This is a genomic window from Streptomyces sp. NPDC055955, from assembly GCF_042270245.1.
GTDB lineage: Bacteria > Actinomycetota > Actinomycetes > Streptomycetales > Streptomycetaceae > Streptomyces.
Genome location: NZ_JBHJYS010000013.1, coordinates 6,859 through 63,019 on the forward strand (window position 1 = coordinate 6,859; position 56,161 = coordinate 63,019).

The window sequence follows — 56,161 nt, forward strand, 5'->3', positions numbered from 1 at the left end:
GCGGGGCCCCGCGGCGGGGCGGTGGAGCCGGACCCGGGGCCGGGGGCCTTGGGGTCTGGAGACCGGGGCGGGCCGCACCCGGGGGGGGGGCCCCGCCCGTCGTCGTTCAGAAGGCCGACTCGCGGCTCTTCCTGGCCGAGTACGTCAGGAAGCCCGCGCCGATCCCGAGGAACGCCGAGCCGCCGAGCACGTACGGGGTCGTGTCGACCGTTCCCGTGTCGGCCAGGCGCAGTTGACCCTCGGACTGCGCGTGTACCGCTGTCGCGGTCTGCTGCTGATCTGCCTCCGCTGTCCTCTCGGGGGTCGCGGTGGCGGACGGAACGAACCACAGAGCGGCCAGGAGTGTCCCGGCGGCAGTGGTGGTGAGCAGCGATCGTCGTGCGACGGACACGGAATCGATCCCCCTTGTGGAGCTGGCGAATTGGCCGTGTGAGGCGATGTTAGTGAAAGGTGCGGGTCACACGAAAGTCGCGGGTGGGGTGAGGCATACGCTCCGTCGTATGAGCACCCCTGAGACATCACGATTTGTTCGCCTCCGCGTGGAATTGGTTCTGGAGATCGAGGACTCCGCCGCCCTCACCGGGGCCGCGTTGCAGCGCATCGCCGAGGACGGCGACATGGCGGCGGACGAGCGGACGCACGCCGAGGCCGCCGTCAACGAGGACGAGGCGGAGGCGCTCGCCTATCTGGTCGATCCGTTCGACCTGGTCGGCGAGGTGCCCGGGGCGGACCTCGTGCAGGCATCCTGGTCCAGCGAGCAGGTCGACTACGATCCCGATTCGCCCGACTGGGACCTCGACGTGGATGATGACGAGTCCGGCGACGCTCTCGACGCGGACGACTAGGGCGGGGCGCGGGACGGATCGGACCGCGCGGACTCGGGGCCCCGGATGGCAACCGCCGGCCGGGGTTTCCTCGTCTCACAGGGGGTACCAGGGGGTTCTGTTACCACTGGTGCATGCCTGGTCACGGCAGTTCCGACGTGTCATCCCCCACATCGGGGACGAAATAGGAACGGGACGAACCGGTCATGGCGTTACATGGGCTATTGGTGATTTCCGCCGCGCGGGAATCGGGGCCCGTGGAGGCGCCCGGGGTTGTAGGGGGAATTGGCGACGATGGAGGTAGCGTGTGATGACGGACAGTAAGCGGCGCAAGGGCCTGGTGGCCGCGTCCGCTCTGGTCGGAGGAGTCCTGATGCTCTCCGCGTGCAGCGGAAGCGGCGGTCAGGCGAGCGGTGCCGACGGCGGTGGCAAGAACTCGCCGCAGGCCCAGGTCGACGAGGCCGCCGCTCAGAAGACGTCGGAGGCGCTGATCAAGATCGCGCCGAAGGACGGCTCCGACAACGCCGGCATCAACAACGCCGCCGCCGTCACCGTGAGCAAGGGTTCGCTCACGAACGTGACGATGACGACCGCCGAGGGCGCCGCGGTCCAGGGGCAGATATCCGCTGACAAGAAGAGCTGGAAGCCCGCGGGCCAGCTCCAGCGCGCCACCGTCTACAAGATCGCTGCCGAGGCCAAGGACTCCAGCGGCCGCGCGGCCCACGAGAACGCCTCGTTCACCACGGTCTCGCAGGCCAACAGCTTCATCGGCAACTTCACGCCCGAGGACGGCTCCACCGTCGGCGTCGGCATGCCCGTCTCGATCAACTTCGACAAGGCGATCACGAACAAGGCCGATGTCCAGAAGGGCATCACCGTCTCCTCCAGCAGCGGCCAGGAGGTCGTCGGCCACTGGTTCGGCAACCAGCGCCTCGACCTGCGCCCCGAGGACTACTGGACGGGCGGCTCCACGGTCACGCTGAAGCTGAACCTCGACGGCGTCGAGGGTGCGAACGGCGTCTACGGTGTGCAGCAGAAGACGGTCACCTTCAAGGTCGGCCGCAACCAGGTCTCGACCGTCGACGCGGAGACCAAGACCATGACGGTCACGCGGGACGGCAAGGTCGTCAAGACCATCCCGATCTCCGCCGGATCGCCGGAGAACAAGACGTACCAGGGCCAGATGGTGATCTCCGAGAAGTTCAAGGAGACCCGCATGGACGGCTCGACGGTCGGCTTCAAGGGCACCGACGGCAAGGGCGAGTACGACATCAAGGACGTGCCGCACGCGATGCGTCTGTCGAACTCCGGCACCTTCATCCACGGCAACTACTGGGGCGCCAAGTCGATCTTCGGTAGCGCCAACACGAGCCACGGCTGCGTCGGCCTGTCCGACGCCAAGGGTGCCGACGACCCGAACACCCCGGGTGCCTGGTTCTACGACAACTCGATGATCGGTGACGTCGTCGTCGTGAAGAACACCGGCGACAAGACCATCCAGCCGGACAACGGCCTCAACGGCTGGAACCTGGACTGGGCGCAGTGGAAGGCCGGTTCGGCCGTCTGACGGTCCTCGGCCCGACAGTCCTCACACAAGGCCCGCACCCCGGCGACGGGGTGCGGGCCTTCGGGCTGTGGGCGAGTTCTCATCGGTCTCTTATCTCGGGCTTATCCGATCATCACGGTGTGTCTCTATCTTCGCGGCATGTTCTTCACCTACCTGAGGCGCGAACTGCGCCGCCGCAGAAAGGCGGCCCTCGTCGTCGCCTCCGGGCTCGCGCTCGGCATCGCGCTGGTCATCGTGGTCAACTCCGTGTCCTCCGGCATGAACCAGGCCCAGGACAAGGTCCTCCAGTCCCTGTACGGCCTCGGCACCGACATGACCGTCACCAAGGCCGCCGAAGCGCCCAAGAGCGGTGAGACCGGACGGCCGCGGTTCGAGTTCGGCGCCAAGGACGACGGCGATGAGCAGAGCAGCGACCGCGTCATGGTGCAGGGCTTCCAGACCCTCGCCTCGTCGACCGTCACCAAGGTCGCCGGCCAGAAGGGCGTCGCCGACTCGGTGGGCGGCCTCAGCCTCCAGGTGATGAAGGTCAGCGGCGAGTTCAAGCGCGGCCAGTTCAAGCAGGACCAGAGTGGCGGTGGCATGCGCCAGGGCGGTCCCGGCGGCTCCGGCCAGCCGCAGGGCCGGGTCGAGGGCGGTGGCGCCTCCTTCGACGTCAACTCCTACAGCGTGTACGGCACCGACGTGGCCAAGCAGGGCCTCGGCCCGCTCACCTCCTCCAAGGTCACCAAGGGGCGTACGTTCAAGGCCTCCGAGACCGACGCCAAGGTCGCCGTGGCCGACGCGTCGTACGCCAAGGAGAAGAAGCTCGCCCTCGGCGACACCGTCAAGATCAAGAGCGTCAAGTACAAGCTGATCGGCATCGCGACTCCGGACAGCGGTGACGCGGCCGCCAATCTGTACGTACCGCTGAAGCAGGCGCAGACCCTCGCCGATGCCAAGAACAAGATCACCACGGTCTATGTGAAGGCGACCGACTCGCAGCAGATCTCCGCGGTCAAGTCCACCATCCAGAAGAACATCTCCGGTACGACGGTGACCACTTCGGCCGACCTCGCCGACACCGTCTCCGGCTCCCTGTCCACCGCGTCCAATCTCGCCTCCAACGTCGGCAAGTGGCTCTCCATCGCCGTGCTCGTCGCCGCGTTCCTGGTCGCGGGGCTGCTCACCTCGTCGGCGGTCTCCCGCCGCGTCCGGGAGTTCGGCACGCTCAAGGCGCTCGGCTGGAAGTCCGGCCGCGTCACCCGCCAGGTCGTCGGCGAGGCCGTCGTCAACGGGCTCGTCGGCGGCGTCCTCGGTATCGCCGTCGGCCTCGCGGGCGCCTACGTCGTCACCGCGATCAGCCCCACCCTCACCGCTCAGCTCGGCTCGGGCGCCGGCGGCGGAGCCAGGGGCGGCGGTATGGGCATGGGCGGCCCCGGCATGCGCCAGAGCGCCGGCAAGACCCTCGACATCGCCCTCAGCGCGCCCGTCAGCGCCACGACCATCACGCTCGCCGTCGGCCTCGCCGTCGCCGGAGGCCTGATCGCCGGCGCCTTCGGCGGCTGGCGCGCCTCCCGGCTGCGTCCGGCCGACGCCCTGCGCCGCGTCGAGTAGCCGCACCGCGCGGCCTCCCGAACACCTCTACGTACCGCAGGAGTTGCACCATGTATCAGCTGAGAGGCGTCACCAAGCAGTACCGGCGGGGCAAGGCCACCGTCGACGCGCTCGCCGGGGTGGACCTGACCATCGGCGACGGCGACCGGCTCGTCATCCAGGGCCCCACCGGCGGCGGCAAGTCCACCCTCCTCCAGATGCTCGGCGGTCTCGACCGGCCGACCAAGGGCAGCATCGAGCTCGACGGCGTCGACCTGGCGAAGCTCCCGGAGGCGCGGCTCACCAAGTTCCGCGCCGAGTCCATCGGGTTCGTCTTCCAGAGCTTCAACCTGATCCCGACGCTGAACGCCCAGGAGAACGTCGAGACGGCCCTCGTGCCACTCGGCCTCAAGGCCTCCGACCGCCGTGAACGCGCCGCGCAGGCCCTGAACTCGGTCGGCCTCGGCGAGCGGCTCGGCCATCTGCCCTCGGAGATGTCCGGCGGCCAGCAGCAGCGCGTCGCCATCGCCCGCGCCCTCGTCAAGAACCCCAAGGTGCTGCTCGCCGACGAGCCCACCGGAAACCTCGACGAGTCCATGCGCGACGAGATCATGGACGTGCTCGAGACCATGTGGAAGGAGCACGGGCTGACCTTCATCATGGTCACCCACGACTCGTCGATCGCCCGCAGGGCGCCGCGGCTCGCCACCATCCGCAAGGGCCGGATCACCATCACCGAAAACTCGAAAGCTGTCTGATTTCGATCGCTTCCGTACACAACCCGTGACCCCCCTGCATCATCTCTTTGCAGGGGGGCCGCTCGGGTCTCCCGCCGGTGAACTACCGTCACCAGGGGGAAAGTTGCACAGACAGGCACGAATAACCTCAAAGAGACTGAGCGCCACGACTGTGGCCGCCGCGGCGGCCGTCGTCCTCACCGCGGGTGTGACCGCCCCGGCCGTGGCCGCCGCCCCTGCGGCACAGTCGGGCGAGGCCGCGAAGGCCGCGCCCGAGCAGCACATCACGCTCATCACCGGCGACCGCGTCACCCTCGACGCGAAGGGGAAGCCGGTCGGCTACCGGCACGCCAAGGGCCGTGAGCACATCCCCGCGCAGACGCGCACCGTCGGCGGTCACACCCTCGTGGTGCCGGCCGACGCACAGCGCCTGGTCGCGAGCGGCAAGCTCGACCAGCGGCTCTTCGACGTCACCGAACTCTCCAAGTCGGCCAACCGCAAGGCCCAGAAGCACGGCCTCAAGGTGATCGTCGGCTACCGGGGCGCCGCGACCGCCGCCCGCGCCGACGTGCGCGACGCGGGTGACACGACGGTCCGCAGGACCCTCACGTCCCTGAACGCGGACGCCGTCACCACGCCCAAGCAGGACGCCACCCGCCTCTGGGACGCCGTCACGACCTCCCGGGGCTCCACCGCCTCCGGCATCAGCCGCATCTGGCTCGACGGCGTGCGCAAGGCCAGCCTCGACAAGTCGGTCCCGCAGATCGGCGCCCCCAAGGCGTGGGCGGCCGGCTACGACGGCAAGGGCGTCAAGATCGCCGTCCTGGACACGGGCGTCGACGCGACCCACCCCGACCTCAAGGGCCAGGTCGTCGGCGAGAAGAACTTCTCCACCTCCGCCGACGCCGTGGACCGTTTCGGCCACGGCACGCACGTCGCGTCCATCGCCGCCGGTACGGGAGCCAAGTCGGGCGGCAAGTTCAAGGGCGTCGCCCCCGGCGCCAAGCTGCTCAACGGCAAGGTCCTCAGCGACGACGGCTACGGCGACGACTCCGGCATCCTCGCCGGCATGGAGTGGGCGGCCGACCAGGGCGCCGACGTCGTCAACCTCAGCCTCGGCGGCGGCGACGCCCCCGGCATCGACCCGCTCGAGGCCGAGGTCGACAAGCTGTCCGCCGAGAAGGGCATCCTGTTCGCCATCGCCGCGGGCAACGAGGGCGAGTTCGGCGACTCGACCGTCGGCTCCCCGGGCAGCGCGGACGCCGCCCTGACCGTCGGCGCGGTCGACGGCAACGACAAGCTGGCCGACTTCTCCAGCCGCGGCCCGCGCGTCGGCGACGGCGCCGTCAAGCCGGACGTCACCGCCCCCGGAGTCGACATCACGGCCGCCGCCGCACCGGGCAGCGTCATCGACAACGAGGTGGGCGAGAACCCCGCCGGCTACCTCACGATCTCCGGCACGTCGATGGCGACCCCGCACGTCGCGGGCGCCGCGGCGATCCTCAAGCAGGAGCACCCGGACTGGAAGTCCGCCGAGCTCAAGGGCGTCCTCACCGGCTCCACCAAGGGTGGCAAGTACACGCCGTTCGAGCAGGGTTCGGGCCGCATCCAGGTCGACCGGGCCATCGGACAGACCGTGTTCGCCGAGCCCGTCTCGGTGAGCTTCGGCGTCGCGCAGTGGCCGCACACCGACGATGCCGCGATCACCAAGAAGGTGACGTACAGGAACACCGGCGACAAGGACGTCACCCTCGCCCTGACGGCCACCGGCACCAACCCGAAGGGCCAGGCCGCCCCGGCCGGCTTCTTCACGCTCGGTGCGACGAAGGTGACCGTCCCCGCGGGCGGCACCGCCTCCGTGGACCTGACCGCGAACACGAAGCTCGGCGGCACGGTCGACGGCGCGTACTCCGCGTACGTCGTGGCGACGGGCGGCGGCCAGTCCGTGCGCACCGCGGCCGCCGTGCAGCGCGAGGTCGAGTCGTACGACGTGACGCTCAAGCACATCGGGCGCGACGGCAAGGACGCCCAGGGCTACGAGACCTCGCTGGCCGGCATCGGCACGGACGCGTACTTCGACGCCTACGACCCGGACTCGGGCACCGTCAAGGTCCGTGTCCCCAAGGGCAGCTACATCCTGAACGAGTACCTGGTGGCCGACCCCGAGGACTTCTCCAAGGGGGCCGACTGGCTGGTGCAGCCGAAGCTGGACGTCACCAGGAACACGACGGTCACGCTCGACGCCCGCACCACCAAGCCCGTCGACGTCACCGTCCCGGACGCCGCCGCCAAGGGCGTCCTGGCCGCGCCCGAGTTCACGCTCGACACCGCCGACTCCTCTGCCAGCTACGGCTGGATCCTGGACTCCTACACCAACTTCCGCACCGCCGGCCTCGGCCCGGAGCCGACCGGCGTCAAGCTCCAGCAGCAGTGGACCGGTGTGTGGGCGAAGGGCGCCGACACGGAGTACGACACCGTCGCGGGCGGCGCCGTCAAGAAGCTCGCCACCGGCTACACCAAGCACTACAAGGCGAGCGAGCTGGCCACGGTCAAGGTCGGCCTCGGCGGTGCGGCCAAGGACAAGACCGGCTCCCTGGGCGCGAGCGGCATGCTGCCTCTCAGCTCCGGCGGCTGGTCCGTCGCCATCGACCAGAAGCTCCCCGGCACCCGCACCCTGCACCTGTCCACCGCCGACAAGGTGAAGTGGGGTCTGGAGTTCGCGCAGAACGGCCCCGAGGACAGCGACGGCTTCCCGACGGAGGAGGCCTCCTACACGCTGGGCACACCCCAGTCGTTCCAGGGCGGCAAGGCGTACGAGAAGACGTTCAACACCGGCGTCTTCGGCCCCCGCATCGGCGGTGACTACGGCGTCTACCGCGACGGCAACGAGATCTACGGCAACCTGCCGATGTACGCCGACGGCAAGACCCACGCCGGCTACTCGCAGTACCTCTCGGTGAAGACCACCCTCTACAAGGGCAGCACCAAGGTCGGCGAGAACGACGACCCGCTGGTCGGCGAGAAGCCCTTCAAGGTCACCTCCGGCGACGCCGAGTACAAGCTGTCGACATCCATCAGGCGCAGCGTCAAGATCGCCGCGGCCTCCACCCGCGTCGACGCCAGCTGGACGTTCCGCTCGAAGAAGCCGGCCTCCTCCGGCGAGGCGGCCAAGCTGCCGCTGTCCACGGTCCGCTTCGACGCGGCCGTCGGCCTCGACAGCACCGCCCCCGCCGACCGGACCCAGTCGGTCCCCGTCACCGTCCAGGGCGCGGCCGCGGGCAGCAACCTCAAGTCGCTGGCCGTGTACGTCTCCTACGACTACGGCCAGACGTGGAAGAAGCTGGACGTCAAGAACGGCAAGGTCACGGTGAGGAACCCGGCCAAGGGCAAGGCCGTCTCCTTCCACGCCAAGATCGCCGACAAGAAGGGCAACAAGTCGACGCTCTCCGTCTACAACGCGTACTACGGCAAGTAGCCGCGACGCGTGACGTAGACGCGCCACGCCCGCCGCTGCGCTGACGGGCCCGGCCCGTCGCGCTCGGCGCGGACAGCCCGGTGGCCCGTCCCGACCTCATGGCCGGGGCGGGCCACCCGTGTTTTGCTGATGTCATGACGACGCAGACAGTCGAGTACATCCGCTACCGGATCCCCGAGGCTCAGTCCGCCGAGTTCCTCGCGGCCTACACGCGCGCCGCCGGCCGGCTCGCCGCGGCGCCCCAGTGCGTCGACTACGAACTGGCGCGCTGCGAGGAGGACTTCGAGCACTTCATCCTGCGCATCACCTGGACCTCGACCGAGGGCCACATCGAGGGCTTCCGCAAGTCCGACCTCTTCCAGGACTTCCTCGCCGAGATCAGGCCGTACGTCGGGAACATCGACGAGATGCGCCACTACAAGCCCACCTCGGTGCGCGGCACCGGCGCGTCCGTGCCGAGCCTTTACGACTGGGCCGGCGGCGCCGACGCCTTCGCGCGGCTCACCGACGTCTTCTACGCCAAGGTCCTCAAGGACGACCTCCTCGGCCCGCTCTTCGCGGACCTCCCGCCCGAGCACGCCGGGCACGTCGCCCTGTGGATCGGCGAGGTCTTCGGCGGCCCCGCCACCTACTCCGAACAGCAGGGCGGCCACAGCCACATGGTCGCCAAGCACGTCGGCAAGCACATCACGGAGCCGCAGCGCCGCCGCTGGGTCAATCTGATGCACGACGCGGCGGACGAGGCGGGCCTGCCGTCCGACGCCGAGTTCCGCTCGGCTTTCAGCGCCTACATCGAGTGGGGCACGCGGCTCGCCGTGTACTTCTCCGGCCCCGACGCGGCCCGGCCCGCCGAACAGCCCGTACCGCTGTGGAACTGGGGGGCGGCGCCGCCCTACCAGCCGTAGAGCGGCCGTGCGTCACCGGCCGGTGCGCCTTCCGTCACCGGCCTGTGTGCCGTCCGTCACCGGCCCGTGCGCCTTCCGTCACTGGCCTGTGTGCCGTCCGCCGCCGGCCGGGCTGGGCTGTCGTCACCGGTCGGGCGGGGCTGCCGTCACCGGTCCGGGTGGGCCCGGAGGTTCTCGCCCAGGCCCGCCCGGACCGCGTCCGTGCCCCAGCTCGCGAGGAGGCGCAGCGCCTCGGCCGACGGGGAGCCCGGCTCCGCGTGGTACACCACGAGATGCTGCTCCTCGTCGTCGGGCAGGTTCATGGTCTCGTACGACAGGCTCAGCTCACCCACCAGCGGATGCCGCAGGCGCTTCACGCCGTGGCCCTTCTCCTTGACGTCGTGCGTCGCCCACAGCCGCCTGAACTCCTCGCTCTTGACCGAGAGTTCACCGACCAGCGCCGACAGCTCAGGGTCGTCCGGGTGGCAGCCCGCGTACAGCCGCAGATAGCTGACCATGTCGGACGCCTTCGCATCCCACTCCACGAACAGGTCGCGGTAGGCCGGGGCGAGGAACACCATCCGCGCCCAGTTCCGCTCCCGGGGCGGCAGCTCGCTCCAGTCGCCGAAGACCGCCGCGGCCATCCGGTTCCAGGCGAGCACCTCGGAGCGCCGGCCGGACACGTACGCGGGCACGCCCTCCAGGCTGTCGAGCAGATGCCGCAGCGCCCCGCGCACCTGCTGCTGCTCCCGCGAGGCCCGCTTCTTCTTGTGCTGCTTCGGCTTGGCCAGATGCGTCAGATGCGCGTGCTCCGCGTCCGTGAGGCGCAGGGCGCGAGCGATCGCGTCGAGCACCTCCGCCGACACGTTCCGCCCGTTGCCCTGCTCCAGGCGCGTGTAGTACGCCACCGACACACCGGCCAGCTGCGCCAGCTCCTCGCGGCGCAGGCCCGGCACGCGCCGGTGCCTGCCGAAGTCCGGCAGCCCCACGTCCTGCGGCTTCAGCCGGGCCCGTCGGGTGCGCAGGAACTCGCTCAGCTCGGCACGCCGGTCCATCGGCTCACCGGCGGCCGGGGCGGCGCGGGTCCCGTCATCGTCCATGCCTCCAGTATCGCCGGGCCGCCACAGACGTACGAAGGTGTTCCTGACCCCGCCGGTAGTAGGACCAGTGGGCGTACGCAAAGCGGGGCGAGGCGCTGAGCTCGGAGTATGCCTCCGGCTGGGGCAGGCTGTACCCATGACCGCACAGATCACCACCGTCAGCGCCTACGCCGCACCCTCCGCAAAGGCTCCGCTGGAGCGCACCACCATTCCGCGCCGCCCGGTGGGCGAGTTCGACGTCCTGATCGACATCAAGTTCGCCGGCATCTGCCACTCCGACATCCACCAGGCCCGCGACGGCTGGGGCAAGGGCATCTTCCCGATGGTCCCCGGCCACGAGATCGCCGGCATCGTCACCGAGGTGGGACCCGGCGTGACCAGGTTCGCCGTCGGCGACCGCGCCGGCGTCGGCTGCATGGTCGACTCCTGCCGCGAGTGCGACAACTGCAAGGCGGGCCTGGAGCAGTACTGCGCCAAGGGCAACGTCGGCACGTACAACGCCCTCGACAAGAACGGAGAGCCCACCTACGGCGGCTACTCCACCCACATCGTCGTCGACGAGAACTACACCGTCGGCATCCCCGAGGGCCTCGCCCTCGACGAGGCCGCGCCGCTGCTGTGCGCGGGCATCACCACGTACTCCCCGCTCAAGCACTGGAACGCGGGCCCCGGCAAGAAGGTCGCCGTCCTCGGCATGGGCGGCCTCGGCCACATGGGCGTCAAGATCGCGCACGCGCTCGGCGCCGAGGTGACCGTCCTGTCGCAGTCCCTGCGCAAGCAGGAGGACGGACTCAAGCTGGGCGCCGACCACTACTACGCGACCAGCGACCCGAAGACCTTCGAGGAGCTGGCCGGCACCTTCGACATCATCCTGTCGACGGTCTCCGCGCCGCTCGACTTCGGCGCGTTCCTCTCGCTCCTGAAGACGGACGGCGCCCTGGTGAACGTGGGCGCCCCCGAGGAGCCCATCTCCCTCAACCTGTTCTCCGTGATCGCGGGCCGCAAGTCCCTCTCCGGCTCCGGCATCGGCGGCATCCAGGAGACCCAGGAGATGCTCGACTTCTGCGCCGAGCACGGCCTCGGTGCCGAGATCGAGCTGATCGAGGCGAGCCAGATCAACGAGGCGTACGAGCGCGTGCTCGCGAGCGACGTGCGCTACCGCTTCGTGATCGACACGGCGACGATCTGACCCTCGCCGTCGCCCGTCGCGGCACCCAGGGCGCCAACCGGTGCATTACCTGAGGCGTAATCGACGGTCCGTCCGTCCCCCGGCAGGATCGAGTCATCGAACCGATCCTGCCGGGGAGGACCTCATGACCGCCTACGCCATCGCTGCCCTGCGCAACACCACCGTGCCGAACGAAGAGGTCTTCGACTACATGGAGCGCATCCAGTCGACCCTGGACCCGTTCGGCGGCCGCTTCCTCGTGCACGGCGCCCAGGCGGAGGACATCGAGGGGAAGTGGCCGGGGGGCGTCGTCGTCATCTCGTTCCCCGACAAGGCCGCGGCCCACGGCTGGTACGACTCCGACGCCTACCAGGAGCTCATTCCGCTGCGGACACGGAACCTGGACGGCGAGGTGATCTTCGTCGACGGGGTTCCGGAGGGCTACGACCCGTCGAGCACGGCGGCGCGGATGCGGGCCGAGGCGGGGCAAGGGCGCGTGTGACGCGGGCCGGGTTCGCGGGCCGCATGCGGGCGGGGCGTGGCGCCGGTCGTTATGCCGGGGGCAGAACGGGGGGCCGCACCGTGTGCGCCGCTCCTACGCTGCACCCGTGAGCAGCCACGCGTCGAACCACGCCCGCGTCATCCCTCTGCGCCCGGATCTGCGCCCGGGCCTGCGCCCTGACCCGCGCCCCGCTCCGACGGAGCCTGCAGGTCCTGCGGGGCCTGCGTCCAAGGAACCGCTCTGGCGCGACGTCGTGGGAGACGTCCTGCGCCGTGAGCGCCTCGCTCAGGAACGCACGCTGAAGGACGTGGCCGACGCCGCCCGCATCTCCCTGCCGTACCTCTCCGAGATCGAGCGCGGCCTCAAGGAGGCGTCGTCGGAGGTCCTGGCGGCCGCCGCCCACGCCCTGGGCCTCGGCCTCGCCGACGTCCTGGCCCTCGGCCGGTCCGAACTGCTCCGCCTCGCGACCTCGGCCTCACGGCCCGCCGTCCGCCGCGCGCCCGCGCGCGAGGGCGAGGTACGCCTCGCGGCGTGAGGGCTCCGTCCCGCACACCGTGAGCACAGCCCGTTGTCAGTGGTCGCGCCTACGCTGCGAGAGCGGCTGTGTGACGGCTGCCGGACGCAGGGGCTCATGACGTTCGGGCGGGACGGGGAGCGGGGGCGGGAGCGCGATGCTGATTGCGGTCATGGGGGCCGTCGGGGGAATAGCGGCGGCGGCCGTCGGCGCGGTCATCGCGGCGTGGGCGACGCTGCGGGCGCGGCGGAAGCAGGACGGGGCGATCGGCTTCGTCGACGTCACGGTGAAGGACGCGGAGTCGGTGCTCGCGGAGCCGGACGCGGACGCGCGCGTTCTGGGCGAACTGGTCCCGGAGCGCCCGGTCCTGGACATCGCCGTCTGCAACGAGGGCGACCTGGACGGCATCGTGCGACGCGTGCAGGTGGACGTGCGGGGCCTGCTCCACGTCCCCCCGATCGAGCCGCCGTTCGTTCTCGTCCTCCCCGGGGCGACGATCACCGCGCCCCTGCCGGCACAGCAGCGAAGAACGGGCCCGAGCGCGGCGTACGCCGTCAACTTCCCTCTCAGGGAAGGGAGTTACCGCCACTCCGTCAGTCAGCTGATCCCCGCGGGCGCCGTGGACACGTTCGCCGTGTCCCTGGTGGCGACGGAGGCGGAGCGGGGCAGGGACTTCTACGGGGTGAGCCTGACCCTCGACTGCGGCAGGACGAAGAAGGGCCGGGCGAGCGCGACATGGGAATCCGTCCGGGTGCTGGCCTACGGTCCACCGGCCTGGGAAAGCCCCGACGAGATCAGGGAGCGCCTGTCCCGGACGGCCCATCGCGTGCGCGAACTGGCCCCGTCCGGCGGCGAGAGCGTCGGCGTGCTCTTCAACTCCACGGTCCACCCCGCCCGTACGGCGATGGACGACTACATCACGGTCTACGAGAACAAGCTCAAGGTCCTCATCGTGGCGCTCGGCGAATGCCTGAAGTGTGCCGCGGACGACACCCGGATACGGGCCTGGCTGACCGAGCTCGAGCGCGCCACCGAGGAGATCGAGCCCCTGCGCCACCACGCGAGCGCACTGCGCGCCTCGGGCGGCCACCCCTGACCTCGCACGCCCGCCGGCACGCGTACTGAAACGTCCGCCGGCACGCGTGCTGACACGTCCGCCGACATGCCCGCCGAGTCGCGTGCAGATGCGGCGATCCCACCGCCTATCCCTGCATCGCCCGCCGCGCGCCGACCTCGGTCGGATACTCGCGCACGGTGAGCGCGGCGACGCTCCAGCCCACGCAGAAGGCGGCGAACGCCGGCATGACAGGAGCCGCGATCACCACGAGGCCGCGGCCGAGGACCGCCAGACCGGTGGAGCGCCCGGCGGACGCCCGCCGCGCGGCACGGGTCCGACCGGGCCTCGGCGGGTCCAGCAGGTCCCTGCGGTGCGCCCGCCGCTGCACGACCCAGCCCCAGACGACGCCCGCACAGGCCGCGACGACCTGCGCCACGTCCCACACGGTGCGCACGCCCGACGGCAGCGCCTCGCGGAACCCCGAGTAGAGGCTCAGCGAGACGAAACAGAAGAACGCCAGCACGACCAGCCACAGCACACCGGTCCCGGCACGCCGCAACCAGTACCGCGCCCCGCGCTCGTACCAACTGGTCCCGAGTCCGGGCAGCACCGGAATCCGCTCACCGCCCGGCGCGGGCGAGGCCCCCGCAGCGGGAACCTCAGAAGATGCTCTTGATGCCACCCCAGACATCCTTCCCAAGTCGTTTGAAGTCGTCCCCTGTCTGGGAGAGGACATGACCGCTGCCGTGCAGCACTCCGCCCACCACCCCGTCCTTGTGGATGTCCTCGCTCCAGTGCTCGTGGAAGGCGTGGTCGATGACACCGGTCGCGCCGATCACGACCGCGCCGCCGACCCCGGCCACCACGGCCACGGGGACGTCGAAGGGTGCGGCGGCCACCAGGCCCGCGGTGATGGCCGTACCGGCGACGAGGCCGCCGACGTTGGCACCGCCGTCCACGGCTATCGAGTGCTGCCAGGACCAGCCCTTGTCGTGGTCGTCCGACGCCTCCAGCAGACCACACGCGCCCGCGGCGGCGACATCCAGGACCGGGATCTCCTTGAGGAAGTCCGGGAGCTTCTCCACTCCCTCCCCGACGCGCAGCGCATCCGCGGCATCGGCCAGCTTCACGTTCAGAGCGCGGTCGTAGGGCAGCGCGGTGCTGCCGTGATCGGCGCGGGCGATGTCCTGCTCCAGCGACTCGACGTCCGCGACGGCGTCGCGATAGGCGCCCTTGGCGGGGAGGTCGTCGGGCAGCCGGCGGCCCTGCTGCTGGAACGTCTTCCGTTCCTTGCGGAGTGCCTTCTTGGCGGCGTTCTCCTCGGCCTTGGCGTCGTCGATCCTCGCCCGTGCCTCCTTGCCGCCGGCCCGCGCGTCCTCCGCGTCGTAGGCGTACAGGCCGCGCAGATAGTCGGCGAGGGTGACCTTGTCGCCGGGCGACACCTCGGCGGTGGCCTGGGCGTAGAGGCCGCGCAGCCGGTCGGCGGCGACGAGGCGCGCGTGCTGGGCGGTGTGCAGGACTTCCGCGCGCACGGTGTCGTACTCCGTGCGCGCGGAGATCGTCTTCTGGTCGTCGGCGCTCGGCGGATCGGCGGTGACGAACGCCTGCGGAACGCCCTTGTCGCCCATGGGAACGCCCTTGCGCGTGGCGACGTGCTCGGCGTTCTTCAGCGCGGTGTCACAGGCGGAGAGCGCGTCGACGAGTGTGCCGAGGATGTCCCCGGCGTCGTGCACGAGGCCCGCGAAGGCGCCCGCGGTCAGGGCGTCCTCGCTCCAGGCGGCACGGAAGCTCTCCGCCGCCTCGCCCCGCCAGCCCGCGTCGTCCACCAGACGGTCCACGGCGCCGCCGAGCGGGTGGACGACGCCTTCGAGCGCCTTCTTGGCGTTGCGGTACGTCTCCGCCATCGTGCGCAGCCCGCCGATGTCACCGCCGACCCAGCTGTCGGTCATCAGCTCTCGCCCGCCATCAGGTCCTCGAACAGGCCGTGTACGTCGATGTCGTGCCGGCGCAGCGAGTCGCGGGCGGCGGTGACCTTGTCGCCGTGGTCGTCGAGCCGGTCGGCGAAGCCGGTGTGCAGGGCGACGATGAGGTCGGCGATCTCCTTGACGGCGTGATCCAGCCCGGCGTCGCCCCCGCCGGCCGGCGGCGGGGCGACCTGGGGGTGCAGCTCGCGGTAGTGGCCGGCCTCGCGGTGGAAGGTGCCGGCCATGGAGGTGAGGTCGCTCATGACCACCTTGAGGTCGGCCATCAGGACACCTCCCGGGCGTAGGCGGCCAGGTCGGCCGGCTGCCAGTTGTGGTGCCCCGGGGCCACCTCGGGGTCGAGGCGGACGCGGGCGCCGTGCTCGCGCATGCCCTCGGCCAGCGGGCCGATCGAGGCGGCGATCCATGGCTGGGCCGGCCCGAGCGCGGCCACCAGCTTCTTCAGCGTGGTGAACGCGAGGGCCACGCTTCCGTCCGCGGGGTGCGCGAACAGCTCGTAGGCGATGAACGGAACGCGGGCGGGGCGTCCGTCCGCGTCCGCGATGTCGGCGTAGCGCGGATGAGCCGGTACGTACACGGCCGTGTGGTAGGCGGGAACACCGGGCTTCGGGCCCGCCCCGTCATCGTGCGCGAGCTCCCCCGCGTCGACGCCGCCCACGTAGTCGAGGAGCCGTGAACGCCCGTGCGCCGGACCGGTGTCGGCCCCTGCGGGGGGTTCCGCTTCGGCGTGCTCGACGTAGTCGAGAAGCCGCGAACGTATCGGCACCTCCACCGCTGGCTCCCCTTCGCTGCGGACGCATTCGTTCCGTCACACTAGCCAGCAAAGGAAAGGGCAAATCCCGCTATGTCACCCGCCGCCGGGACCACATGCCGAACGCATACGGCGCCTTGGCCACGACCTGGCCACCCTTTGACCACTCGATGACCGGGACGGCGACGGAGGAGGGCGGTCGGGAGAGGGCGCCGTCATTCGACGGCCACGCCAGGGACCGAGGTGGCCGGACCCGAAAGGAAGCCGCCCACACGGGACGGCGTCGCCACCAGGGACATCGTGGCAAGCGAGTCGGCACCGCGGGGCGGGTCGGACGGGCACGGAATCGCTTGGAACCCTCGCGCGTTGAGGACAGTGGACATGGGATGCCGGTGGTGTGCGAGCCGAGGAGCCCGAGTGACCGAACTGACAGATGTTGGAGGGGCCGAAATGGCTACGCAGACGCAGAGGGCCGTGCTGGCAGGCGGATGTTTCTGGGGGATGGAGGAGCTGATCCGTCGACTCCCAGGCGTGACGGCGACGCGGGTCGGATACACGGGGGGTGACGTGCCCGACGCGACGTACCGTAACCACGGCACGCACGCGGAGGCCATCGAGATCCTTTTCGACCCCGCGAAGACCGATTTCCGCGCGATGCTGGAGTTCTTCTTCCAGATCCACGACCCGAGCACCAAGAACCGCCAGGGCAACGACATCGGCATGAGCTACCGCTCGGCGATCTACTACGTGGACGACGAGCAGAAGCGGATCGCCGAGGACACGATCGCGGACGTGGACGCCTCCGGACTGTGGCCCGGCAAGGTCGTCACCGAGGTGGAGCCGGTCGGGCCCTTCTGGGAGGCCGAACCCGAGCACCAGGACTACCTGCAGCGTTACCCGGACGGCTACACCTGCCACTTCCCGCGTCCGGGATGGCGGCTGCCCGTCCGCACGGAGGGCTGACCACCGGAGTTCCGGTCCGCGCGGGCGGTCAGTGGCGCAGGGTCGCCGGGCTCCCGCCGTTCGCCTCGTAGCCCGCGACCGCCAGTGCCCGGTACACGGCGTAGTCCGCGGCCGGGTCCGTGCCCGTCGTCCAGGGGAGCGCGCCGACGTGGCCGTCGACGTGGAGCAGCTGCTCCATCGCCTCGGCCCAGCGCTCGCAGCGGACCAGGAAGAACACCAGGAGGTGGCGGACATGGGCGAGCATCGGGTCGTCCGGGCGGGCGGCCTGGACGGCGAAGAGCGCGCCGTGGATCGACTTGGTGACGACCTCGCTCTGGTAGAAGCTGCGCACCAGATTGACGTCGGGCAGGTGCTCGTAGAGCGCGAAGAGGGGGAGCGCGGCGAGGAGCGAGCCGCGCGGAGCGCGCGCGGCGGCGGCCTCGGCGAAGGCGAAGGCGAGCTCGCGCGAGCCGTGCCACTTCTCGCACCAGTACCGCAGGCCCGCGAGGTGGGCGCCCATGTGGCCCGGCGCCGTGTCGAGGATCTTGAGCCAGAGCTGCTCGAAGTCGTGCTGGGAGTACCCGAGGCCGCGGGCCACGGCGAGATGCGTGATGTGGGGGACCGGGTCGCCGGGCGCCAGCAGCGCCGCGTCCTCGCAGGCCGACCTGGCCTCCTCCAGGATGATCCGCCGCTCGTCGGCCTGGGCCTCACCGCCCGCGTTCCGCCAGGCCTGCTGGACCAGGAACTCCGCGAACACCTGTGCCCCGCCCGGGTCCTTGGGGTCCTGGGCACGCCACGCGTGGAGCCATCCGGCTCCGAGCCGAGGGGTCTGCGCCAGCTCCAGGGCGGCGGCGCCGGCGATCGCCTGCACGCGCTCCCAGCGCTGCTCGCTCTCCTTGCCCGTGCCGGCGAGGAGCTGCTTGGCGGCGGTGAAGTCCTGGTTGCGCTGGACCACCGACATCACGTTCAACAGGTCCTGGTCGGGGCCGGGGAGCCGCACGTCCAGGTCCTCCTGGCGCATGAAGCCGTACTCCGCCGGGTCCGCGGCGTCCGGCGAACCGGGCGCGACCTGGCGTATCCCGCCGCGCCTGCGCAACAGATACGGGCCGAGCACCGCCCCCAACATGACCACTGCGATCAGGACCCAGAGAATTCCCATGCGTACAAGCGAACCAGAAGGGTCGGACAATTGGCGAACCAGGCCCGGTAGGGCCGCCGCGCGGCCTGCGCGCGCACTACGCTCTGGCCGCATGAGTGACACGCACAACAGCCAGAACGCCCACGGCGGTCACCACGGGTTCGAGACCGTGGCCATTCACGCGGGCAACACGGCCGACCCCCTGACGGGCGCCGTGGTCCCCCCGATCTACCAGGTCTCCACGTACAAGCAGGACGGCGTGGGCGGGCTGCGCGGCGGCTACGAGTACAGCCGCAGCGCCAACCCGACCAGGACCGCGCTGGAGGAGAACCTCGCCGCCCTCGAAGGCGGCCGCCGCGGCCTCGCGTTCGCCTCCGGGCTCGCCGCCGAGGACTGCCTTCTCCGTACGCTCCTCAGCCCCGGCGATCACGTGGTCATCCCGAACGACGCGTACGGCGGCACGTTCCGGCTGTTCGCGAAGGTCGTCTCGCGGTGGGGCGTGGAGTGGTCGGTCGCCGACACCAGCGACCCGGCCTCCGTGCGCGCGGCGCTCACGCCCAAGACCAAGGTCATCTGGGTCGAGACGCCGTCCAACCCGCTGCTCGGGATCACCGACATCGCCGCCGTCGCGCAGGTCGCGCGGGAGGCGGGGGCGCGGCTCGTCGTCGACAACACCTTCGCGAGCCCCTACCTCCAGCAGCCGCTGGCGCTCGGCGCGGACGTCGTCGTGCACTCCCTGACCAAGTACATGGGCGGTCACTCGGACGTCGTCGGCGGCGCGCTGATCGTCGCCGACGAGGCACTCGGCGACGAGCTGGCGTACCACCAGAACGCGATGGGCGCCGTCGCCGGGCCGATGGACGCCTGGCTCGTGCTGCGCGGCATCAAGACGCTGCCCGTGCGCATGGACCGGCACAGCGAGAACGCGACGAAGGTCGCCGACATGCTGTCCCGGCACGCGCGCGTGACGCGTGTTCTGTACCCGGGCCTTCCGGAGCACCCCGGTCACGAGGTCGCGGCCAAGCAGATGAAGGCGTTCGGCGGCATGGTGTCGTTCCAGGTCGAGGGCGGCGAGGAGGCCGCCGTGGCGGTCTGCGACCGGGCGAAGCTGTTCACCCTCGGCGAGTCCCTGGGCGGTGTGGAGTCGCTGATCGAACACCCGGGACGCATGACGCACGCCTCGGTCGCGGGCTCCGCGCTCGAAGTGCCCAGCGACCTCGTGCGGCTCTCCGTGGGCATCGAGTCGGCCGACGACCTGCTCGCCGACCTCCAGCAGGCGCTCGGCTGATCCCGCGCGGTGTCTCCCGGAGGAGACGCGCGGTCACCAGCCCGTGAGTGGTGGAGTCGTCCCGGAGGGCGGCTCCACCCAGGGCCTGGCCAGCAGGGCCCACACGAAGAACACGGTCAGCGCCAGGCACAGCACCAGCCACATCAGACGGCGCAGCACCCTCCTGCGGCGCAGTATCCGCCCGCCCCGGCGCACCGCCTCGGCGTGGATCTCGGGAGGCAGCGCTCCCTGGGCGGCCTCCAGGACCGCGCGGACCTCGCGTTCCCTGCGGGCCTGCGCGTTCATGACGGCACCTCCTTCAGGGCCGCCGCGTCCCCGAGGGAGGCGGCCGGAGCGGGCCTGCGCGGCGGGTGCAGGACGAGCGCCATGGCGCGCGCGTGGATGGCGTGCACGCGCTCCATGGGGAGCCTGAGCAGCGCGGCCACCTGCTCCTCGCCGACCCCCTCGTACAGGCGCAGCACGAGGATCAGCCGCTCCTGCGGACCCAGGCGGCACAGCACGCCGCCGTACCCGCGGTGCCGGTGCCAGGCCGCGCGGGCGAAGCGCAGGGCGAGCTCCTTGCGGGCACGGTCGTAGGGGTCCTCGCCGCGCAGCCGGTCCCAGGAGGCGTACGTCCGCGCGAGCGCCGACGTGAGCAGCTTCCGTGCGCGCGGGTTGTCGTCGGCCGGCTCCGTGGTGAGCAGGGTCGCGGCATGGAGCAGCCGCCCTGCCGCGCCCGCGACGAACGCCTCGAACTCCCGGGCCCGGCGGGCGTCCTGGAACGCGCGCCGTTCTCGCACCGCACCTCCAGCCGGGCCGCTCGGCGGCCGGTCGCCGGGACGGGCCCCGGCCGCATGCGACAGGGGCCCGGTCTCATATGAGGGCAGGTGCGGGCCCGGGGTCAAGAGCCGGGAGCGGCTTCCCCGGACGGGGCGGACTGGCCCGTCTGCCGCGCCGACAGCGCGGTGTTGAAGCGCGTGAGGAGCGCACAGAACTGTTCGCGCTCCTGCGGGGTCCACTCCTGCGTCAGCTCGGCCATCAGGGAGCGCCTGGACGTGCGTACCTCGTCGAGCCGGGCGAGGCCGCGCGGCGAGAGCTGGAGGACGACCGCGCGACCGTCCTCCGGGTGGGACGTCCGCTTGACGAGGCCCGTGTCGACGAGCGGCGCGACCTGACGCGTCACCGTCGACGAGTCGATGCCCATGCTCGCGGCGAGCGCCTTGACGCCCATCGGGCCTTCCTTGTCCAGACGGTTGAGCAGCAGATAAGCGGCTCGGTCCATCGAATTGCGCACCTGCCCGACCCCGCCGAGCCGGGTCTGTTCGGCACGGCGGGCGAAGACCGCCACCTCGTGCTGCAGGGTTTCGAGGAGGCCGGTGTCGCCGGCGGTCGTCATGTCCATCGTTTCCGGTGGTGTGGGCATGGCCGGGGGCTCACTTCATGCGAGGGGAGGTGGGTTGGGGGACAGGGTACGCGGCCGGACGGCGGGCCGTACCGACGCTGCACAAACCAGTCTCGGACCGTGGTCACGCCGGGAGCCGTACGGCGTGAGCTGCGAGACTTGCCGTCATGAGCTACAGCACGGCTGACTCCTTGCCGACGGTGACCCTGGACGATGTGCGCGGAGCGCAGAAGATGCTCTCGGGGGTCGCTCGGATGACGGCGATGGAGGGCAGCCGGTACCTCTCGGGGCTGGTCGGGGCACCGGTGCACCTCAAGTGCGAGAACCTCCAGCGGACCGGCTCCTTCAAGCTGCGCGGCGCGTACGTCAGGATCGCGGGCCTGCTCCCCGAGGAGCGCGCCGCGGGCGTGGTCGCCGCGAGTGCCGGAAATCATGCGCAGGGTGTAGCGCACGCGTCTTCTCTTCTCGGCGTACGCTCCACGGTCTTCATGCCGGTCGGCGCCCCCCTGCCGAAGGTCGCGGCGACCCGGGACTACGGCGCGGAGGTGCGGCTGCACGGACAGCTCGTGGACGAGACGCTGGCGGCGGCGCAGGAGTACGCGCAGGCGACGGGCGCCGTGTTCATCCACCCCTTCGACCACCCGGACATCATCGCCGGACAGGGCACCGTCGGCCTCGAGATCCTGGAGCAGTGCCCCGAGGTGCGCACGATCGTCGTCGGCATCGGCGGGGGCGGGCTCGCCGCGGGCATCGCGGTGGCGGTCAAGGCGCTGCGTCCCGACGTGAAGGTGATCGGTGTGCAGGCGGCGGGCGCGGCGGCGTACCCGCCCTCGCTCGAGGCCGGGCGGCCGGTGTCGATCCCGTTTCCGGCGACGATGGCCGACGGCATCAGAGTGGGACGCCCCGGTGACGTGCCGTTCCAGCTGGTCGAGGAGCTGGTCGACGAGGTGCGCACGGTCTCGGAGGACGAGCTGTCGAGCGCGCTGTTGCTCTGCCTGGAGCGGGCCAAGCTGGTCGTCGAACCGGCCGGGGCGAGCCCGGTCGCGGCGCTGCTGAGCGACCCGCGCTCCTTCGAGGGCCCGGTCGTGGCGATCCTGTCGGGCGGCAACGTCGACCCGCTCCTGATGCAGCGGATCCTGCGCCACGGCATGGCTGCCGCCGGGCGCTATCTGTCGCTGCGGCTGCGTCTGACGGACCGTCCCGGCGCTCTGGCCACGCTTCTCGGCGTGCTGTCCGCGGTCGACGCCAACGTCCTGGACGTGAGCCATGTGCGCACCGATCCGCGGCTCGGGCTCACGGAGGCCGAGGTCGAGCTGCACCTGGAGACGAAGGGCCCGGTGCACTGCGCCGAGGTGGGCGCGGCGCTGCGGGACGCGGGTTACCTCGTCATCGACTGACCGTCCGGCCGCGTGATCTCCGGCCCGCCGGGAGATTACGGAAAACCGGTTGAGGAAACGCGATGTATCGCGATACCTTGTGGTCCACGTCACCACTCCGTCGGGCGTATCCAGGCGGACATATCTAAGATTTTGCCGAACAAGGCAACCAAAAAGGTCACCCACACACCATGGGGGAAGCCACATGCCAGGCGCCATCTATGCCGAAGGTCTGGTCAAGACCTTCGGTGACGTCAGGGCTCTGGACGGCGTCGATCTCGATGTCCCGGAGGGCACGGTCCTCGGCCTGCTCGGTCCGAACGGGGCGGGGAAGACCACTGCCGTGCGCTGTCTGACGACGCTGCTCACGCCGGACAGCGGCAAGGCCGTCGTCGCGGGCATCGACGTTCTCAAGCATCCGAACGAGGTGCGGCGCTCGATCGGCCTCTCCGGTCAGTTCGCCGCGGTCGACGAGTATCTGACAGGTCGTGAAAACCTGCAAATGGTCGGCCAGTTGTACCAGATGAAGGCCAAGGAGGCGAAGGCGCGGGCGTCCGAGCTGCTCGAGCGGTTCAACCTCGCGGACGCCGCCGACCGGACCTCGAAGACGTACTCCGGGGGCATGCGCCGCCGGCTCGACCTGGCCGCCGCACTCGTCGTCTCGCCGCCCGTGATGTTCATGGACGAGCCCACCACGGGACTCGACCCGCGCAACAGGCTGCAGCTGTGGGAGGTCATCCAGGAGCTGGTCGCCGGCGGCACGACCCTGCTGCTGACCACCCAGTACCTCGAAGAGGCCGACCACCTGGCGCACGACATCTGCGTGATCGACCACGGCCGCGTCATCGCCCGCGGCACCTCCGACCAGCTCAAGGCGCAGACCGGCGGCGAGCGCGTCGAGCTGGTGGTGCACGAGCGGGAGCACATGACGCCCGCCGCCGAGATCCTCGCCGGGTTCGGCAAGGGCGAGACGACCGTCGAGCAACACACCCGCAAGCTCACCGTCCCCGTCACCGGCGGCGCCAAGCTCCTCGCCGAGGTCATCAGGGAGCTGGACACCCACGGCATCGAGATCGACGACATCGGTCTGCGCCGGCCCACCCTCGACGACGTCTTCATCTCCCTGACCGGCCACGTGGCCGAGGAGAAGGAGGAGGAGAACGGCTCGGGGGCGGCCGCCGCCAAGCAGTCCAAGCGCAAGAAGGAGGCCGACAAGTGAGCGCCGTCGTCCAGCCCCTCGCCCCCCGCCCCGCCGGCGGCCCCGCGCAGTCCGTGCGGGACTCCCTCGTCGTCGCCAAGCGCAATCTGATCCGGATGACGCGGATCCCCGAGGTCGTCATCTTCGGGCTGATCCAGCCGATCATGTTCGTGGTGCTGTTCAGCTTCGTGTTCGGTGGCTCGATGAACATCGGGGGCACCACCGATCCCGCGGTTTACCGCGAGTTCCTGATGGCCGGCATCTTCGCCCAGACCGTCACGTTCGCCACGGCGGGCGCCGGAGCGGGCATCGCCGACGACATGCACAAGGGGCTCATCGACCGCTTCAGGTCGCTGCCGATGTCCCGCGGTGCCGTCCTCACCGGACGCACCCTCGCGGACCTCGTGCAGACGGCACTGACCCTGCTCGTCCTCGCGATCGTCGCGCTCCTGGTGGGCTGGCGCATCCACGAGGGCCTCCCGAAGGCCCTCGGCGCCTTCGGTCTGCTGCTCCTCCTCGGATACGCCTTCACCTGGATCGGCGCCCTCATCGGCCTGTCCGTACGCACCCCCGAGGCGGCCACGTCGGGCGGGCTGGTCTGGCTCTTCCCGGTGACGTTCATCTCGAACGCGTTCGTGGACTCCAGCCAGATGACGCCCTGGCTGCGCCACATCGCCGACTGGAACCCGTTCAGCGCCACGGTCCAGGCCTGCCGTGTGCTGTTCGGCAACCCGGGCGTCTCGACGTCCGAGGCCTGGCCCATGCAGCACTCCGTGTGGGCCTCGCTGATCTGGTCCGTCCTGATCATCGTCGTCTTCCGGACGCTCTCGGTCCGCAAGTACCGCAACGCGACGGCCTGACGGAGACGGCCTGACGGAGACGGCGGCCCGACGGGGACAGCGGGAAGGCGACGGCCCGGCGGCTACAGCCCGACCGGTCCCGGCCCGGCACACGCACACGCGAAGGCCCCGGCGCAGTACGCGCCGGGGCCTTCGCAGGGGTCGGATCAGCCGCTGTAGGGCTTCGCCGCGAGGATCTTCACCGAGGCGAGCTTGCCGTTCGGCAGCTCGTACTGGGCGTCCTCGCCGATCTTCTTGCCGTTCACGCCGGAGCCCAGGGGGGACTGCGGCGAGTACGTCTCGATGTCGGCGCTCGCGTACTCGCGCGAGGCGAGCAGGAACGTCATGGTGTCGTCCTCGTCGCCGTCGAAGGCGATCGTGACGACCATGCCGGGGGCGGCCACGCCGGCCGCGGCAGGCGCCTCGCCGACCTTGGCCTTCTCCAGGAGCTGGGTCAGCTGGCGGATGCGGAGCTCCTGCTTGCCCTGCTCCTCCTTGGCCGCGTGGTACCCGCCGTTCTCGCGCAGGTCGCCCTCCTCGCGTGCCGCCGCGATCTTCACGGTGATCTCGGCGCGCGCGGGACCAGACAGGTACTCCAGCTCGTCCTTGAGCTTGGTGTACGCCTCCTGCGTGAGCCAGGTGACGTCTTCGCTGGTCTGGGTCACAGGTGCTCCTCGTAGGTACTGGGAATACAAAGCATCGCCCTACCCACAAGCATGTGCTCTCACGGGAGGGCGAAACCACGAGCCTAACAATTCAGGCGCCGAAGGGGGAGGACATATGCCATCAAGAATTCGTCACCGCAGGTCAGCCGTCGAAACCCCGTACGACCGACGGAGTGACCGCGGTGTGGCCGCGTGCGGTCAGCCCGCGTGGCAGCCGAGCAGCTCCGCGCTGGTGCCGCGGGACGTGGTGCGCAGCGTCACGACCTTGTCGATCCGGCTGTCGCGCTGGTCGAAGCGGAAGTCCGCGCGGCCCACCTCGGCGCCGTCGGCGGACAGCGACCGGATGGTGCAGTAACCCTTCGCGTCGGTGTCCTTACGGACCTCGAGGTGCACCTTGACCGCCGCGTCGGAGGCCTTGAAGGTGATGACCTCGGCGCTGATCTTCGTGCCGAAGACGTAGTGGTAGCCGAACCAGCCGATCAGGACGACGAGCAGGCCGCCGAGCACGGCGCCGACGATCTTCAGGGTGCGGTCCGCGCGTTCGTCGGCGGAGCGGGACCGGCCGTAGCGGCCCTCGGGGAGCTGCTCACTCACCGCACTCATGATCGATCCTCTCGCGCGGGGCGGTCGAGGACCGGCCCCGGACAGACTGCCGGAATTTTCCGCCCCCCGGTTCGGTCACTATAGAAGCCGCCCATTGCGCTGTATGACCGAGGGCGCCTTATTCACCGAGTCATTCACTGAGGATCTTGTCTTGACTGAGCAGCTGCGACTGATGGCCGTTCACGCCCACCCCGACGACGAGTCGTCGAAGGGCGCGGCCACCATGGCCAAGTACGTGTCCGAGGGGGTGGCCGTCCTTGTCGTGACCTGCACGGGCGGGGAGCGCGGCTCCATCCTCAACCCGAAGCTCCAGGGCGACACGTACATCGAGGAGAACATCCACGAGGTACGCAAGAAGGAGATGGACGAGGCGCGCGAGATCCTGGGCGTCGACCAGGAGTGGCTGGGCTTCGTCGACTCGGGCCTGCCCGAGGGCGACCCGCTGCCGCCGCTGCCCGACGGCTGCTTCGCGCTCGAGGACGTGGACAAGGCTGCGGGTGAGCTGGTCAGGCAGATCCGCTCGTTCCGCCCGCAGGTCGTCACGACGTACGACGAGAACGGCGGCTACCCGCACCCCGACCACATCATGACCCACAAGATCTCGATGGTGGCGTTCGAAGGCGCGGCGGACACCGAGAAGTACCCGGAGTCCGAGTTCGGCCCGGCCTACCAGCCGCAGAAGCTCTACTACAACCAGGGCTTCAACCGGCCGCGCACCGAGGCGCTGCACCAGGCGATGCTGGACCGCGGCCTGGAGTCGCCGTACGCCGAGTGGCTCAAGCGGTGGGACGAGTTCGAGCGGGTCGAGCGGACGCTGACCACGCACATCCCGTGCGCCGACTTCTATGAGATCCGCGACAAGGCGCTGATCGCGCACGCCACGCAGATCGACCCCGACGGCGGCTGGTTCCGCGTCCCGATGGACGTCCAGCGGGCGGTGTGGCCGACCGAGGAGTACGAGCTCGCGAAGTCTCTCGTCGATACCTCCCTCCCCGAGGACGACCTCTTTGCGGGCATCCGCGACAATGCCTGACATGAGCGCAAGCGCAAGCCTGGCAATGACGCATCTCGTCCCCCTCGCCAAGGAGGTCGACGAGAACAAGGTGACCCCGGGCGTCCTCGGTTTCATCGTCTTCGCGGTGATGGCCGTCGCCGTCTGGGGCCTGATGAAGTCGATGAACCGCCACATGGGCAAGGTCGACTTCAAGGAGAAGTCGGACGCCGCCGCGGACTCCGCGACCGGCTCCGGCGCCTCCCCGGCCTCGCCCGCCAAGGGCTGAGGCCCAGCCGGACGGGAACGCGCTCGGCACGGCGATGAGCCGCGCCGAGCGCCTTCGTGCTGCGTGCGCCCCGGCGTCCGCGTGTCCCCGGCCTCCGAGCGCCCTCAGCGCCCCGCGCCGACCTCCACGCCCATCACGTCCCGGGCGTGCCGATTCGGGACCATGCCGAGGCGCCAGGCCTGCCAGCCCGCCTCGAGGTCCGCGCCGCGCTCCAGGAGGAGCTGGTAGGCCTCCACGTAGTCGTCGAGCTTGCCGTCCCGGCCGCCGTGGGTGGTGCGGGCGAGCTGGGACAGCTCCTCCTGCGCCACGGCCGTGCCGATCTCCGAGCCGCCCGGTGACGCGTACGGCAGCAGCGTGCAGCGCAGGAAGTTCGCCCAGTCCTCGCCGCGACGGTCGCCGTACGACGCGAACAGCGCCGCCGCCTCCTCGCACAGGGTCAGGGCCTGGGCCGCGCGCCCGTTGCCCGCGTCCACCACCGCCAGTTCCAGGCAGGTCCATCCCTCGCCGTGCGCGACGCCGATGCGCTGGAAGTCGGCGCGGGCGTCGACCAGGAGCTGACGGGCGAAGCCGGAGTTGCGCAGCGAGCCGGTCTGCGCGGCGCGCTGGTCACGCGTGACACGGGCCGAGTGATGGCGGGCGCAGGCGAGCCCGTACACGTCGCGCATCCGCGAGAACATCGTGCGGGAGCGCTCCAGCTCGCGTACCGCCTGGTCGAGGTTGCCGCTCTCCTCCAGGGCCTGGCCCAGGTAGTAGAGCGTCCAGGCCTCGCCGCGCGCGTCCTCGTTGTCACGGTGACGCGAGGTGGCCTGGCGCAGTCCGTCGGCGGCCGCCGACGCGTCGCCGTCCACCAGGCGCGCCCGCGCCAGCTGCGTGAGCGCCCATGCCTCGCCCCGGCTGTCGCGCGTACGGCTGTACAGGTCGAGGGCGGTGCCCAGCTCGCGCTCCGCGCCCGGCACGTCGCCCATCCGCAGGCACAGCTGCCCCAGCTGGAAGTGCGCCCAGGCCTCGCCGTGCACCGACTCGTTCTCCCGGTGCAGGTCGAGCGCCGCGGTCAGCAGGTCGAGCGCCTCCTTCACATGGGCCCGGTCGCGTTCCACCGCGGCGAGCGCGTGCAGCGTCCAGCCCCGGTCGCCCGACGTCTCGTCCGTGATCTGCAGGTCGAGGGCCTCGCGGAGCTTCGCCGACGCCTCCTTGAGCTGGCCCTGGTGGTGCAGCGTGATGCCCAGCGAGCACAGGGCGCGCGCCGCGCCCGCGTTGTGGTGCGCCTCGAAGTACAGGTCCACCACGGACGCAAGCGTCGTACGCGCCTTGTCGAGCTCGCCGAGCTGGCGTGCCGCGATACCCGTGCGCCACTGGACCGAGCGCACGAGAAGCCCCTGGTCGACGGCCTGGGTGAGCTCACTGATCTCGCCGAGGCGGTAGAGGTCGCCGCGCAGCAGGCAGTAGTCGCACAGGGCGCCGAGCAGGTTGAGCACGGCTGACTGGTCGACGCCCTCCGCGCCCCGCAGTGTCGCCGTGATGAAGCTGGACTCGTCGTCGAGCCAGCGCAGCGCGGCGTCGAGCGAGGTGAAGCCGTGCGGGCCGATCTGGCCGGCGCGCGTCGACATCTTGCCGTCGACGAGCCGGATCACCGAGTCCGCGAGCTCCGCGTAGTTCTGGATGAGGCGTTCTTGCGCGGCCGTCCGCTCGGCGGCTTCCTCCTCGTCGAGGAGGCGGGCCTGCGCGAAGGAGCGGACGAGGTCGTGCAGCCGGTACCGGCTGCCCCGCACATGGTCGATCAGCCCCGCCCGGGACAGCGCCGTCAGATGGCGGGTGGCCTCCGACTCGTCCGTCGACAGGAGCGCGGCCGCCGCCGCCGCGCCGAGCGAGGCCCGCCCGGCGAGCGCGAGCCGGCGCAGCAGCCGCCGGGCCACCTCGGGCTGGTCCGTGTAACGCAGCCACAGCACCCGCTCGACCGGCTCCACGGGCCCGTACGCACCCAGGTCGGAGGCCAGCGCGCGGGTCGTGCGCGGCCCGATCGCGGAGCCCGCGATGCGCAGCGCCAGCGGCAGGCCGCCGCACAACTCCCGCACGGTGTCGGACGCTTCGGAGTCGTAGGGGCCCGACGCGTCCTCCGCGCACTCACGCAGGAGTTCCTCCGAGCCCGCCGCGTCCAGCGCGTCCACCGGCACCTGGTGCACCCACGCCGGGACGTCCGCGGGCAGGTCGAGCGGCTTGCGCGCCGTCACCAGGACGAGGCTGTCGGACCGCTCGGGGATCAGCGTGCGCACCTGCTCCGCGTCGCCCGCGTCGTCCAGCACGATCGTGACCGCAAGCCCCGTCAGATGCTGGTGGTACAGCTCGCTCAGGCGGCGCACCTGCTGCTCCTGCGAGGAACGCTCCCGGAAGAGCAGCTGCTCGCGCGGCGCGCCGAGCCGGTTCAGCAGATGGAGCAGGGCGTCCCGGGTCGACAGCGGGGCCTCCGGCGCGTCGCCCCGCAGGTCCACCACGCACGCGCCGCGGAACTGGTCGCGCAGCTCGTGCGCCGCCCGCACCGCGAGCGTCGTACGGCCCGCGCCGGGCGCGCCGTGCAGCACGACGACGGTGGGCCGGGTCTCGGTGCTCGCGCGCGCCGCGTGCACCCACTGCGCGATCCGCTGCATCTGTGTCCTGCGGCCCGCGAACGGGCCCTCCGGCTCCGGGAGTTGGCCGAAGGACTGCTCCAGGACATTGCGCCGCCTGGCCGCCGCGCTCTTGTCGGTGCGGCGCAGCTGCGGTGTCGGCTTCTTCGCTCCGGTCCCCGCGGTGGCGGCGAGGACGCGCTGCTGGTCGAGGAACGGCCGGATCCCCCGCACGTCGAGCGCCGTCAGCCACTGCAGCCTCAGCTGTTCGGGCCCGCCGGGCTGGCTCCTCGCCCCGGCGCGGCGGCTCGCGGCGGGCACATGGGAGGCCGTCACCTTGGCGACGGTCGTGGCGGCACCCACCACGGCGACGGCCGCGCCCGCGCCGACCGCGGTCCCCGCGCCCGTGCCCAGCAGCAGGTCGGCCACGCAGGCGCCGACCGCGGCAACGGCCGTGACCAGCAGGGGAGTCGATCCGCGCTCCTGGGCGAAGCGCTGTCCGAACGACATCTGCCCGGCCTCGGCCTCGTCCAGGGCATGGGTGAACTGTGTGTACTCCTCGGCGGCGGTCTCCGCCATGGCGTCGAGCGCACCGCGCGCACGCGACAGCAGCACCCCGCCGTCCGTGCGCCCACCCGAACGCCGTACCTCCTCCTCCACGGCCCGGGCCAACAGCCCCTCGGCTTCCGCCCGATGGCTGTCTCGCATCTCAGGTCCCCCTCCGGCGGCAACGGTTCCGTGCCAAGTGTGCTGCGTATGGGGTCATGGCGCGAGAGGCCGGGGATCAAAGGACCGATCGGCGACCGGCGTGCGCGAGGATGGGGCGCATGCCGAACCGACTGGCCCATGAGACGTCCCCCTACCTCCTCCAGCACGCCGACAACCCCGTCGACTGGTGGCCGTGGTCGGCCGACGCCTTCGAGGAGGCGCGGATGCGCGGGGTCCCGGTGCTGCTCAGCGTCGGGTACTCCAGCTGCCACTGGTGCCACGTCATGGCCCATGAGTCCTTCGAGGACGAGGCGACCGCCGCCCTCATGAACGACCGCTTCGTCAACATCAAGGTCGACCGCGAGGAGCGGCCCGACGTCGACGCCGTGTACATGGAGGCCGTGCAGGCCGCCACCGGGCAGGGCGGCTGGCCCATGACCGTGTTCCTCACGCCCGAGGCCGAGCCGTTCTACTTCGGCACCTACTTCCCGCCCGAGCCCCGGCACGGAATGGCCTCGTTCCCGCAGATCCTGGAGGGCGTGGCGCAGGCGTGGGCGGAGCGCAAGGAGGAGGTCACCGAGGTCGCCGCGAAGATCGTCGGCGATCTGGCCGGACGCGAGCTGCCGTACGGGGACACGCAGATCCCCGGCGAGGGCGAGCTCGCGCAGGCACTGCTCGGCCTGACCCGCGAGTACGACGCGGCGACCGGCGGGTTCGGCGGCGCGCCCAAGTTCCCGCCGTCGATGGTGATCGAGTTCCTGCTGCGCCACTACGCCCGCACCGGCGCCGAGGGCGCGCTCCAGATGGCCGACGACACCTGCGAGCGGATGGCGCGCGGCGGGATCTACGACCAGCTGGGCGGCGGCTTCGCCCGCTACTCCGTCGACCGCGAGTGGGTCGTGCCCCACTTCGAGAAGATGCTCTACGACAACGCGCTGCTGTGCCGCGCGTACGCGCATCTGTGGCGGGCCACCGGTTCGGAGACCGCCAGGCGGGTCGCGCTGGAGACCGCGGACTTCATGGTGCGGGAACTGCGGACGAACGAGGGCGGGTTCGCGTCCGCGCTGGACGCGGACAGCGAGGACGCCGAGGGCCGCCATGTCGAGGGCGCGTTCTACGTGTGGACGCCGCAGCAGCTGCGCGAGGTGCTCGGGGACGCGGACGCCGAGCTGGCCGCCCGGTACTTCGGCGTGACGCAGCAGGGCACCTTCGAGGAGGGCGCATCGGTCCTCCAACTCCCGCAGCAGGACGTCGAGTTCGATGCCGCACAGATCGAGGACGTGCGGCGCAGACTGTTCGCGGCGCGCGCCGAGCGGCCGGCGCCCGGACGGGACGACAAGATCGTCGCCGCGTGGAACGGCCTGGCGATCGCCGCGCTCGCGGAGACCGGCGCGTACTTCGACCGGCCGGACCTGGTGCAGGCCGCACTCGCCGCCGCCGATCTGGTCGTACGGCTCCACATGGACGCGCGGGCGCGCATCACCCGTACCAGCAAGGACGGCCGCGCCGGCGCGAACGCCGGGGTCCTGGAGGACTACGCGGATGTCGCCGAGGGCTTCCTCACGCTGGCGTCCGTGACCGGCGAGGGGGTCTGGCTGGAGTTCGCCGGGTTCCTTCTCGACCACGTCCTCGACCAGTTCACGGACGCGGAGTCCGGCGCGCTGTACGACACGGCGGCCGACGCCGAGCGGCTCATCCGCAGGCCGCAGGACCCGACCGACAACGCCACGCCCTCGGGCTGGAGCGCGGCCGCCGGCGCGCTGCTCTCGTACGCGGCGCAGACCGGTTCGGAGCCCCATCGCACCGCCGCCGAGCGGGCGTTGGGCGTCGTGCGGGCGCTCGGCCCGCGCGCGCCCCGCTTCATCGGGCACGGGCTCGCCGTCGCGGAGGCGCTGCTCGACGGGCCGAAGGAGGTCGCCGTCGTCGGTGAGATCGGCGGTGAACTCCACCGCACGGCGCTGCTCGGCACGGCGCCCGGCGCGGTCGTCGCGGCGGGCCGACCCGGCTCCGGCGAACTGCCGTTGCTGGCGGACCGGCCGCTCGTCGACGGCCGCCCGGCCGCGTACGTGTGCCGCAACTTCACCTGCGACGCCCCCGTCACCGACGCCCAGCAGCTCGCGGTGAAGCTGCAGGACTGAAGCGAGCCGGACGCCGCCGGACCGCGCCGGGCGCTAGAGACCGTTCCTGAACGTCTCCAGCGTGCGGTCCATCAGGTCGCGCAGCTCTTCTCGGTGGCCGTGCTCGGCCCAGTACAGGGTGGTCTCCATGAGTGCTCCGACCAGCGCCATCGCGTAGACGCGGACCTCGAGGCCGTCGGCGTCGCGGCCGGTGCGCTCGCCGATGACCCGGCACAGCAGCTGCCCGGTGACGGACATGGACTCCATCATCCTGGAGCGCACCGCGGGCACCTCGACCTGGAGCCTGGTCCGCAGCCGTGACACCTCGGGATCGTCGTCGAACCCGAGGTGCACGGCCCGCGCGATCACGTGCTTCAGGGAGTCGACGATCGACTCGTCCGAGGGCCGCGCCCGCAGCTCGGCCTCCAGGACCGCGTCGTACTCGTCCGTGAGGACGATGTCCTCCTTGGTCGGGAAGTACCGGAACACCGTGGACGGCGAGACCTCGGCGGCCTCGGCGATCTGCTCGACCGTCGTCGCGTCGTACCCCTGCTCGGTGATCAGGCGGTACGTCGCGTCCCTGATCGCGATCCGGGTCTTGAGCTTCTTGCGCTCGCGCAGGCCCATCCCGGGGCTGTCGGCGGCGGGGGCGGAGCGTGCGGAGGCGGCCATGGGGCTCATTCTCGGGCATCGCCGGGTGCCGGGGCCAAGCCGGCGGACGGTGCGGTACGGGGGAGCAGAGCGGCCGCGAGCAGGGCGGTGACCAGCGACGCGACACCCACGACGAGCAGCACCACGTTCATTCCGTGGAGGTACGCGGTGTTCGCCGACGAGGCGAGGGCGTGGTCCCCGAGCTTCGCGGCCACCGCGTGGGCGGCCGGCATGGAGCCCTCGGCGGTGTCCGCCGCGGGACCGGGCAGGCCGGCGGTGTCGAGCCGGCTGCCGTAGGACCCGGCGAGAAGCGCGCCGAGCTGCAGGGCGATGCCGAGCGCGCCGCCCACCTGCCGCACCGTCATCAGCAGGCCCGAGCCGCTGCCCGCCCGGTCCGCGGGCAGCGCCGACAGCGCGGCGCCCATCGCGGGCACGAGCGCGAAGGAGAAGCCGACCCCGGCGATGCCCAGCCACAGGGCGGTGAACCCGTACCCGGAGCCGGCCGTGGTGCGGCTGCCGAGGAACGCGGCGAACGCCAGGACCGTGAGCGCCGCGCTGATCACCGCGGGTGGCCCGAACCTGGTGACCAGGGGCTGCGCGCACTTCGCGGCCACCAACGTCCCGGCCATGGCATGAAATGAGAGTAATTGTCAAAAGGTAGCTACTGTCAATCCATGGATCCGGGCACAAAAAACGGCCGCGGCTCGGAAGCCGCGGCCGGAGAGGTGGAAGGCGAGGTCAGGCGTGCTGGTACGCCACCAGCGAGATGCCGACGTAGTGCACGACGAACGCCGCGAGCGTGAGCGAGTGGAAGACCTCGTGGAAGCCGAACCAGCGCGGAGAGGGGTTCGGGCGCTTGATTCCGTAGATCACGCCGCCCGCGCTGTAGAGCAGTCCGCCGACGATCACACAGACGAGCACGGCCGTGCCGCCCGCGTGGAAGAAGTCGGGCAGGAAGAAGACGGCCGCCCAGCCCATCGCGATGTAGCACGGGGTGTAGAGCCAGCGCGGGGCGCCGACCCAGAAGACCCGGAAGATGATGCCCGCCGCGGCGGCCGCCCAGATGCCCCACAGCAGCCACTGGCCCTTGGCCTCGGGGAGCAGCAGCATCGTGAGCGGGGTGTAGGTACCCGCGATGATCAGGAAGATGTTCGCGTGGTCGAGCCGGCGCAGCACGCCGTCGGCGCGCGGGCCCCAGTTGCCCCGGTGGTAGAGCGCGCTCACGCCGAAGAGCAGGCAGGCTGTCAGGACGTAGATCCCGCAGGCGATCCGGCCGCGGGTGGAGTCCGCGAGGGCGGTCAGCACCAGGCCGGAGATGACGACCGCGGGGAACATTCCCGCGTGCAGCCAGCCGCGCAGCCGTGGTTTCACCGGAACGGACTCTGTCGCGGTCACTTCGGATGGCGTGGCGGCAGTCATGAGCCGCATCGTACCTACGGGGCCGTAAGTAACGAACACGAGTGACGGTCGGTGACGCAAACGAGTGGCGATCCTCACGTCGCTCAGGTGTGGGGCCCTCTGGACATATGCGCATCCGCGTCGGATGATCATATGAGTGCGGTCGGCACCGGATGAGCGCCAGAGGGATCAACACGTGAAGCATCCGGGTCGCAGCCCCCAAGGGGCAACAAACAAAAACCCCTCATTTAGGAGCAATCGTGGCGCGCGACATCGCGGCTCCCGTTTCCTTGGGCACTGTCCCCACCAAGCACCAGGAACTGATCTCGTGGGTCAACGAGATCGCCGAACTGACGCAGCCGGCCCGTGTGGTCTGGTGCGACGGGTCCGAGGCCGAGTACGAGCGCCTCGCCGAGGAACTGGTCGACAAGGGAACGTTCAAGAAGCTCGACCCGATCAAGCGCCCGAACTCGTACTACGCCGCCTCCGACCCGACCGACGTCGCACGCGTCGAGGACCGGACGTTCATCTGCTCCGAGAAGGAGCAGGACGCCGGCCCCACCAACCACTGGAAAGCCCCCGCGGAGATGCGCGAGATCTTCCAGGGCGACGAGGGCCGCGGCGGCATCTTCCGCGGCTCGATGAAGGGCCGGACGATGTACGTCGTCCCGTTCTGCATGGGCCCGCTCGGCTCGGACCTCTCCGCCATCGGCGTCGAGATCACCGACTCCGCGTACGTCGCCGTCTCCATGCGCACCATGACGCGCATGGGGCGGCCCGTCCTGGACGAGCTCGGCACCGACGGCTTCTTCGTGAAGGCCGTCCACACCCTGGGCGCGCCGCTGGAGGAGGGCCAGCAGGACGTGCCGTGGCCCTGCAACTCCACCAAGTACATCTCGCACTTCCCGGAGACCCGCGAGATCTGGTCCTACGGCTCCGGCTACGGCGGCAACGCCCTGCTCGGCAAGAAGTGCTACGCCCTGCGCATCGCGTCCGTCATGGCACGCGACGAGGGCTGGCTCGCCGAGCACATGCTCATCCTCAAGCTCACCCCGCCGCAGGGTGAGTCGAAGTACGTCGCCGCCGCCTTCCCGAGCGCGTGCGGCAAGACCAACCTCGCCATGCTGGAGCCCACGATCTCCGGCTGGACCGTCGAGACGATCGGCGACGACATCGCCTGGATGCGGTTCGGCGAGGACGACCGCCTCTACGCGATCAACCCCGAGGCCGGCTTCTTCGGCGTCGCGCCCGGCACCGGCGAGCACACCAACGCCAACGCCATGAAGACGCTGTGGGGCAACTCCGTCTTCACGAACGTCGCGCTCACCGACGACAACGACATCTGGTGGGAGGGCATGACGGAGGAGACTCCCGCCCACCTCACCGACTGGAAGGGCAACGACTGGACCCCCGAGTCCGGCGTCCCGGCCGCCCACCCGAACGCGCGCTTCACCACCCCCGCCTCGCAGTGCCCGATCATCGCGCCCGAGTGGGAGGACCCGAAGGGCGTGCCGATCTCGGCGATCCTCTTCGGCGGCCGCCGCGCCTCCGCCGTGCCGCTGGTGACCGAGTCCTTCGACTGGAACCACGGCGTGTTCCTCGGCGCGAACGTCGCCTCCGAGAAGACCGCCGCCGCCGAGGGCAAGGTCGGCGAGCTGCGCCGCGACCCGTTCGCGATGCTCCCGTTCTGCGGCTACAACATGGGCGACTACATGGCCCACTGGATCGACGTGGCCAAGGACAAGGACCAGTCCAAGCTGCCGAAGATCTACTACGTCAACTGGTTCCGCAAGAACGACGCGGGCAAGTTCGTGTGGCCCGGCTTCGGCGAGAACAGCCGCGTCCTGAAGTGGATCGTCGAGCGCCTGGAGGGCAAGGCCGAGGGCGTCGAGTCGCCGATCGGCATCCTGCCGACGCGTGACTCCCTCGACACGGACGGCCTCGAACTGGCCGACTCCGACCTCGACTTCCTGCTGACGGTCGACAAGGAGGTGTGGCGCGACGAGGCCTCCCTGGTCCCCGAGCACCTCAACACCTTCGGCGACCACACGCCGAAGGAGCTGTGGGACGAGTACCGCGCGCTGGTCGCCCGGCTCGGCTGACCGCTCCCGCGGACAACGCGGCGGGCCCGACCGGCTTCCGCCCTGACCTGTGGCGCCGTCACGGGCCCGTCGCGCCCCGGCCCCCGAAGCCAGATTCATCGGTTTCGGGGGCCGGACGCTTTCCCGTTTCTGGGTGCGGCCGTCACGCGCAGGGTGTGTCGTGCCCGGGTGGTCCGGGCACGACACGCGTCAGTGACGACTCGTCACTTGTAGCTCTTCGAGAACCCCTTGTCGATGAGCGGCGAGAAGCCGTTCCGCGGAACGATGAGCGGCGAGTTCGGCAGGTCCGTCACCTGCTTCCACGTCGACGCGGGGTCATTGCCTTGTGCCGGGGCGGGGCACACAATGGCCTGACCGCCAGTGTCGCAGTGCAGGGTGAAGACGTTGCCGTTCGTGGTGATGATCTTGAAGTAGGCGTCGGAGCCGTCGGTGTCGAGCGCGATGGCACAGACCGGCTCCGTGGGATAACCGGCGATGGTGCTCAGGTCTCCCCAGCCTGGGTCGTTAGCCGCGCCGTGGGTGATGTCCGTGGTGTCCGGGCCGTCGGGGTTGCCTGCAACGTCGCGCCTGCCGTAGAACGCCGTCCCGTTGAAGAGCGCGCCGAGGAATTGCTCGTTGCCGTTGGACTTCGCCGCGGTGACACTGATGCACGGCCCGGTGTTGCCGGTGTTGCCGGTGTTGCCGGTGTTGCCGGTGTTGCCGGTGTTGCCGGTGTTCCCGGTGTTCCCCGTGTTGCCGGTGTTCCCGGTGTCACCCGTGTTGCCGGTGTTCCCCGTGTTGCCGGTGTTCCCGGTGTTCCCCGTGTTGCCGGTGTTCCCCGTGTTGCCGGTGTTCCCGGTGTTGCCCGTGTTGCCGGTGTCACCCGTGTTTCCGGTATTGCCAGTGTTCCCCGTGTTGCCGGTGTCACCCGTGTTGCCAGTGTTCCCGGTATTGCCGGTGTCGCCGGTGTTCCCGGTGTTGCCAGTGTTCCCGGTATTGCCGGTGTCGCCGGTGTTGCCCGTGTTCCCGGTATTACCCGTGGGCCCGGTGTCTCCCTTGCACTTGTTCTTGTTCTTGTCCTTGTCTTTGTTCTTGTCCTTACCCTTGTCCTTGTCGTTGTCGCTGTAGCCAAGGGCGCCGGGAGCGCCGTAGCGAGGCTCCTTCTTCTTGTCGTCCTTACACTTGTCGTCGCCCTTCGCCCCTGCCGGGGTTACTCCGGCCGTGTGCGACGCCGCGGCAAGCCCCAGCGCGGGGCTGCTGAAGCCGAGCATCACGACGGCCAGCGATGCCACCGCACCGCCTGCGATCCACCTGCCGCGCCGGGGAAGCGGGCCAAGCTTGGATCGGGTCCCGTTTTCAGGACTCATCTAATTTGCTCCTTGGGGAACCTGTGGGTTTCTTCCGGAAGCCCTTTTGAGCCTCCCTCGGCATCTTTCGACAGTGGGCGCAATGCGGTTGAGTGGCGCGCAAAACGATCAATACAATGGCCCAGCATAAATGGCCCATAAGAGATCCATTGGTGTGCTGTGCCTACTCTGGTCGGTGAAAGAGTTGGATTATCGGTTTGAGAGGGCCGCATCGGAGGGCCGATCAGGCGAATGGCGGCCTTCTTCGTCCGTGGCTGTCCCCGGCGGCAGCGCGGCGGCCCTAGAACTGTTTCCGTGACAACCCTTACGCGTCCTGTTCAGAGCGCAGAGACTCAGCCGGAGACCGCGGGACGGAAACGACCCCTTGGGGCATCTGTCGGTCTATGGATGTGGCCGGCGCTGGCCACACTGGTGATCGCGTACGTCCGGATCGACGGCCCTCAGCTGGGCACCGATGAGCTCGTCACCTCGGATGTGGGCCGTCGCAGCCTGGGCCAGATTCTGGCGATGCTGCAGAACGTCGACGCGGTGCATGCCACGTACTACGTTCTGATGCACGGGTGGATGGCCGTCTTCGGCGACTCCGAGACAGCCATGCGCATGCCCTCGGTGCTGGCCATGAGCGGAACAGCCGCCCTGGTGGCCTTGATCGGGCGCAGGCTCTTCGACTCACGTGCCGGAATGTGTGGCGGGCTGCTCTTCGCCCTGATCCCCGTCGTGAGCCGGTTCGCTCAGGAGGCCCGCAGTTACGCCCTGGTGGTCCTGGCCGCGACCTTGGCGACGTTCCTGCTGCTCCGAGCCCTCGACGCGCCGAGGCGCTGGTGGCGTTGGGCGGGGTACGCCCTGTGCGTGGCGGTCGTCGGGCTGCTGCACCTGATCGCGCTGACCGTCCTGGCGGGGCACCTCGCCGTGGTCGTCCACCGGGCCCGCGAGGAGGGTGGCGTCTTCTGGCGCTTCTGCGTCGCGGCTCTGGCCGGTGCGGCCGGTGTGATCCCGGTGGTCGTGCTGGGCACGTCGCAGGCGTCCCGCCAGCTCTTCTGGGTTCCTGAGCCGGACCTGTGGGGCCTGGTCGGTATCTGGCCCCAGGTGTTCGCCTCCGGCCTGTGTGCCGGGGTGGTGATCACGCTGGCCGCCATGGCGCGGCGGACCGAGCGCCGCGATGCCCTTCTGCTGTGCTTCACCGTGGCCCTGCTGCCTCCCTTCGTGTTGTGGGCGGCGTCCCACGGGGATGTCTCCTACTTCCGTTTTCAGTACGCCATGTTCACGGTGCCGGTCTGGGCGGTGCTGGCGGGGGCCGGCCTTGCCCGGGCGGCGCGGTCCTGGCTGACGGTCGGCGTGGTTCTGGCCGTGGTCGGTCTGCTCGTGCTGCCCGACCAGCGCAGGATGAGAGGGGAATTCGAACACGATGTCCCGCACAATGCGGACTACATGGCGGCCGCGCGGACCATTGAGAAGTACTACCACTCCGGAGACGCGGCGGTCTATGTCAAGGGAGCTCCGTGGATGCTCGACCAGGGAGTTCGCTATTACCTTCGGCCCGGTCTGAAGCTGCGGGAAGTATTCGTCGCCAAGTCGGCGGCCGAGAACAACGAACTGTTTCCGGTCTATTGTCCGGAGCCGGTCACGTGCTTGAGAGGCGAGAGTCGCATCTGGGTGGTGGTACCGGGCAGTGACCCGGATCCCTTGAACGCTGTCCCCGCAGGCCAGGCCGCGGCGCTGCGTGCGCAGTACACCACCAGCGGGACGGTCCCCCTCAGTGGCCTGACCGTCGCGCTGCTGGAGCGTAAGCGATAGAGCCCGATCCGGCGCCGCGTCGCCGCGGGAGCGGCCGCGCGTTTCCTCGCCGCATCAACTCGCCGCGTTTTCCTGGCCGGTGTCGTGCAGTCAGACGCCTGTCCGTTTCGGTGATTTACCTCAAAGAGCAGGATGAAACCTGTGAAACAAACGATCTGCTTGAACATGATCGTCAAGAACGAGGCCCATGTCATCCGCCGCTGCCTCGAATCCGTGCGCCCTTTGATCGACACCTGGGTCATCCTGGACACGGGCTCGACCGACGGCACCCAGGACGTCATCCGTGACGTCTTCAGCGATCTGCCCGGCACCCTGTACGAAAGACCCTGGAAGGGGTACGACGGGAGCCGCAGTGAGGCGATCGACCTGGCACGCTCCGAAGCCGACTATCTGCTGTTCATCGACGCCGACGACCTGATGGAGATGGAGCCCGGCTTTCGCATGCCGGAGCTGACGCACGACTCCTACCATGTCGCACTGCACAGCGGGACGCTCATCCACTGGCGCCAGGCTCTGGTCTCGACCCGGCTGCCCTGGCGCTACGTCGGGGTCCTGCACGAGTACATCGACTGCGGAACGTCGTTCAGCCTCGGGACGTTCAAGGGCGCCAACATCCTCTCGGTGGGCGGCGGCGCACGGCTGAAGGAAGAGGGCCAGCGGAAGAAGTACCTGCGGGACGCCAAGATCCTTCAGAAAGGCCTGATCAAGGAACCCGACAACTCCCGCTACGTCTTCTATCTCGCCCAGAGCTGGCGCGATGCCGGAGAGCCGAAAAAGTCACTCGTCGCCTACGACCGCCGGACACGCATGGGCGGCTACGCCGAGGAAGTCTTCTGTGCCCACCTCTACGCCGCACGGCTCGCGGCGGAGATCGGCCGGCCGCCGGCGCAGGTGATCGACCGCTACCTCCGCGCGTACGAAAGCCGTCCCTCGCGCGGCGGCGAAGCCCTCGGTGGACTCGCACGCTATTGCCGCATGAACGGCGAGCGCTGGCCACTCGCGTACATGTTCGCGCGGCAGGCAGCGCAGATCCCGTACCCGACAGACACTTTGTTCGTCGAGTTCGAATGGTACGAGTGGCACGCACTCGACGAACTCGCCGTGGCCGCCTACTGGATCGGAGAGTACGAGGAGTCGGCGAACTGCAGCCAGCGCCTCCTCGAGAGCGGCAAGGTGCCGTCCGATCACCTCGAGCGGGTGACCCGCAACCTCGAATCGTCACGAGAGAAGCTGGGTTCGAGGGAACTCGTGGGCGCCTGACCCGGTCCGGCGGCAGCCGGGTCGTCAGATGCGGTACATGAAGGGCACCCGGTCCGCGCGCCTCCCCGGCTCGCGGACCGGGGCCGTCAGAGGGCGCCGACCAGTCGAGCGGGCGCGGCGGGGGTGGCGGCGGTGATCGCCGCCGTGTGCGCGTCCATCTGCTCGGCCGCGAGGATCGCGGCCGCCGTGTCGGCGCGGGACGCGGCCACCACCAGCGCGCGGCCCGCGAGTGCGTGGGCGCGGCGGTGGAGCGCGAGTGCGGACGCGTCGGTCCGGCCGGTGTGCCGGGCGGGCGGTGTGCCGCGCAGCCGGGCGACCTGGTCGGCGATGCGGTCACCCACCTCGTCCAGGCCGAGTTCGTCGGTGACTGCGAGCAGGGCCGCCAGATGCCCCGCGAGCTGGATGTCGAGCTCCTCCTCGCGGGAGCGGTGCGGGAAGTCGCCGGGGTCGGCCATGGCATGGACCGACTTGGTGCGGATCGGCTCGTACATGGGATGGCCTCCAGGCGGGTAGCTTGAAGCCCATCCTAGCTTAGATTCAGTCTAAAGTTGAGTCTTGTCCCCGGGAGGGCGCTCGGGCGGTCCTCAGGGCTGGCTGTAACCGTCCAGGAAGCGGCCGATACGGGTCACGGCCTCCGTGAGCTGGCCGACCGTCGGCAGCGTGACCACCCGGAAGTGATCCGGCTCCGGCCAGTTGAACCCCGTACCGTGCACGACCATGATCTTCTCGGCGCGCAGCAGATCGAGGACCATCTGCCGGTCGTCCTTGACCTTGAACACCTTCGGGTCGAGCCGCGGGAAGAGGTAGAGCGCGCCCTTCGGCTTCACACACGTCACGCCCGGGATCTGTGTCAGCAGCTCGTACGCGGTGTCCCGCTGCTCCTTCAGGCGGCCGCCCGGCAGCACCAGGTCGTTGATCGTCTGGCGTCCGCTGAGTGCCGCGACGACGCCGTGCTGGCCCGGCATGTTCGCGCACAGACGCATGTTCGCCAGGATCGTGAGGCCCTCGATGTACGAGTCGGCGTGCGCGCGCGGCCCGGAGATCGCCATCCAGCCCACGCGGTAACCGGCCACCCGGTACGCCTTCGACATGCCGTTGAAGGTGAGGGTCAGCAGGTCTGGGGCGATGGCGGCGGTCGGCGTGTGCGTCGCGCCGTCGTAGAGGATCTTGTCGTAGATCTCGTCCGAGCAGACCAGGAGGTTGTGGCGGCGGGCGATGTCGGTCAGGCCGCGCAGCATGTCGTCGCTGTAGACGGCGCCCGTCGGATTGTTCGGGTTGATGATCACGATCGCCTTGGTGCGGTCGGTGACCTTCCGCTCCACGTCGGCGAGATCGGGCATCCAGTCGGACTGCTCGTCGCAGCGGTAGTGCACGGCGGTGCCGCCGGAGAGGGAGACCGCCGCCGTCCACAGGGGGTAGTCCGGCGCCGGGACGAGGACCTCGTCCCCGTCGTCGAGGAGCCCCTGCATCGCCATCACGATCAGCTCGGAGACGCCGTTGCCGATGAAGACGTTCTCGACGTCCGTCTCCACGCCCAGGGTCTGGTAGTGCATCATCACCGCGCGGCGGGCCGCGAGCAGGCCCTTGGCGTCCCCGTAGCCGTGCGCGTCGCCGAGGTTGCGGAGCATGTCCTCGAGGATCTCGGGCGGGCACTCGAAGCCGAACGCGGCCGGGTTGCCGGTGTTGAGCTTGAGGATGCGGTGGCCTGCTGTCTCCAGACGCATCGCCTCCTCGAGTACCGGGCCCCGGATCTCGTAACAGACATTGGAGAGCTTCGTCGACTGGATCACCTGCATATCGCGAGCTTACGGCCGGGTACCGCGGGGCGCTCCGTGTTTTCGGACACGTGGGGCGGCGCGGGCGTGCGCTTTGGGCCGTCGTCGCGGGTGGGCGCGGTGATCCGCGCCCACCGAGGCCGTCCGGGGCGGTTACGCCGTCCTGCGGACCGACCGCCCCGCGAGCACGTCGGTGCGGCGCCCGTCCTCCATCACGAACTTCCCGTCGATGAGGACGTGCGGGATGCCCACGGGGAGCGTGCGAGGCGCCTCGAACGTGGAGCCCGCCGCGACCGTCTCCGGGTCGAAGAGGACCAGGTCGGCGCGGTAGCCCTCGCGGACCAGGCCGCGGTCGGCCAGGCGCAGCCGGGCGGCGGGGCGCGACGTGAGGTGGGCGACCGTCTCCTCCAGCGACATGATGCCGAGCTCGCGTGCGTAGCGACCCAGGTAGTGCGGGAACGTGCCGTACGCGCGCGGGTGCGGCTTGAAGCCCTGGAGGATGCCGTCACTGCCGCCCGTGTGCACCGGGTGCTGCATGATCGCCCGGACGTTCTCCTCGTGGCCGACGTGCTGGAGGATCGTCGAGCCCAGCTTGTCGTTGACGAGCAGACGGCGCGCGGTCACCCACGGCGCCTCGCCGCGCATGTCGGCCGACTCCTGGACCGTCTTGCCGACGCAGGACGCGAGCCCCGGGTCGGACACGCCGGAGATCTCGATGGCGTCCCACTCGATGGGCACACCGTGGCAGCCGTCCGCCCCGACGACCTCCATGTGGTGGCGGATCTTCTCGGCGGTCGCGTCGTCCTGCAGCCGCTTCATGATCTCGTCGGGGCCGCCCTCGCTCGCCCAGCTCGGCAGCATCGCGACGAGCGTCGTACTGCCCGGCGTGTACGGGTAGGTGTCGAGCGAGATGTCGGCGCCGTCGGCGAGCGCCGCGTCGAGCAGGGAGATCAGGTCGGGCGCCTTGCCCTTGTTCACCCCGAAGTTCATGGTGGCGTGCGCGAGATGGAGCGGGCAGCCCGCCTCGCGGGTGAGTTCCACCATCTCCCGGTACGCGTCGAGCGCCCCGGCGCCGTACGAGCGGTGGTGCGGACAGTAGTAGCCGTCGTACGAGGCCACGACCCGGCACAGCTCGGTGAGTTCGGCGTCCTTCGCGTACATGCCGGGTGTGTAGGTGAGGCCGGACGACATGCCGACGGCGCCCTGCTCCATGCCCTCGGCGACGAGCTGCCGCATGCGGTCGAGCTCCTCGGGCGTCGCGTCGCGGTCGTCCCAGCCCACCGCGTACATCCGTACGGTGCCCTGGGGGATCAGGTAAGCGGCGTTGACCGCGATGCCTCGGTCCAGGCGGTCGAGGTACTCGCCGACCGTGCGCCAGTCGAAGTCGATGTCACTGCCGTCACCGTTCCAGCCGGTGATCGCGCGGCGGACCTCGGCGAGCGTGCGGTCGTCGACCGGCGCGTACGACAGGCCGTCCTGGCCGAGGACTTCGAGCGTGACGCCCTGCGCGGCCTTCGCGCTGTGGTCCGGGTCGCGCAGCAGCGCCAGGTCGCTGTGGGCGTGCATGTCGATGAAGCCGGGGGACAGGGCGAGGCCCGACGCTTCCAGCGTCCTGTGGGCCGAGGGGCGGGGGCCGCCGTCACCTTCCCGGTGGATCGTCGTGACGCGGCCGTCCTGGACGCCGACGTCGGCCCGGTAGGAGGCACCTCCGGTGCCGTCGATGACGTGCGCGTCGCGGATGACCAGGTCCATGGGGGTGCCTCTCTTTGGTGCGGGGTTCGGGTGCGGGTCTCGTCGTGGCTGGTCGCGCCGTTCCCCGCGCCCCTGGGATGCGCACTTCGTGCGGCATCTCGTCGGGGAAGGCCGCGCGCAGCGCATGCCTTCAGGGGCGCGGGGCTGTGCCCATCAGCGGCTCCGCCGCGGGGAGCGACCAGCCCCCGCCGGAGCCGCAGAAGATCGCGGCGCCTAGAAGAACGTCCGGACGTAGTCCACGACCGTGCCGTCCGCCTCCACGAGCGGAATCAGCTGCCACTTGTCGAAGGACGTGCACGGGTGCGACAGGCCCATACCGAGCCAGTCGCCCACCGCCAGGTCCTCGCCCCCGTCCGTGCGCACCCATCCGTGCTGGTCGGAAAGCCCCGTCACCGTCACGCCGGTGGCCTCGCGCACCTCGCCCGTGCGGGCGTCCCGCACGACCTGCGCCTCGGGCAGATCGAGGTCGTACGCCGCGTCGCGCTTGCCCGCGTTCGTGAACGCCTGCTCCGCCGTCGGGCGCGAGACGACCTGCGCCCACAGCCGGAACGCCGGGTGCAGCGCGCCCTCCTCGGGGACCCGGTTGAACGGCGTGAGGTGCTTGTAGTGGCCGTCGTCGTGCGACACGTACGCGCCCGAGCGCAGCAACTTCAGTACGGGAGCCGAGAGTTCGGGCAGTTCGGCGAACACCTCCGCCACCGCGTCGAACCAGGCGCTGCCGCCCGCGCTGACCACGATCTCGTCCAGGTCCGCGAAGCGGCTCGCCTTGTCGAGGTCGACGAGCAGCCCGGTGAGCCGGCGCAGCCACGCCCCGACGGTCTCGGGCGACGCGTCGGGCACCTCGCCCTCGTAACCGGCGACGCCGACCAGGCGCAGCGTGTCCGCCGCCGCGACGGCGTTCGCGAGGTCGAAGCACTCGGCCTCGGTCCGCACGCCCGTGCGCGCGCCCTCGCCCGCGCCCAGCTCCACGACCACGTCGACCGGCCGCGTGGCGCCGGCCTCGGCGAGGGCGGCGTCCATCAGCTCGACGCCGCGCACCGAGTCGACGTAACAGATGAAGCGGAAGTCGGGGTCGCGGTCGAGTTCGCCCGCGAGCCAGCGCAGGGCGGCCGGGTCGACGAGCTCGTTCGCGAGGAAGATCCGCTCGATGCCGAAGGCGCGGGCGACCCGCACCTGATGCGGGACGGCGAGGGTGATGCCCCACGCGCCGTGCTCGATCTGGCGGTGGAAGAGCTGCGGCGCCATCGAGGTCTTGCCGTGCGGGGCGAAGGCCAGCGCGTGGCGAGTGGCATATGTCTCCATCAGCGCGAGGTTGTGCTCGAGGCGCTCGGCGGAGAGTGCGAGGACCGGGGTCGTGAAGCCGCCGGTGAAGAGGTTGCGGCGCTCGGCCGCGAGCTCGCCGACGGTCAGGCCTTCCGCGTCCGGGGGCAGCCCCTTGAAGCGGTGGTCGACCCGCTCGAGATCCAGATCCCTGAGACGGGCTACGGCGTTGACGGCGTTGTCGGCGGCCATGGAGCCTCCTCGTAAGAAGGCCGTTGCAAATAATGCAACGGTCATTGCGTATGTCGCTTACTGCTGTCTAACATCCGAGCCAACGCCGGGTCAACGGAGCCGTTGACCCCGCAGGCATGAGCCCAGACCCCACGAGGAGCCCGAACCACTGTGACCGCCACCGGACCCGCCGCCCCCGCGCACCACGCCCCCGTGGATGTCGTCACGCTCGGCGAGTCCATGGTCACCTTCGTGCCCTCCGTGCCCGGGCGCCTCGCCGACGTACCGTCCTTCGACCGCGGCATCGGCGGAGCCGAGTCCAACGTGGCGTGCGTGCTCGCCGCCGCCGGACACACCGTCCGCTGGGTCAGCCGTGTCGGCGCCGACGGCTTCGGCGACCACCTGGTCGACGCGATCGGCGCGTACGGCGTCGACACCTCCGCCGTACGCCGCGACCCCGCCCGCCCCACCGGCATCTACTTCCGCACCGCCGGTGACCGCGCCACCGACGCCCACGAGGTCGCCTACTACCGCGCCGGATCCGCCGCCTCCGCGATGACCAGCCAGAACATGGACCTGGCCGCCATCCGCTCCGGCCGCGTCCTGCACCTGTCCGGGATCACGCCCGCGCTCTCCGCCGGCTGTCTCGACCTCACCGCCGACCTCACCGCCCGCACCCCCGCCGGCCGGCCCCTCGTCTCCTTCGACGTCAACCACCGCCCCGGGCTGTGGTCCCGCCCCGACGACGCCCGCGTCCTGCTCGACCTGGCCCGCGGCGCCGACCTCGTCTTCGTCGGCGAGGACGAGGCCGAGGACGCCTGGGGCATCACCGGCGGCCCCGACGCCATCCGCGCCGCCCTGCCCGAACCCGCGACGCTCGTCGTCAAGCGCGGCGCCGACGGCGCGGTCGCCTACGACGAACAGGGCGTGCGCCACACCGAGCCCGCCCCGCGCGTGGACGTCGTCGCCGCCGTCGGCGCCGGCGACGCCTTCGCCGCCGGCTACCTCTCCGGCGCCCTGCGCGGCCTGCCCGTACCCGCCCGGCTGCGCCACGGCCACCTCATGGCCGCAGCCGCCCTCACCACCCCCGGCGACCTCGCCGCGCCCCCGAGCCGCGCCCACGCCGACCGTCTCGCCGACCTCGACGACGCCTCCTGGGGCACACTGCACCTCGGCCCCGGCTGGACCGCCGACGGGGCCGTGGAGGAGGTACGTACGCCATGAGCCAGACAGTCGACCGAGCGCTGAGCATCCTGCCGCTGCTCGCCGAGGGCCCCGCCGACCTGGGCCAGGTCGCCGACCGCCTCGGCGTCCACAAGTCCACGGCCCTGCGCCTGCTGCGGACCCTCCACGAACACGGCCTGGTCTACCGCCAGTCCGATCAGCGCTACCGCCTCGGCGCGCGCCTGTTCGCCCTCGCCCAGGAAGCCGTCGAGAACCTCGACGTGCGTGAGATCGCCCACCCCCATCTCACCGCGCTCAACGAGAAGTGCGGCCACACGGTCCACCTCGCCGTGTACGAGGAGAACGAGGTCCTCTACATCGACAAGGTGGAGAGCCGCTACCCGGTCCGCATGTACTCGCGCATCGGCAAGCCGGTGGCCATCACGGTCGCCGCCGTCGCCAAGCTCCTCCTCGCCGACCTCTCCGAAGCCGAGCGCCGAGCCATCGCCGAGAAGCTCGACTACCCCACGTACACGGCCCGTTCGACCCCGAACGCCGGCGCCTTCCTCAAGGAACTCGCCGTCGTCCGCGAACAGGGCTGGGCCACCGACCTCGGCGGCCACGAGGAGTCCATCAACTGCGTCGGAGCGCCCATCCGGGGTGCGGACGGCCGCGTCGTCGCCGCCATGTCGGTCTCCGCACCGAACGTGGTCGTCACGGCCGAGGAACTCCTCACCCTGCTCCCGCTGGTCCGCCGCACGGCCGACGCGATCAGCCGGGAGTACTCCGGAGCCGTACCCGGCTCCAAAGAGGCCACCACCAAGGCCGCCAGCAAAGAAGCCCCCACCAAGGAAGCCACCTCACGATGACCGAGAAGACCGCGCTCACCCCCGCCACGCACACGACCCCGCCCGCGAAGTTCTCGCACGGCGTCAAGAAGGGCAACATCCTTCAGGTCGCGGGCCAGGTCGGCTTCCTGCCGGCCGTGGAGGGCCAGGCCCCCACCCCCGCGGGCCCGACCCTGCGCGAGCAGACCCTCCAGACCTTCGCCAACGTCAAGGCGATCCTCGAAGAGGGCGGCGCCACCTGGGACGACGTCATGATGATGCGCGTCTACCTCACCGACGTCGACCACTTCGCCGAGATGAACGCGATCTACAACGCGTACTTCGAGGAGCAGGGTCTCAAGGCCCCGGCCTCCGCCCGCACCACCGTCTACGTCGGTCTCCCCAAGGGTCTCCTCATCGAGATCGACGCGCTCGCCGTCCTGAGCTGACGCCTTCGCAACACCCGTAACCCGTACGTCATCACGGTGCGGCGCCGATCCCCGAGGCGCCGCACCGCGATCCCCCCTGCCCTGAAAGCCGCATGGAATTACGAGGTCCCCCCTCATGTCCCTCCTGCCTCTCGCCGCGACCGCCCCCGCCCCCGCGCCACCCCATACCGGCGGTCTGATGGCGATCATCGGCGGCACCGCGGGCCTGCTCACCTGCGCCGCGCTCGGCATCGCCCTTCTGCTCTTCCTGATCATCAAGGTCAGGCTCCAGCCCTTCCTGGCCCTCCTGACGGTCTCCATAGCCGTCGGCCTCGCGGCCGGCCTCTCCGTCACCGAGCTCTTCGGCACCGTCCAGAAGTCCGACGCCGTCTCCCTCATCGAGTCCGGCATGGGCGGCACCCTCGGCCACGTGGCGATCATCATCGGACTCGGCACCATGCTCGGCGCGGTGCTCGAAGTCTCCGGCGGCGCCGAGGTGTTGGCGTCCCGCCTCCTGAACCTCTTCGGCGAGAAGCGCGCCCCCCTCGCCATGGGCCTGACCGGCCTCATCTTCGGCATCCCGGTCTTCTTCGACGTCGGCATCTTCGTCCTCGCGCCGATCGTCTACGCGGCCGCCAAGCGCGGCGGCAAGTCGATCGTCCTCTACGCCATGCCGCTGCTCGCCGGCCTGTCGATGACCCACGCGTTCCTGCCGCCGCACCCCGGACCCGTCGCCGCCGCCGGACTGCTCCATGTCCAGCTCGGCTGGGTCATCCTCATGGGCATCGTCTGCGGCATCCCCGCCGTGCTCGCCGCCTGGGTCTGGTCCGCGTGGATCGGCAAGCGGATCTTCGTGCCCGTCCCGCAGGACATGGTCGAGGCCGCCGACGAGGCCAAGGCCGCGCTCGTCGAGGAGCAGCGCAAGGCCGGCGTGAAGCCGACCGAGAAGCCCGTTCCGCTCGGCACCGTCTTCACGATCATCGGCACCCCGCTCGTCCTGATCCTCCTGGCCACGTTCTCCTCGATCGCCCTCGACCCCTCCACGGTCCGCTCGGTCATCGAGTTCTTCGGCCACCCCTTCGTCGCCCTGACGATCGCCCTGCTCCTTGCCTACTACCTGCTCGGCATCCGCCGCGGCTGGTCCCGCAAGTCCCTGGAGACGGTGTCCACGGCGGCCCTGAAGCCGGTCGGCAACATCCTCCTGGTGGTCGGCGCGGGCGGCATCTTCGGCGCGGTCCTCAAGGGCAGCGGCGTCGCCCAGGCGCTCTCCGACACGTTCAACGACGTGGGCCTGCCCGTCATCGTCCTCGCCTACCTGATCTCCCTGGTCCTGCGCGTCGCCCAGGGCTCGGCCACGGTCGCGATCGTCACGACGGCCGGCATCGTCTGGCCCCTCATCGAGGCGGGCCACTACTCCCAGCCGTTCACGGCCCTGGTCATCATGGCCATCTCGGCGGGCTCCATCTTCGCCTCGCACGTCAACGACGGCGGCTTCTGGATGGTCTCGAAGTACTTCGGCATCTCGGAACGCGACACCCTCAAGACCTGGACGGTCCTGGAGTCGGTCTTGTCGGTGGCGGGCTTCGCGGTGGCGGCGGTGATCAGCCTCTTCGTCTAGGACGAGGGGCCGGGTGCCCGCGTCCAGGACACGGGCCGCGCATCGACGCTGAGGCGTGGGGGGCGGGGGGGGGGCGGTACTCCCCCCGCCCCCCGGCAGACAAGGCCGGCGGAGGGAGCATTCCTCCGCCGGCCCGACGCCTCACTGCTCGGCGCCGCGAGGTTCATCGTCTCCCTCACCACCGTTCGGCCGAGCAGTTGTTCCACGTGCTGCGCTTCGGCACCCTTTCCCCGGACTCACAGCCACACAGGGGCAGACACACAGGGGGCACGCGGTGACGACCGACAGACGTGAGACGACGGGCGGACACGAGACGGCGGGCGGACGTGAGACAGCGGTGGACGGGCGCACCCGGCCGGACGGCTCCCCGAGCCTGTGGCGCACCCCGGCCTTCCGCTCCCTGTTCGGCGCGAGCGTGCTGAGCCAGATCGGCACGAACGTCAGCTACGTCGCCGTACCGCTCCTCGCCGTCACCGAACTCCGCGCGAGCCCCGGCCAGATCGGCGCCCTCGCCACCCTCGGCACGGTCGCCTTCCTGCTGATCGGCCTCCCCGCCGGGGCCTGGGTCGACCGCATGCGCCAGCGCCGCGTCCTGATCGTCTCGGACCTCGTACGCGGCCTGCTCTTCGCCTCGGTCCCGCTCGCCTGGTGGCTCGACGCCCTCACCCTCGGGCAGCTCTACGCGGTCGTCCTGCTCAACGGCTGCGCCACCGTCTTCTTCGACGTCGGCTCGCACAGCGTGGTGCCCCAACTGGTCGGCAAGGACCACCTCGTCCAGGCCAACGCCGCCTTCGTCACCCTCGAGGGCCTCACCGGAATCGGCGGGCGGAGCGCCGGCGGCGGTCTGGTCCAACTGCTCACCGCACCCCTCGCGCTGGGGGCCGCGGCGGCAAGCTATGCGGCATCGGCCCTGGGCCTGACCGCGATCGTCCGCGGCCCCGCGCCGTCCACGCGCGGCGGACGTGTCCGCCTGCACACCCAGATCGCGCAGGGCCTGCGCCACGTCGTCGGCAACAGCGAACTGCGCGCCCTCGCCCTCAACGGTTCGCTGATCAACCTCGGCTCCACGGTCATCAACACGATGCTGCCCCTCCTCTTCGTCCGCCGACTCGGTCTCCCGGCGGGCGCGCTCGGCCTCTTCTGGGCGGCGGGCGGCGCCGGAGTCCTCCTCGGCGCCCGCTGCGCCCGCCCGGTCGCCGCCCGCCTCGGCCTCGGCCGGACCCTCGGCTCGGCGGGCCTGTGGCTGGCGCCGGCGGGCCTGCTCGTCCCGCTCGTCGACCGGGGGCCGTGGCTGCTCGTGGCGGGCGCGGGCTGGTTCATCTCGGCCGTGCGTACGGGCATGACCAACGTCCTCGGCGTGAGCCTGCGCCAGCGCATGACCGACGACAGCCTGCTCGGCCGCATGAACGCCACTTTCCGCTTCATGTTCATGGGGGCGCTCGCGATCGGCTCGGCCCTCTCCGGCGCCCTCACGGAACTGACGTCGCTCCGCACGACACTCTGGGTGGGCGGTGCGTGCCTGGCCCTGGCCTTTCTGCCGGTCCACTTCTCCCCGGTGCGGCGGCGCACGGATCTTCCGCAGGGCTGAGGGTCCCGCCCCACAGGGTCGTCCGCCATACTTCGCTCCGTGGAGCAGCGCATAGACACTCAGAAGGTCACGCCCGTAGACGCCGCCGGAGCCGACCCGGCCTCCGTCCCCGGCCTCACGCCCCCGCGCCGGTCCCCGGAGACGGAGGACAGGACGGCACCGTCGCTGGAGAAGACGGAGCCGGACACGGATCCGGAACCGGAGGCCGCCGAGGACGTGGCCGACGCCCCGTCTGACGCCCCGGAGGCCGCTGAGGACGTGGCCGACGCCCCGGCCGACGAGGGGTCCGCCGACACCGCCGGCCCGGACTTCACCGCCTCCGACCGTCGCGGCTCGATCACCGCGGACGCGACCGGCGTACGCCTCCAACTCGACGATCAAGAGGCCGAGTTCCGCTGGGACGAGATCGGCGCGGTCGAGGTCGGCACCTCCCGGCGCCGCCTCACCGTCACGGTCCACACCCCGGACAGCCGCTGGTACCCGAACGACGTGGAGGCACCGAACAAGGCGCGCGCCCAGGAGTGGGCGGACGAGCTCGACAAGGTCCTGGACGCGTACTTCGAGGACTGACCGGCACAAGTTCCGGCAAGCCGTCTTCCCCCTGCCGCGCTTGACGCTTCCTCGACGGCATGGCGGACACCACGGGCGACGCAGGAACGGGAACGCTGTCGGCCTCTCAACGCGCGGCCATGCAAGCCGAGTTGGAAGTTGATCGGTCGGGGAATCCGATGGACCGGACGTGGTCGGACTTCTTCTGACGAGCCTTCGCTAGGCTCCCGCGTCATGCCGAACATACGTGCATCGCAGCGGGACGCCGACCGGTTGTGGGCGGTCTTCGGGGTTGCCCTCGGGGCCTCGTTCGTCGTGTGGATGGTGTCCTGGCTCGTCACCGGGATCTCCGAGCAGGACGAGCGGTGCGCCCAGGGAATGATCGGCCCGGGGGGCGATTTCCGCCTGGAGGAGAGCAGCTTCCCGCCCGACATGAGCTGCGTCTACGCGGACGGCACGACCCTCTCCAGCGCGGGCGCCCTCATCTGGATCTTCTGGGCGGCGGTCGTGGCCCTGACCGTGTCGGGCCTCGGCGCGCTCGCCCTGGAACTCGTCGGCGTCCGCGGCGAGAAGGCGGCGTCCCGCCTGAGCAGGCTGGCGATCACCGGCGCCGCCGCACTCGCCGCGGTCTACACTCTCGCGTTCTTCACCACGGGCTCCCCGAAGAGCGACCCGCTCCAGACCTGCTCGGCGTTCACCACGGGCATCTACGAACGAGCGGAGTCGGTCCACCGCACCCCGTTCCCCGCGCAGACGACGTGCGTCTACGCGGACGGCAAGAGGTACGACCTGGTCCCGGGCTGGATGGCGACTCTGGAATGGACGCTGCTGGCGGCGACGTTCGTGTGCGCGGCGGGGGCGGTACGGGCGGGCCGCCAAGCGGATGAGGGCGCAGGCGCAGAAGCAGCGTCGCCGATGAGGTAGGCGTGGATCGGCAGATCTGGGCCGTTGGACTGCCTCGGTGGCGAGGGAGGGGTGGCCCGGATCCGCCGATCACCTGATCACGTACGACAGTCATCCGCGCCCTACGGTGAGGCGGGCGCTGTCAGCTCGGGATGAACATCTGTGCGGCGTGCCAGGAGAGGATGCCCTGTACGCCGTCGGTGGTGATGGTCAGGTCCATGCGCCCGTCCCACCGCTGCCCGCCTGCGTGACGGCCCTCAAGGTGATTGAGGCTGACGGTCTCGATCTTCTTGACGGGCGTGCAGTACATGTCCCGCCGTATGTCCTTCGCGCCGACGGCGTGGACGGTGAACTTGCCCGAACCGGCGCAGGCGAAGGTCAGTGAATACGTACGGCCTTCGATCATCGTGGCCTTCTCGGGGGACTGGTCGAGATCGCGGATACGGATGGTGGCGTGGCCGCCGTTGCGCAGGGCGAGCTGGTGGGCGCCGGAGACTCCGTTGCCGCCGCTCTGGTTGAAGGTGGCCGCCCCGCCCTCACGTTCGACGGCGGCATGGGCGGCCGCGGCCCACAGCTTGAAGGCGTCCGGCGACGCGGCCCGGGACTCCCGGGCGCCGCTCGGCCCTAGAACACCCCACACCCCGGCCCCGACCACGACGGCACCCCATACGACCCCGCCGACCATCTTCTTCACAGCCAACCCCCACCCTCGCGCGCCTGCACGGCGCGCAGGCGTGACGCGATTCTGCCGGAACGTCCGAAGCCCCCGCCCGCCGACCCATCAGCGGGTTCCAGGGCGAGGCGGAATTCAAGATGGGTTCACCGGCCTGGTGTCAGTGGGGAGGCTCGAGGGGGAGGCGGCATGGAATGTGGGTGGCTCCGACTGGCTTCGACTGAAGTCGGGACGCGCGGCAGCGCCGCCGGGGGAGCGGCGGCGCTGCGGATTTGAGGGGGGATTCCCGGCGTTGAGGGGCAGGGGCAGAGGCGTGGGTCGGAGGTCGGGGTCAGAGGCTGTGTACGTGTGGGCCCACCGTCGATGACCAGCCGTTCCCCGTCGACGCGTCCCAGTTCGTGGACCAGGTCATCGCGCCGCCCAGGCCCGGGTACGTCTTCGACGGTTTGAAGGAGCCGCAGTTCGTGCCCTTGGTCAGGCAGTCCAGGGCCGCGTCGACCACGGACGGGGACACGTAGCCGCTGCCCGCCGCACTGGCCGAGGCCGGGACTCCCAGGCCCACCTGGGACGGGGCCAGGCCGCCTTCCAGCTGGATGCAGGCGAGCGCGGTCAGGAAGTCGACCGAGCCCTGGCTGTAGACGTTGCCGTCGCAGCCGAGCATCGAACCGCTGTTGTAGTACTGCATGTTGACGACCGTCAGGATGTCCTTCACGGCGAGTGCGGTCTTGAAGTACTCGGCCGACGTCGACTGCATGTCTATCGTCTGCGGTGCCATCGTCAGGACGAAGTCCGAACCCGCCTTTGCCGCGAGGGACTTCAGCGCCTGCGACATGTACGTCGAATTCAGGCCGTTCTCGAGGTCGATGTCGACGCCGTTGAAGCCGTATTCCTGCATCAGTGAGGAGACCGAGTTCGCGAAGTTCGTCGCGGAATTCGAGTCGTTGACGGAGACGGTGCCGTTCTGGCCGCCGATCGAGATGACGACCGACTTGCCGGCGGCCTGCTTCGCCTTGATGTCGGCCTTGAACGCGTCCTCCGTGTAGCCACCGAGGCCAGCCGAGTCGAGCGTGAAGTCGACCGCGCCCGGCGTCGTCGTCGCGTCGGCGAACGCCACCGCGATGATGTCGTAGTCGCCCGGTACGTCGCTGAGCTTCTGGACCGTCGCGCCGTTGTCGAAGTTCTGCCAGTAGCCGGTGACGGCGTGGGCCGGGGGTGCCGCCTCCGCCCCGGCGGGGTCCGCGGTGGCCGTCGCCGTGCCGGTGAGGGCCAGGGCGAGAGTGGTCAGCGCCGCCGCCAGGAATGAACGTTTCCGTGCTGCTTTTGTCGTCGCGCGTGCCATTGCTGCCTCCGGTTCAGATGTGGGGGGAGGGGCAGTTGCCGGTTCTACAAACTGGTCCAGACCATTTGGGTTGTCAAGACCTCTGGAATTACTGGTTCCTGGCCGGGCCGTGTCGGCCGCCCGGGCAACGTCCCGGTGAACACCGAGAAGTTGGGTGTTGGGCGGGCATTGCGCGGATATGGTGCTGAGACAGGAGTGCACAGAGACCGGGGGGTGTGCGAGCGTGCCGACCGCGATAGCAGTGACCAGCCCCGACCTGGTCCTCGCCGCGGCCGACCGGCATACGCCGTCCGCCGCCGTGCTCCACTCCGCCGGGGGCGGCAGGGCGGAGCCGTACGACCTCGATCGCGCGATCGTCGAGATGCACACCCTGATCGAGCACCACGGCTATGTGATCGTCCTGTGTCCGGCTTCCGTGCCGGACCTGGTCGTTCACCGGCTGCACGCCGTGCGTTCCGTGCTGGAAAGTGACCGGATCGCCATTGTGCGGCCGGATCTCCCGCCGCTCGGGCTCGCCGTGCTCGTGCTCCAGTTGCGACAGTTGACCATGTGCGACTTCAGCCCCGGAGTGCTCGCCTCCGCCGCGCGGCTCCTCGCTCACTACATCTACGCGGGCGCCGTGCTCGGCTCCGTCGCCCGGCTCGACCGCGTGCCCGTCAGCCTCACCTCGCACGCCAAGTCGTGGGTCCCGGGAGCCCAGTTCGCCGTGCTCGCCACCCCGCAGCCCGAACTCGTCAAGCTCACCGGGCCCGAGCCGCCCCGGCTGAGCGGACCCGCCTTCGGCACCCGTCTGTATTACGCCGCCGGGCAGCAGCCCACCGACTGGATCACCGGCACGCTCGCGCCAGCCTGGCAGGTGCAGGGCGCCGTCGAGACCCGGCTGCCCGCCGAGTCCGGGCGCTGGTGGGCCACCGGGAAGCCCGGGAACCCAGGGAAGCTCGCGGAGTTCGCGGCCGCCATCCCCGACATCTCCGTGCTCTACCAGCTCGTCTCCTCCGTCCGGCGCGAGGCGTGTCACTGGTGCGGACTCGAACTCATCGGTGACCGCTGCGGTTTCTGCGCCGCGCCGCTCGCCGATCCACCCGCCCCGGCCGCGAGGCCACCGGGCGGGCGCGGCAGCGACAGCGCCCTCGCACCCGCCGCCGGCCTCGCTGCCGCCACCGCACTGGCCCCCGTCACCGGCCCGGCCCGCGCCGCCCTGCCACCCGCAGCCCGCCCCTGATCCGCAGCCAGAT

51 protein-coding genes and 1 pseudogene are annotated in these 56,161 nt (G+C 70.5%); 29 read left to right on the top strand and 23 right to left on the bottom strand.

All coding sequences use genetic code 11. The features are described 5' to 3' along the window. Nucleotides 1–106: 106 nt before the first annotated feature. Nucleotides 107–391, bottom strand: coding sequence for a hypothetical protein (locus ACFC96_RS25145; RefSeq protein WP_376257637.1), 285 nt, complete (start codon nt 389–391; stop codon nt 107–109). Between the two features lie 109 nt (nt 392–500). On the opposite strand from ACFC96_RS25145, the gene ACFC96_RS25150 reads away from it, so the two are divergent. The 6 genes from ACFC96_RS25150 to ACFC96_RS25175 all read left to right on the top strand — a co-directional run bounded on the left by ACFC96_RS25150 (nt 501) and on the right by ACFC96_RS25175 (nt 9,080). Then, complete coding sequence (locus ACFC96_RS25150) at nt 501–845, top strand: hypothetical protein (RefSeq protein ID WP_376257639.1); 345 nt, start codon at nt 501–503, stop codon at nt 843–845. Between the two features lie 289 nt (nt 846–1,134). Beyond that, nucleotides 1,135–2,391 (top strand): Ig-like domain-containing protein, encoded by a 1,257-nt coding sequence (locus tag ACFC96_RS25155; protein ID WP_376257641.1) that lies wholly within the window; start codon nt 1,135–1,137, stop codon nt 2,389–2,391. A gap of 138 nt (nt 2,392–2,529) precedes the next feature. Next, a complete protein-coding gene (locus tag ACFC96_RS25160; RefSeq protein ID WP_376614203.1) occupies nt 2,530–3,984 on the top strand; it encodes an ABC transporter permease in 1,455 nt (484 codons plus the stop codon). Between the two features lie 50 nt (nt 3,985–4,034). Next, entirely contained in the window at nt 4,035–4,721 is a 687-nt protein-coding gene (locus ACFC96_RS25165; protein WP_376257645.1) for an ABC transporter ATP-binding protein, read from the top strand. A gap of 151 nt (nt 4,722–4,872) precedes the next feature. Further along, complete coding sequence (locus ACFC96_RS25170; protein ID WP_376614205.1) at nt 4,873–8,175, top strand: S8 family serine peptidase; 3,303 nt, start codon at nt 4,873–4,875, stop codon at nt 8,173–8,175. A 134-nt stretch (nt 8,176–8,309) separates the two neighbouring features. After that, on the top strand, nt 8,310–9,080 hold the full coding sequence (locus ACFC96_RS25175) for a group II truncated hemoglobin (RefSeq protein ID WP_376614207.1): 771 nt from the start codon (nt 8,310–8,312) through the stop codon (nt 9,078–9,080). A 146-nt stretch (nt 9,081–9,226) separates the two neighbouring features. On the opposite strand, the gene ACFC96_RS25180 is transcribed toward ACFC96_RS25175, so the two are convergent. Next, on the bottom strand, nt 9,227–10,159 hold the full coding sequence (locus ACFC96_RS25180; RefSeq protein ID WP_376614209.1) for a helix-turn-helix domain-containing protein: 933 nt from the start codon (nt 10,157–10,159) through the stop codon (nt 9,227–9,229). Between the two features lie 148 nt (nt 10,160–10,307). Here ACFC96_RS25180 and ACFC96_RS25185 point away from each other — a divergent pair, with 148 nt between their 5' ends. The 4 genes from ACFC96_RS25185 (at nt 10,308) to ACFC96_RS25200 (ending at nt 13,439) form a co-directional block, all read left to right on the top strand. After that, entirely contained in the window at nt 10,308–11,348 is a 1,041-nt protein-coding gene (locus ACFC96_RS25185; protein ID WP_376614418.1) for an NAD(P)-dependent alcohol dehydrogenase, read from the top strand. Between the two features lie 124 nt (nt 11,349–11,472). Then, on the top strand, nt 11,473–11,829 hold the full coding sequence (locus tag ACFC96_RS25190) for a DUF1330 domain-containing protein (protein ID WP_376257653.1): 357 nt from the start codon (nt 11,473–11,475) through the stop codon (nt 11,827–11,829). A 106-nt stretch (nt 11,830–11,935) separates the two neighbouring features. Next, the gene (locus ACFC96_RS25195; protein WP_376614211.1) at nt 11,936–12,364 is read left to right on the top strand and encodes a helix-turn-helix domain-containing protein; all 429 of its coding nucleotides are present in this window, start codon (nt 11,936–11,938) and stop codon (nt 12,362–12,364) included. A gap of 136 nt (nt 12,365–12,500) precedes the next feature. Further along, on the top strand, nt 12,501–13,439 hold the full coding sequence (locus ACFC96_RS25200) for a hypothetical protein (protein ID WP_376257657.1): 939 nt from the start codon (nt 12,501–12,503) through the stop codon (nt 13,437–13,439). A gap of 106 nt (nt 13,440–13,545) precedes the next feature. Here the strand turns inward: ACFC96_RS25200 and ACFC96_RS25205 are convergent, their stop codons facing one another. From ACFC96_RS25205 to ACFC96_RS25220, 4 genes are read right to left on the bottom strand one after another with little or no spacing between them, the layout of a single operon-like run. After that, nucleotides 13,546–14,082, bottom strand: a complete 537-nt coding sequence (locus ACFC96_RS25205; protein ID WP_376257659.1) for a hypothetical protein — start codon at nt 14,080–14,082, stop codon at nt 13,546–13,548. Next, nucleotides 14,060–15,349: a hypothetical protein gene (locus ACFC96_RS25210; RefSeq protein ID WP_376227278.1), complete on the bottom strand. Its 1,290-nt coding sequence runs from the start codon at nt 15,347–15,349 to the stop codon at nt 14,060–14,062. Before ACFC96_RS25210 ends, ACFC96_RS25205 begins: the two co-directional genes overlap by 23 nt. Then, nucleotides 15,349–15,648 carry a DUF6317 family protein gene (locus tag ACFC96_RS25215; RefSeq protein ID WP_376227276.1) on the bottom strand — a complete coding sequence of 100 codons (300 nt, stop codon included), beginning with the start codon at nt 15,646–15,648 and terminating at the stop codon, nt 15,349–15,351. Before ACFC96_RS25215 ends, ACFC96_RS25210 begins: the two co-directional genes overlap by 1 nt. Then, nucleotides 15,648–16,154, bottom strand: a complete 507-nt coding sequence (locus ACFC96_RS25220; protein ID WP_376614213.1) for an SAV_915 family protein — start codon at nt 16,152–16,154, stop codon at nt 15,648–15,650. The genes ACFC96_RS25215 and ACFC96_RS25220 overlap by 1 nt, the downstream gene beginning before the upstream one ends. A 429-nt stretch (nt 16,155–16,583) precedes the next feature. Between ACFC96_RS25220 and msrA the strand changes: the two genes are divergently transcribed. Next, nucleotides 16,584–17,096, top strand: coding sequence for a peptide-methionine (S)-S-oxide reductase MsrA (msrA, locus tag ACFC96_RS25225; protein WP_376257664.1), 513 nt, complete (start codon nt 16,584–16,586; stop codon nt 17,094–17,096). A 28-nt stretch (nt 17,097–17,124) separates the two neighbouring features. Here msrA and ACFC96_RS25230 read toward each other — a convergent pair whose 3' ends face one another. After that, entirely contained in the window at nt 17,125–18,234 is a 1,110-nt protein-coding gene (locus ACFC96_RS25230) for a hypothetical protein (protein ID WP_376257666.1), read from the bottom strand. 91 nt (nt 18,235–18,325) lie between these two features. On the opposite strand from ACFC96_RS25230, the gene ACFC96_RS25235 reads away from it, so the two are divergent. After that, a complete protein-coding gene (locus ACFC96_RS25235) occupies nt 18,326–19,501 on the top strand; it encodes a cystathionine gamma-synthase (RefSeq protein ID WP_376614215.1) in 1,176 nt (391 codons plus the stop codon). Between the two features lie 33 nt (nt 19,502–19,534). Here ACFC96_RS25235 and ACFC96_RS25240 read toward each other — a convergent pair whose 3' ends face one another. The 3 genes from ACFC96_RS25240 to ACFC96_RS25250 all read right to left on the bottom strand — a co-directional run bounded on the left by ACFC96_RS25240 (nt 19,535) and on the right by ACFC96_RS25250 (nt 20,903). After that, nucleotides 19,535–19,786: a hypothetical protein gene (locus ACFC96_RS25240; RefSeq protein WP_376614217.1), complete on the bottom strand. Its 252-nt coding sequence runs from the start codon at nt 19,784–19,786 to the stop codon at nt 19,535–19,537. Next, nucleotides 19,783–20,280 (bottom strand): sigma factor-like helix-turn-helix DNA-binding protein, encoded by a 498-nt coding sequence (locus ACFC96_RS25245; protein ID WP_376614219.1) that lies wholly within the window; start codon nt 20,278–20,280, stop codon nt 19,783–19,785. Before ACFC96_RS25245 ends, ACFC96_RS25240 begins: the two co-directional genes overlap by 4 nt. Nucleotides 20,281–20,381: 101 nt before the next feature. Next, complete coding sequence (locus ACFC96_RS25250) at nt 20,382–20,903, bottom strand: MarR family winged helix-turn-helix transcriptional regulator (protein ID WP_376257674.1); 522 nt, start codon at nt 20,901–20,903, stop codon at nt 20,382–20,384. 146 nt (nt 20,904–21,049) lie between these two features. Between ACFC96_RS25250 and ilvA the strand changes: the two genes are divergently transcribed. From ilvA to ACFC96_RS25265, 3 genes are all read left to right on the top strand, one after another. Continuing rightward, complete coding sequence (ilvA, locus tag ACFC96_RS25255) at nt 21,050–22,279, top strand: threonine ammonia-lyase (RefSeq protein WP_376614221.1); 1,230 nt, start codon at nt 21,050–21,052, stop codon at nt 22,277–22,279. A 184-nt stretch (nt 22,280–22,463) separates the two neighbouring features. Then, the gene (locus ACFC96_RS25260; protein ID WP_376257678.1) at nt 22,464–23,477 is read left to right on the top strand and encodes an ATP-binding cassette domain-containing protein; all 1,014 of its coding nucleotides are present in this window, start codon (nt 22,464–22,466) and stop codon (nt 23,475–23,477) included. Then, a complete protein-coding gene (locus ACFC96_RS25265; protein ID WP_376257680.1) occupies nt 23,474–24,316 on the top strand; it encodes an ABC transporter permease in 843 nt (280 codons plus the stop codon). Before ACFC96_RS25260 ends, ACFC96_RS25265 begins: the two co-directional genes overlap by 4 nt. A gap of 146 nt (nt 24,317–24,462) precedes the next feature. Here ACFC96_RS25265 and greA read toward each other — a convergent pair whose 3' ends face one another. Both greA and ACFC96_RS25275 read right to left on the bottom strand, forming a co-directional pair. Next, nucleotides 24,463–24,960, bottom strand: a complete 498-nt coding sequence (gene greA / locus ACFC96_RS25270; protein ID WP_376257682.1) for a transcription elongation factor GreA — start codon at nt 24,958–24,960, stop codon at nt 24,463–24,465. A gap of 198 nt (nt 24,961–25,158) precedes the next feature. Next, nucleotides 25,159–25,563, bottom strand: a complete 405-nt coding sequence (locus tag ACFC96_RS25275; RefSeq protein WP_376257684.1) for a DUF4307 domain-containing protein — start codon at nt 25,561–25,563, stop codon at nt 25,159–25,161. Nucleotides 25,564–25,714: 151 nt separating this feature from the next. Between ACFC96_RS25275 and mca the strand changes: the two genes are divergently transcribed. Further along, the gene (gene mca / locus ACFC96_RS25280; RefSeq protein ID WP_375998514.1) at nt 25,715–26,596 is read left to right on the top strand and encodes a mycothiol conjugate amidase Mca; all 882 of its coding nucleotides are present in this window, start codon (nt 25,715–25,717) and stop codon (nt 26,594–26,596) included. Beyond that, a complete protein-coding gene (locus ACFC96_RS25285; RefSeq protein WP_376614223.1) occupies nt 26,589–26,843 on the top strand; it encodes a hypothetical protein in 255 nt (84 codons plus the stop codon). Before mca ends, ACFC96_RS25285 begins: the two co-directional genes overlap by 8 nt. A 104-nt stretch (nt 26,844–26,947) precedes the next feature. Here ACFC96_RS25285 and ACFC96_RS25290 read toward each other — a convergent pair whose 3' ends face one another. Next, nucleotides 26,948–30,151 (bottom strand): tetratricopeptide repeat protein, encoded by a 3,204-nt coding sequence (locus ACFC96_RS25290; protein WP_376614225.1) that lies wholly within the window; start codon nt 30,149–30,151, stop codon nt 26,948–26,950. A gap of 119 nt (nt 30,152–30,270) precedes the next feature. Between ACFC96_RS25290 and ACFC96_RS25295 the strand changes: the two genes are divergently transcribed. Further along, on the top strand, nt 30,271–32,289 hold the full coding sequence (locus ACFC96_RS25295) for a thioredoxin domain-containing protein (protein WP_376614227.1): 2,019 nt from the start codon (nt 30,271–30,273) through the stop codon (nt 32,287–32,289). A gap of 33 nt (nt 32,290–32,322) precedes the next feature. Here the strand turns inward: ACFC96_RS25295 and ACFC96_RS25300 are convergent, their stop codons facing one another. The 3 genes and pseudogenes from ACFC96_RS25300 to ACFC96_RS25310 all read right to left on the bottom strand — a co-directional run bounded on the left by ACFC96_RS25300 (nt 32,323) and on the right by ACFC96_RS25310 (nt 34,338). Continuing rightward, entirely contained in the window at nt 32,323–32,949 is a 627-nt protein-coding gene (locus ACFC96_RS25300) for a TetR/AcrR family transcriptional regulator (protein ID WP_376257692.1), read from the bottom strand. Continuing rightward, nucleotides 32,946–33,548, bottom strand: a pseudogene (locus ACFC96_RS25305) (MFS transporter); the annotation flags it as partial. The pseudogene ACFC96_RS25305 and the gene ACFC96_RS25300, both read right to left, overlap by 4 nt. A gap of 109 nt (nt 33,549–33,657) precedes the next feature. After that, entirely contained in the window at nt 33,658–34,338 is a 681-nt protein-coding gene (locus tag ACFC96_RS25310) for a hemolysin III family protein (RefSeq protein WP_376257693.1), read from the bottom strand. 239 nt (nt 34,339–34,577) lie between these two features. Here ACFC96_RS25310 and ACFC96_RS25315 point away from each other — a divergent pair, with 239 nt between their 5' ends. After that, complete coding sequence (locus ACFC96_RS25315) at nt 34,578–36,419, top strand: phosphoenolpyruvate carboxykinase (GTP) (protein WP_376614229.1); 1,842 nt, start codon at nt 34,578–34,580, stop codon at nt 36,417–36,419. A gap of 203 nt (nt 36,420–36,622) precedes the next feature. Here the strand turns inward: ACFC96_RS25315 and ACFC96_RS25320 are convergent, their stop codons facing one another. After that, nucleotides 36,623–37,690, bottom strand: a complete 1,068-nt coding sequence (locus tag ACFC96_RS25320) for a hypothetical protein (protein WP_376614231.1) — start codon at nt 37,688–37,690, stop codon at nt 36,623–36,625. A gap of 306 nt (nt 37,691–37,996) precedes the next feature. Between ACFC96_RS25320 and ACFC96_RS25325 the strand changes: the two genes are divergently transcribed. Together ACFC96_RS25325 and ACFC96_RS25330 are read left to right on the top strand one after the other, a co-directional pair. Beyond that, nucleotides 37,997–39,559 (top strand): glycosyltransferase family 39 protein, encoded by a 1,563-nt coding sequence (locus ACFC96_RS25325; RefSeq protein WP_376614233.1) that lies wholly within the window; start codon nt 37,997–37,999, stop codon nt 39,557–39,559. A gap of 141 nt (nt 39,560–39,700) precedes the next feature. Continuing rightward, nucleotides 39,701–40,819 (top strand): glycosyltransferase, encoded by a 1,119-nt coding sequence (locus tag ACFC96_RS25330; protein ID WP_376614235.1) that lies wholly within the window; start codon nt 39,701–39,703, stop codon nt 40,817–40,819. Between the two features lie 86 nt (nt 40,820–40,905). Here the strand turns inward: ACFC96_RS25330 and ACFC96_RS25335 are convergent, their stop codons facing one another. From ACFC96_RS25335 to ACFC96_RS25350, 4 genes are all read right to left on the bottom strand, one after another. After that, the gene (locus ACFC96_RS25335; RefSeq protein WP_376257703.1) at nt 40,906–41,310 is read right to left on the bottom strand and encodes a hypothetical protein; all 405 of its coding nucleotides are present in this window, start codon (nt 41,308–41,310) and stop codon (nt 40,906–40,908) included. A gap of 93 nt (nt 41,311–41,403) precedes the next feature. Then, nucleotides 41,404–42,615 (bottom strand): pyridoxal phosphate-dependent aminotransferase, encoded by a 1,212-nt coding sequence (locus ACFC96_RS25340; RefSeq protein ID WP_376257705.1) that lies wholly within the window; start codon nt 42,613–42,615, stop codon nt 41,404–41,406. Between the two features lie 132 nt (nt 42,616–42,747). After that, nucleotides 42,748–44,346, bottom strand: coding sequence for an amidohydrolase family protein (locus ACFC96_RS25345; RefSeq protein WP_376614237.1), 1,599 nt, complete (start codon nt 44,344–44,346; stop codon nt 42,748–42,750). Nucleotides 44,347–44,559: 213 nt separating this feature from the next. Beyond that, nucleotides 44,560–45,858: an amino acid deaminase gene (locus ACFC96_RS25350; protein WP_376614239.1), complete on the bottom strand. Its 1,299-nt coding sequence runs from the start codon at nt 45,856–45,858 to the stop codon at nt 44,560–44,562. Nucleotides 45,859–46,008: 150 nt separating this feature from the next. Between ACFC96_RS25350 and ACFC96_RS25355 the strand changes: the two genes are divergently transcribed. The 7 genes from ACFC96_RS25355 (at nt 46,009) to ACFC96_RS25385 (ending at nt 52,935) form a co-directional block, all read left to right on the top strand. After that, the gene (locus ACFC96_RS25355; protein WP_376614241.1) at nt 46,009–47,061 is read left to right on the top strand and encodes a sugar kinase; all 1,053 of its coding nucleotides are present in this window, start codon (nt 46,009–46,011) and stop codon (nt 47,059–47,061) included. Further along, the gene (locus ACFC96_RS25360; RefSeq protein WP_116510529.1) at nt 47,058–47,870 is read left to right on the top strand and encodes an IclR family transcriptional regulator; all 813 of its coding nucleotides are present in this window, start codon (nt 47,058–47,060) and stop codon (nt 47,868–47,870) included. Before ACFC96_RS25355 ends, ACFC96_RS25360 begins: the two co-directional genes overlap by 4 nt. After that, nucleotides 47,867–48,277: a RidA family protein gene (locus ACFC96_RS25365; protein ID WP_100598214.1), complete on the top strand. Its 411-nt coding sequence runs from the start codon at nt 47,867–47,869 to the stop codon at nt 48,275–48,277. Before ACFC96_RS25360 ends, ACFC96_RS25365 begins: the two co-directional genes overlap by 4 nt. 115 nt (nt 48,278–48,392) lie before the next feature. Next, a complete protein-coding gene (locus ACFC96_RS25370) occupies nt 48,393–49,874 on the top strand; it encodes a GntP family permease (protein WP_376614243.1) in 1,482 nt (493 codons plus the stop codon). A gap of 274 nt (nt 49,875–50,148) precedes the next feature. Then, nucleotides 50,149–51,462: an MFS transporter gene (locus tag ACFC96_RS25375; RefSeq protein ID WP_376257713.1), complete on the top strand. Its 1,314-nt coding sequence runs from the start codon at nt 50,149–50,151 to the stop codon at nt 51,460–51,462. Between the two features lie 39 nt (nt 51,463–51,501). Continuing rightward, nucleotides 51,502–52,032 carry a hypothetical protein gene (locus ACFC96_RS25380; RefSeq protein WP_376614245.1) on the top strand — a complete coding sequence of 177 codons (531 nt, stop codon included), beginning with the start codon at nt 51,502–51,504 and terminating at the stop codon, nt 52,030–52,032. 213 nt (nt 52,033–52,245) lie between these two features. Then, nucleotides 52,246–52,935: a hypothetical protein gene (locus tag ACFC96_RS25385; RefSeq protein ID WP_376614246.1), complete on the top strand. Its 690-nt coding sequence runs from the start codon at nt 52,246–52,248 to the stop codon at nt 52,933–52,935. A gap of 121 nt (nt 52,936–53,056) precedes the next feature. Here the strand turns inward: ACFC96_RS25385 and ACFC96_RS25390 are convergent, their stop codons facing one another. Together ACFC96_RS25390 and ACFC96_RS25395 are read right to left on the bottom strand one after the other, a co-directional pair. Beyond that, on the bottom strand, nt 53,057–53,608 hold the full coding sequence (locus ACFC96_RS25390) for a hypothetical protein (protein WP_376257719.1): 552 nt from the start codon (nt 53,606–53,608) through the stop codon (nt 53,057–53,059). A gap of 310 nt (nt 53,609–53,918) precedes the next feature. After that, nucleotides 53,919–54,926: a chitinase gene (locus ACFC96_RS25395; protein WP_376614248.1), complete on the bottom strand. Its 1,008-nt coding sequence runs from the start codon at nt 54,924–54,926 to the stop codon at nt 53,919–53,921. A 178-nt stretch (nt 54,927–55,104) separates the two neighbouring features. Between ACFC96_RS25395 and ACFC96_RS25400 the strand changes: the two genes are divergently transcribed. Then, nucleotides 55,105–56,148: a hypothetical protein gene (locus tag ACFC96_RS25400; protein WP_376257723.1), complete on the top strand. Its 1,044-nt coding sequence runs from the start codon at nt 55,105–55,107 to the stop codon at nt 56,146–56,148. Nucleotides 56,149–56,161 lie beyond the last annotated feature (13 nt).

Coding starts and splice junctions, on each gene's coding strand:
- ACFC96_RS25150 (WP_376257639.1), top strand. CDS start 501: ATGAGCACCCCTGAGACATCACGATTTGTTCGCCTCCGCGTGGAATTG.
- ACFC96_RS25155 (WP_376257641.1), top strand. CDS start 1,135: ATGACGGACAGTAAGCGGCGCAAGGGCCTGGTGGCCGCGTCCGCTCTG.
- ACFC96_RS25160 (WP_376614203.1), top strand. CDS start 2,530: ATGTTCTTCACCTACCTGAGGCGCGAACTGCGCCGCCGCAGAAAGGCG.
- ACFC96_RS25165 (WP_376257645.1), top strand. CDS start 4,035: ATGTATCAGCTGAGAGGCGTCACCAAGCAGTACCGGCGGGGCAAGGCC.
- ACFC96_RS25175 (WP_376614207.1), top strand. CDS start 8,310: ATGACGACGCAGACAGTCGAGTACATCCGCTACCGGATCCCCGAGGCT.
- ACFC96_RS25180 (WP_376614209.1), bottom strand. CDS start 10,159: ATGGACGATGACGGGACCCGCGCCGCCCCGGCCGCCGGTGAGCCGATG.
- ACFC96_RS25190 (WP_376257653.1), top strand. CDS start 11,473: ATGACCGCCTACGCCATCGCTGCCCTGCGCAACACCACCGTGCCGAAC.
- ACFC96_RS25200 (WP_376257657.1), top strand. CDS start 12,501: ATGCTGATTGCGGTCATGGGGGCCGTCGGGGGAATAGCGGCGGCGGCC.
- ACFC96_RS25210 (WP_376227278.1), bottom strand. CDS start 15,349: ATGACCGACAGCTGGGTCGGCGGTGACATCGGCGGGCTGCGCACGATG.
- ACFC96_RS25215 (WP_376227276.1), bottom strand. CDS start 15,648: ATGGCCGACCTCAAGGTGGTCATGAGCGACCTCACCTCCATGGCCGGC.
- msrA (WP_376257664.1), top strand. CDS start 16,584: ATGGCTACGCAGACGCAGAGGGCCGTGCTGGCAGGCGGATGTTTCTGG.
- ACFC96_RS25230 (WP_376257666.1), bottom strand. CDS start 18,234: ATGGGAATTCTCTGGGTCCTGATCGCAGTGGTCATGTTGGGGGCGGTG.
- ACFC96_RS25235 (WP_376614215.1), top strand. CDS start 18,326: ATGAGTGACACGCACAACAGCCAGAACGCCCACGGCGGTCACCACGGG.
- ACFC96_RS25240 (WP_376614217.1), bottom strand. CDS start 19,786: ATGAACGCGCAGGCCCGCAGGGAACGCGAGGTCCGCGCGGTCCTGGAG.
- ACFC96_RS25250 (WP_376257674.1), bottom strand. CDS start 20,903: ATGCCCACACCACCGGAAACGATGGACATGACGACCGCCGGCGACACC.
- ilvA (WP_376614221.1), top strand. CDS start 21,050: ATGAGCTACAGCACGGCTGACTCCTTGCCGACGGTGACCCTGGACGAT.
- ACFC96_RS25260 (WP_376257678.1), top strand. CDS start 22,464: ATGCCAGGCGCCATCTATGCCGAAGGTCTGGTCAAGACCTTCGGTGAC.
- ACFC96_RS25275 (WP_376257684.1), bottom strand. CDS start 25,563: ATGAGTGCGGTGAGTGAGCAGCTCCCCGAGGGCCGCTACGGCCGGTCC.
- ACFC96_RS25285 (WP_376614223.1), top strand. CDS start 26,589: ATGCCTGACATGAGCGCAAGCGCAAGCCTGGCAATGACGCATCTCGTC.
- ACFC96_RS25290 (WP_376614225.1), bottom strand. CDS start 30,151: ATGCGAGACAGCCATCGGGCGGAAGCCGAGGGGCTGTTGGCCCGGGCC.
- ACFC96_RS25295 (WP_376614227.1), top strand. CDS start 30,271: ATGCCGAACCGACTGGCCCATGAGACGTCCCCCTACCTCCTCCAGCAC.
- ACFC96_RS25300 (WP_376257692.1), bottom strand. CDS start 32,949: ATGAGCCCCATGGCCGCCTCCGCACGCTCCGCCCCCGCCGCCGACAGC.
- ACFC96_RS25310 (WP_376257693.1), bottom strand. CDS start 34,338: ATGACTGCCGCCACGCCATCCGAAGTGACCGCGACAGAGTCCGTTCCG.
- ACFC96_RS25325 (WP_376614233.1), top strand. CDS start 37,997: ATGGCGGCCTTCTTCGTCCGTGGCTGTCCCCGGCGGCAGCGCGGCGGC.
- ACFC96_RS25335 (WP_376257703.1), bottom strand. CDS start 41,310: ATGTACGAGCCGATCCGCACCAAGTCGGTCCATGCCATGGCCGACCCC.
- ACFC96_RS25340 (WP_376257705.1), bottom strand. CDS start 42,615: ATGCAGGTGATCCAGTCGACGAAGCTCTCCAATGTCTGTTACGAGATC.
- ACFC96_RS25345 (WP_376614237.1), bottom strand. CDS start 44,346: ATGGACCTGGTCATCCGCGACGCGCACGTCATCGACGGCACCGGAGGT.
- ACFC96_RS25350 (WP_376614239.1), bottom strand. CDS start 45,858: ATGGCCGCCGACAACGCCGTCAACGCCGTAGCCCGTCTCAGGGATCTG.
- ACFC96_RS25360 (WP_116510529.1), top strand. CDS start 47,058: ATGAGCCAGACAGTCGACCGAGCGCTGAGCATCCTGCCGCTGCTCGCC.
- ACFC96_RS25365 (WP_100598214.1), top strand. CDS start 47,867: ATGACCGAGAAGACCGCGCTCACCCCCGCCACGCACACGACCCCGCCC.
- ACFC96_RS25370 (WP_376614243.1), top strand. CDS start 48,393: ATGTCCCTCCTGCCTCTCGCCGCGACCGCCCCCGCCCCCGCGCCACCC.
- ACFC96_RS25385 (WP_376614246.1), top strand. CDS start 52,246: ATGCCGAACATACGTGCATCGCAGCGGGACGCCGACCGGTTGTGGGCG.
- ACFC96_RS25395 (WP_376614248.1), bottom strand. CDS start 54,926: ATGGCACGCGCGACGACAAAAGCAGCACGGAAACGTTCATTCCTGGCG.
- ACFC96_RS25400 (WP_376257723.1), top strand. CDS start 55,105: ATGGTGCTGAGACAGGAGTGCACAGAGACCGGGGGGTGTGCGAGCGTG.